Source organism: Kitasatospora sp. UYEF31 (assembly GCF_057291755.1).
Genome location: NZ_JBXAWK010000018.1, coordinates 56,976 through 103,493, shown reverse-complemented (window position 1 = coordinate 103,493; position 46,518 = coordinate 56,976). Strand labels below are relative to the sequence as shown.

At 67.4% G+C, this 46,518-nt stretch carries 43 protein-coding genes (1 of these 43 cut by a window edge); 24 read left to right on the top strand and 19 right to left on the bottom strand.

The genetic code is table 11. The features are described from left to right. Positions 1-278: 278 nt before the first annotated feature. Positions 279-899, bottom strand: coding sequence for an arabinofuranosyltransferase (locus AC0Z36_RS11940; RefSeq protein WP_485462776.1), 621 nt, complete (start codon positions 897-899; stop codon positions 279-281). Positions 900-1,009: 110 nt separating this feature from the next. Continuing rightward, entirely contained in the window at positions 1,010-2,476 is a 1,467-nt protein-coding gene (locus AC0Z36_RS11935; protein ID WP_485462775.1) for an aminopeptidase P family protein, read from the bottom strand. A 297-nt stretch (positions 2,477-2,773) separates the two neighbouring features. Between AC0Z36_RS11935 and AC0Z36_RS11930 the strand changes: the two genes are divergently transcribed. The 7 genes from AC0Z36_RS11930 to AC0Z36_RS11900 all read left to right on the top strand — a co-directional run bounded on the left by AC0Z36_RS11930 (position 2,774) and on the right by AC0Z36_RS11900 (position 10,462). Continuing rightward, positions 2,774-3,841, top strand: a complete 1,068-nt coding sequence (locus AC0Z36_RS11930) for a Zn-dependent alcohol dehydrogenase (RefSeq protein WP_485462774.1) — start codon at positions 2,774-2,776, stop codon at positions 3,839-3,841. A gap of 302 nt (positions 3,842-4,143) precedes the next feature. Next, on the top strand, positions 4,144-4,806 hold the full coding sequence (locus AC0Z36_RS11925) for a class I SAM-dependent methyltransferase (RefSeq protein ID WP_485462773.1): 663 nt from the start codon (positions 4,144-4,146) through the stop codon (positions 4,804-4,806). A gap of 52 nt (positions 4,807-4,858) precedes the next feature. Then, the gene (gene rfbC / locus AC0Z36_RS11920) at positions 4,859-5,461 is read left to right on the top strand and encodes a dTDP-4-dehydrorhamnose 3,5-epimerase (RefSeq protein WP_485462772.1); all 603 of its coding nucleotides are present in this window, start codon (positions 4,859-4,861) and stop codon (positions 5,459-5,461) included. Between the two features lie 42 nt (positions 5,462-5,503). Continuing rightward, positions 5,504-6,568 carry a glucose-1-phosphate thymidylyltransferase gene (locus AC0Z36_RS11915; protein WP_485462771.1) on the top strand — a complete coding sequence of 355 codons (1,065 nt, stop codon included), beginning with the start codon at positions 5,504-5,506 and terminating at the stop codon, positions 6,566-6,568. Positions 6,569-6,714: 146 nt separating this feature from the next. Continuing rightward, positions 6,715-7,698, top strand: coding sequence for a dTDP-glucose 4,6-dehydratase (rfbB, locus tag AC0Z36_RS11910; RefSeq protein WP_485462770.1), 984 nt, complete (start codon positions 6,715-6,717; stop codon positions 7,696-7,698). Continuing rightward, entirely contained in the window at positions 7,695-8,585 is an 891-nt protein-coding gene (rfbD, locus tag AC0Z36_RS11905; RefSeq protein ID WP_485462769.1) for a dTDP-4-dehydrorhamnose reductase, read from the top strand. The genes rfbB and rfbD overlap by 4 nt, the downstream gene beginning before the upstream one ends. Before the next feature lie 113 nt (positions 8,586-8,698). Continuing rightward, positions 8,699-10,462, top strand: a complete 1,764-nt coding sequence (locus tag AC0Z36_RS11900) for a hypothetical protein (RefSeq protein WP_485462768.1) — start codon at positions 8,699-8,701, stop codon at positions 10,460-10,462. Between the two features lie 63 nt (positions 10,463-10,525). On the opposite strand, the gene AC0Z36_RS11895 is transcribed toward AC0Z36_RS11900, so the two are convergent. The 6 genes from AC0Z36_RS11895 to AC0Z36_RS11870 form a co-directional block, all read right to left on the bottom strand. Further along, complete coding sequence (locus AC0Z36_RS11895; RefSeq protein ID WP_485462767.1) at positions 10,526-10,651, bottom strand: hypothetical protein; 126 nt, start codon at positions 10,649-10,651, stop codon at positions 10,526-10,528. Between the two features lie 40 nt (positions 10,652-10,691). Then, positions 10,692-11,750 carry a lysylphosphatidylglycerol synthase domain-containing protein gene (locus AC0Z36_RS11890; protein ID WP_485462766.1) on the bottom strand — a complete coding sequence of 353 codons (1,059 nt, stop codon included), beginning with the start codon at positions 11,748-11,750 and terminating at the stop codon, positions 10,692-10,694. 37 nt (positions 11,751-11,787) lie between these two features. Next, a complete protein-coding gene (locus tag AC0Z36_RS11885) occupies positions 11,788-12,750 on the bottom strand; it encodes a glycosyltransferase family 2 protein (protein WP_485462765.1) in 963 nt (320 codons plus the stop codon). Positions 12,751-12,757: 7 nt separating this feature from the next. Continuing rightward, positions 12,758-13,147 (bottom strand): DUF2304 family protein, encoded by a 390-nt coding sequence (locus AC0Z36_RS11880; protein WP_485462764.1) that lies wholly within the window; start codon positions 13,145-13,147, stop codon positions 12,758-12,760. Between the two features lie 6 nt (positions 13,148-13,153). After that, positions 13,154-13,840: a glycosyltransferase family 2 protein gene (locus tag AC0Z36_RS11875; RefSeq protein WP_485462763.1), complete on the bottom strand. Its 687-nt coding sequence runs from the start codon at positions 13,838-13,840 to the stop codon at positions 13,154-13,156. Positions 13,841-13,996: 156 nt separating this feature from the next. Next, positions 13,997-14,971, bottom strand: coding sequence for a class I SAM-dependent methyltransferase (locus tag AC0Z36_RS11870; RefSeq protein ID WP_485462762.1), 975 nt, complete (start codon positions 14,969-14,971; stop codon positions 13,997-13,999). Between the two features lie 695 nt (positions 14,972-15,666). Here AC0Z36_RS11870 and AC0Z36_RS11865 point away from each other — a divergent pair. The 3 genes from AC0Z36_RS11865 (at position 15,667) to AC0Z36_RS11855 (ending at position 18,094) form a co-directional block, all read left to right on the top strand. Beyond that, complete coding sequence (locus AC0Z36_RS11865) at positions 15,667-16,041, top strand: VOC family protein (RefSeq protein ID WP_485462761.1); 375 nt, start codon at positions 15,667-15,669, stop codon at positions 16,039-16,041. Between the two features lie 377 nt (positions 16,042-16,418). After that, on the top strand, positions 16,419-17,708 hold the full coding sequence (locus AC0Z36_RS11860) for a hypothetical protein (RefSeq protein ID WP_485462760.1): 1,290 nt from the start codon (positions 16,419-16,421) through the stop codon (positions 17,706-17,708). Further along, positions 17,705-18,094: a hypothetical protein gene (locus AC0Z36_RS11855; protein WP_485462759.1), complete on the top strand. Its 390-nt coding sequence runs from the start codon at positions 17,705-17,707 to the stop codon at positions 18,092-18,094. Before AC0Z36_RS11860 ends, AC0Z36_RS11855 begins: the two co-directional genes overlap by 4 nt. Positions 18,095-18,160: 66 nt before the next feature. On the opposite strand, the gene AC0Z36_RS11850 is transcribed toward AC0Z36_RS11855, so the two are convergent. From AC0Z36_RS11850 to AC0Z36_RS11840, 3 genes are all read right to left on the bottom strand, one after another. Further along, on the bottom strand, positions 18,161-19,036 hold the full coding sequence (locus AC0Z36_RS11850) for an enoyl-CoA hydratase/isomerase family protein (protein WP_485462758.1): 876 nt from the start codon (positions 19,034-19,036) through the stop codon (positions 18,161-18,163). 104 nt (positions 19,037-19,140) lie between these two features. Next, positions 19,141-21,339 (bottom strand): acetate--CoA ligase family protein, encoded by a 2,199-nt coding sequence (locus AC0Z36_RS11845; RefSeq protein ID WP_485462757.1) that lies wholly within the window; start codon positions 21,337-21,339, stop codon positions 19,141-19,143. A gap of 200 nt (positions 21,340-21,539) precedes the next feature. Beyond that, positions 21,540-23,105 carry a class I adenylate-forming enzyme family protein gene (locus AC0Z36_RS11840; protein WP_485462756.1) on the bottom strand — a complete coding sequence of 522 codons (1,566 nt, stop codon included), beginning with the start codon at positions 23,103-23,105 and terminating at the stop codon, positions 21,540-21,542. Positions 23,106-23,408: 303 nt separating this feature from the next. On the opposite strand from AC0Z36_RS11840, the gene AC0Z36_RS11835 reads away from it, so the two are divergent. After that, complete coding sequence (locus AC0Z36_RS11835) at positions 23,409-24,509, top strand: acyl-CoA dehydrogenase family protein (protein WP_485462755.1); 1,101 nt, start codon at positions 23,409-23,411, stop codon at positions 24,507-24,509. A 194-nt stretch (positions 24,510-24,703) separates the two neighbouring features. On the opposite strand, the gene AC0Z36_RS11830 is transcribed toward AC0Z36_RS11835, so the two are convergent. Together AC0Z36_RS11830 and AC0Z36_RS11825 are read right to left on the bottom strand one after the other, a co-directional pair. Then, entirely contained in the window at positions 24,704-25,351 is a 648-nt protein-coding gene (locus tag AC0Z36_RS11830; protein ID WP_485462754.1) for a TetR/AcrR family transcriptional regulator, read from the bottom strand. Between the two features lie 4 nt (positions 25,352-25,355). Then, positions 25,356-26,150, bottom strand: coding sequence for an SDR family oxidoreductase (locus AC0Z36_RS11825; RefSeq protein WP_485462753.1), 795 nt, complete (start codon positions 26,148-26,150; stop codon positions 25,356-25,358). A 218-nt stretch (positions 26,151-26,368) separates the two neighbouring features. On the opposite strand from AC0Z36_RS11825, the gene AC0Z36_RS11820 reads away from it, so the two are divergent. Genes AC0Z36_RS11820 through AC0Z36_RS11805 form a run of 4 tightly spaced genes read left to right on the top strand, consistent with a single transcriptional unit; the run spans position 26,369 to position 29,892 of the window. Then, the gene (locus tag AC0Z36_RS11820; RefSeq protein WP_485462752.1) at positions 26,369-27,127 is read left to right on the top strand and encodes an enoyl-CoA hydratase family protein; all 759 of its coding nucleotides are present in this window, start codon (positions 26,369-26,371) and stop codon (positions 27,125-27,127) included. Positions 27,128-27,173: 46 nt separating this feature from the next. Beyond that, positions 27,174-28,046, top strand: coding sequence for a CoA transferase subunit A (locus AC0Z36_RS11815; protein WP_485462751.1), 873 nt, complete (start codon positions 27,174-27,176; stop codon positions 28,044-28,046). Continuing rightward, a complete protein-coding gene (locus AC0Z36_RS11810; RefSeq protein WP_485462750.1) occupies positions 28,043-28,819 on the top strand; it encodes a CoA-transferase subunit beta in 777 nt (258 codons plus the stop codon). Before AC0Z36_RS11815 ends, AC0Z36_RS11810 begins: the two co-directional genes overlap by 4 nt. Next, positions 28,816-29,892 carry an NAD(P)H-dependent flavin oxidoreductase gene (locus tag AC0Z36_RS11805; protein WP_485462749.1) on the top strand — a complete coding sequence of 359 codons (1,077 nt, stop codon included), beginning with the start codon at positions 28,816-28,818 and terminating at the stop codon, positions 29,890-29,892. The genes AC0Z36_RS11810 and AC0Z36_RS11805 overlap by 4 nt, the downstream gene beginning before the upstream one ends. A gap of 85 nt (positions 29,893-29,977) precedes the next feature. On the opposite strand, the gene AC0Z36_RS11800 is transcribed toward AC0Z36_RS11805, so the two are convergent. Further along, on the bottom strand, positions 29,978-31,144 hold the full coding sequence (locus AC0Z36_RS11800) for an acetyl-CoA C-acetyltransferase (protein ID WP_485462748.1): 1,167 nt from the start codon (positions 31,142-31,144) through the stop codon (positions 29,978-29,980). A 176-nt stretch (positions 31,145-31,320) separates the two neighbouring features. Between AC0Z36_RS11800 and AC0Z36_RS11795 the strand changes: the two genes are divergently transcribed. Both AC0Z36_RS11795 and AC0Z36_RS11790 read left to right on the top strand, forming a co-directional pair. After that, positions 31,321-32,478, top strand: coding sequence for an acyl-CoA dehydrogenase family protein (locus AC0Z36_RS11795; RefSeq protein WP_485462747.1), 1,158 nt, complete (start codon positions 31,321-31,323; stop codon positions 32,476-32,478). Positions 32,479-32,629: 151 nt separating this feature from the next. Then, on the top strand, positions 32,630-33,655 hold the full coding sequence (locus AC0Z36_RS11790; RefSeq protein ID WP_485462746.1) for an acyl-CoA dehydrogenase family protein: 1,026 nt from the start codon (positions 32,630-32,632) through the stop codon (positions 33,653-33,655). A 68-nt stretch (positions 33,656-33,723) separates the two neighbouring features. Here AC0Z36_RS11790 and AC0Z36_RS11785 read toward each other — a convergent pair whose 3' ends face one another. After that, on the bottom strand, positions 33,724-35,019 hold the full coding sequence (locus tag AC0Z36_RS11785; RefSeq protein ID WP_485462745.1) for an ATP-binding protein: 1,296 nt from the start codon (positions 35,017-35,019) through the stop codon (positions 33,724-33,726). A gap of 227 nt (positions 35,020-35,246) precedes the next feature. Beyond that, positions 35,247-36,149, bottom strand: a complete 903-nt coding sequence (locus tag AC0Z36_RS11780) for an RIO1 family regulatory kinase/ATPase domain-containing protein (protein ID WP_485462744.1) — start codon at positions 36,147-36,149, stop codon at positions 35,247-35,249. A 304-nt stretch (positions 36,150-36,453) separates the two neighbouring features. Here AC0Z36_RS11780 and AC0Z36_RS11775 point away from each other — a divergent pair, with 304 nt between their 5' ends. Together AC0Z36_RS11775 and AC0Z36_RS11770 are read left to right on the top strand one after the other, a co-directional pair. Then, positions 36,454-36,780 carry a hypothetical protein gene (locus tag AC0Z36_RS11775; protein WP_485462743.1) on the top strand — a complete coding sequence of 109 codons (327 nt, stop codon included), beginning with the start codon at positions 36,454-36,456 and terminating at the stop codon, positions 36,778-36,780. 71 nt (positions 36,781-36,851) lie between these two features. Further along, positions 36,852-37,391 (top strand): nucleotidyl transferase AbiEii/AbiGii toxin family protein, encoded by a 540-nt coding sequence (locus AC0Z36_RS11770; RefSeq protein WP_485462778.1) that lies wholly within the window; start codon positions 36,852-36,854, stop codon positions 37,389-37,391. Here AC0Z36_RS11770 and AC0Z36_RS11765 read toward each other — a convergent pair. Beyond that, entirely contained in the window at positions 37,286-38,062 is a 777-nt protein-coding gene (locus AC0Z36_RS11765) for an enoyl-CoA hydratase/isomerase family protein (RefSeq protein ID WP_485462742.1), read from the bottom strand. The two genes, AC0Z36_RS11770 and AC0Z36_RS11765, sit on opposite strands and share 106 nt — an antisense overlap. Positions 38,063-38,319: 257 nt before the next feature. Here AC0Z36_RS11765 and AC0Z36_RS11760 point away from each other — a divergent pair, with 257 nt between their 5' ends. Then, positions 38,320-39,939, top strand: a complete 1,620-nt coding sequence (locus tag AC0Z36_RS11760) for a FadD3 family acyl-CoA ligase (RefSeq protein ID WP_485462741.1) — start codon at positions 38,320-38,322, stop codon at positions 39,937-39,939. A gap of 83 nt (positions 39,940-40,022) precedes the next feature. On the opposite strand, the gene AC0Z36_RS11755 is transcribed toward AC0Z36_RS11760, so the two are convergent. Beyond that, the gene (locus AC0Z36_RS11755) at positions 40,023-40,859 is read right to left on the bottom strand and encodes an enoyl-CoA hydratase/isomerase family protein (RefSeq protein ID WP_485462740.1); all 837 of its coding nucleotides are present in this window, start codon (positions 40,857-40,859) and stop codon (positions 40,023-40,025) included. Between the two features lie 86 nt (positions 40,860-40,945). Here AC0Z36_RS11755 and AC0Z36_RS11750 point away from each other — a divergent pair, with 86 nt between their 5' ends. The 4 genes from AC0Z36_RS11750 (at position 40,946) to AC0Z36_RS11735 (ending at position 45,495) form a co-directional block, all read left to right on the top strand. Beyond that, on the top strand, positions 40,946-41,896 hold the full coding sequence (locus AC0Z36_RS11750) for a TIGR03619 family F420-dependent LLM class oxidoreductase (RefSeq protein ID WP_485462739.1): 951 nt from the start codon (positions 40,946-40,948) through the stop codon (positions 41,894-41,896). A 41-nt stretch (positions 41,897-41,937) separates the two neighbouring features. Next, positions 41,938-42,591: an AAA family ATPase gene (locus AC0Z36_RS11745; RefSeq protein ID WP_485462738.1), complete on the top strand. Its 654-nt coding sequence runs from the start codon at positions 41,938-41,940 to the stop codon at positions 42,589-42,591. Between the two features lie 122 nt (positions 42,592-42,713). After that, positions 42,714-44,438 carry an N-acyl-D-amino-acid deacylase family protein gene (locus AC0Z36_RS11740; RefSeq protein ID WP_485462737.1) on the top strand — a complete coding sequence of 575 codons (1,725 nt, stop codon included), beginning with the start codon at positions 42,714-42,716 and terminating at the stop codon, positions 44,436-44,438. Positions 44,439-44,988: 550 nt separating this feature from the next. Further along, on the top strand, positions 44,989-45,495 hold the full coding sequence (locus AC0Z36_RS11735; RefSeq protein ID WP_485462736.1) for a GtrA family protein: 507 nt from the start codon (positions 44,989-44,991) through the stop codon (positions 45,493-45,495). Positions 45,496-45,650: 155 nt separating this feature from the next. Here the strand turns inward: AC0Z36_RS11735 and AC0Z36_RS11730 are convergent, their stop codons facing one another. Continuing rightward, on the bottom strand, positions 45,651-46,518 hold the 3' end of the coding sequence (locus AC0Z36_RS11730; protein WP_485462735.1) for a hypothetical protein. The gene runs 1,436 nt beyond the window's last position; 868 of the gene's 2,304 nt are visible here — the last part of the coding sequence; the start codon falls outside the window, past its right edge; it ends in the stop codon at positions 45,651-45,653.

The window sequence follows — 46,518 nt, the reverse complement described above, 5'->3', positions numbered from 1 at the left end:
AAGCACGGCATCGATCCGCTGACCGCCCTACGTGACCTCTTCGCCGGGCGGCCGTGGATGCTGCCCACGGCCAGCTGAGACCCCTAAATAGTTACCCAGGGATGCGGACAATTCCCCAGGGCGTGGAAGGTCAGCGCGGACACCGGTGGCAGCAGACTCACCAGAAGCCAGGCGTAGGGTTCGTTGACCCCGGGCGAAGACCCAGCCAGGCCGGCCAGGGTGGTGGCCAGAGTCAGAAGCGCGGCGGTGCGCCGGTTGACGACGGAGGTCCAAAGGGTCTAGGTGAGCGCGGCGGCTACGCCAACCGTGGTGATCGCGAACGGCTTGTACGCCGCCCAGCCCGGCAGGCCGATGATGTTGGCGAGCCGCCCGCCTAGCCAGAACCAGCCTGGTGGGTACAAGGTCGGGAGGTCCGCGTAGTTCATGTCGGACAGCGAAGTCGTCGACGTCATCCGGGTGAAGAACTGCATCCGGAATCCGCCGTCGCCGTCCAGCCCTTGGTGGAACCAGCGGGTGCCGTGCAGCGGGAGCGCCAGAACCAGGGTGGGCAGGGCGGAAGAGGTCGCCCAGACGACTACTTCGGACCCGAACCGCCACGGCCGGCCGTGCACCATGAGCGCGGCCACGATCAGCAGGAGGACCAGCGACCCCAGCGTGACCAATTCCGCGGTCACGTTCGACGGTTCGGGGATCTCAGTCCTCTGGATTCCGAGCTGAGCCGCCACGCTGGTAGCGGAGGCGACTGCTGTCGCCGCTCCCATCCGGGCCAGGAGGAGGCCGGGACGTGCGGAGAGCAGGCATTCGCGGGTTTCTTCCCCCGGTAGGGGTGGAGGGTCTCCGGTGGCGCTCCGGGCCGGGGCTTCCCAGCCGAGGTTCGCGAGGAAGATTGTGAGAGTCACTGCGGGCCAACGAATCAGCGGGGTCCCTGGTTACTCCCGTAGCGTTCTTTCAAAGGGGCTCCCTGACATGTCAGGGAGCCCCTTTGTGCGCTGGAAAACAGCCCTCGACCTCAGCCCTTGAGCCGGGCCATCCACGCCTCGACCTCGGTGGACGTGGTGGGCAGGCCGTCCGACATCACGCGGTTGCCGTCTGCCGTGACCAGGACGTCGTCCTCGATGCGAACGCCGGTGCCGCGGAGCTCGGCGGGCACCGTCAGGTCGTCGGGCTGGAAGTACAGACCGGGCTCGACGGTGAGGACCATGCCGGCCTCCAGGTCGCCCGCGGCGTAGGTTTCGGTGCGGGCCTGCGCGCAGTCGTGCACGTCCAGGCCGAGCATGTGGCCGGTGCCGTGCAGCGTGTAGCGGCGCTGGAGCCCGAGCTCCAGGACCTTCTCCACGGGACCTTCGAGGATGCCCCACTCGACCAGGCCCTCAGCCAGCGTGTGCTGGGCGGCGTCGTGGAACGCCGTGAACGGGTTCCCCGGCCGCACTGCCGCGATGCCCGCCTGCTGGGCCTTCCAGACCAGGTCGTAGACCTTGCGCTGGACATCGGTGAACTGCCCGGAGACCGGGAGTGTGCGGGTGACGTCGGCGGTGTAGAGGGAGTGCGTCTCGACACCGGCGTCCATCAGCAACAGGTCGCCGTCCTTGACCTTGCCGTCGTTGCGCATCCAGTGCAGCGTGCAGGCATGCGGTCCGGACGCGGCGATGGTGCCGTAGCCGACGTCGTTGCCCTCGACGCGGGCGCGCAGGAAGAACACGCCTTCGACGTAGCGCTCGGACGTGGCCTTCGCCTTGTCCAGGGTCTCCACGACGTCCTCGAAGCCGCGGACGGTCGAGTCGACCGCCTTCTGGAGCTCGCCGATCTCCCACTCGTCCTTCACCAGACGGAGTTCGTCAAGTACGGAACGCAGCTCCTCGTCATGGTGTTCGTCGGTGGCGAGTGCCGCGTCCAGGTCCGGGGCGTGGCTGCGGAGCAGTCGGGTGTGCGCGGGTTTGGCCGCGGTCAGCTCCTCGACCAGCTTGTGGACGTCGCGGCAGGGGACGCCGTACAGCTGCTCGGCCTCGGTGAGGCTGTTGCGGCGGCCGGTCCACAGCTCCCCGTAGCCGCTGAGCCAGAACTCGCCGTTCTCCCGGCTGGAGCGCGGGACGAGGTACAGCGCGGCGTCGTGGCCGCCCCCGGCGCGTGGTTCGAGGACCAGGACGCCCATCTCCGACTGGTCACCGGTGAGGTACACGTATCCGGTGGACGGTCGGAAGGGGTACTCGGTGTCGTTGGACCGGGTCTTGAGCGCGCCCGCCGGGACGACCAGCCGCTCGCCCGGGAAGCGCGCGGACAGTGCGGCGCGGCGCTTGGCCGCGTACGGGGACTGCTCCGCGGGTTCGAGGTCGCGCCGCTCGGTGTCGGCCCAGCCCGTCTTCATGAAGGTGTCGAGGTCCGCGGAGACGCCCTTCGGGTAGAGCCCGTTGCGCCGGCCGGAGTGGGCGACCTTCTCCTCGGTCGGTTCCTGCTGCTGTTCCGGTGTCTGCTCGGCCACGGGTTCTCCGCCTCCTTGGATACTCAAGTCTTGGGCCGGTTTGCGACCCCATTCATCGTATGTCCCTCGACTGCGGCTGTGGACTGGTGTGCGAGGACAGGAGCGGAGTGGTGGGTGCGGGCAGGACTGGGCCAGCGTGGGGGGATGTCGTTCCGAGCGCTTGTTACCGTCAAGTAATGAGACAGGTCCCACAAGTGACTGACTCTTCGTCAGATGCCGATTAGAGTCACGCGCGGTACGCAACAAAGCGTGCTGGGGGCGGTGTTCCCCGCGGGGTGGTGTGACTGAGGAGGATCTGTGAAGGGCGTTGTCTTCGACGGTAAAGAAGCTCAGGTCGTCAGTGACCTGGAGGTTCGTGACCCGGGTCCCGATGAGGTCCTGGTGAAGATCGGCGCCGCAGGTCTGTGCCACAGCGACATCAGTGTCCTCAACGGCACCATCCCTTTCCCGCCGCCGGTGGCCCTGGGCCACGAGGGCGCGGGAGTGGTCGAAGCGGTCGGCGACCTGATCAAGCACGTCAAGCCCGGTGACCACGTCGCGCTCTCGACGCTGGCCTCCTGTGGGTCCTGCCGCGAGTGCGACCGCGGCCGTCCCACCATGTGCCGCAACAGCTTCGGCCAGCTCAACCAGCCGTTCACCCGCAACGGTGAGCCGGTCTACAACTTCGCCGGCCTCTCGGTCTTCGCCGAGAAGATCGTGGTCAAAGGCGTCCAGGCGGTGAAGATCTCCAAGGAGATCCCGCTGGCCTCCGCCGCATTGATCGGCTGTGGCGTGCTCACCGGCGTCGGTGCGGTCCTGAACCGCGCCAAGGTGCAGCCGGGCGACACCGTCGCGGTGATCGGCACCGGCGGCATCGGCCTCAACGTGATCCAGGGCGCACGCCTCGCCGGTGCCACGCGGATCATCGCGATCGACACCAACCCGGACAAGGAGGCGGTGGCCCGCGAGTTCGGCGCCACCGACTTCATCAACGCCCGTGAGGTCGAGAACACAGTCGGGACCGTCCAGAAGATGACCCGCGGCGGCGTCGACCACGCCTTCGAGTGCGTGGGCCACCCCAAGGTCACCGAGGACGCCATCGCGATGCTCGGCTGGTCCGGCCAGTGCGTCATCCTCGGCATGCCCAAGGGGACCGACACGGTGTCCTTCGCCCCCGCGTCGTTCTTCCTCGACAAGTCGATCCTGGGCTGCCGCTACGGCTCGTCGCGCCCGCAGTACGACATCGCCCGCTACGCGGACCTCTATCAGCGGGGCGCGCTGAAGCTCGACGAGCTGGTGACCAAGACGTACGCGCTGGAGGACTTCCACCAGGCGGTTGAGGACGCCGAGGCGGGCAAGGTCGCGCGCGGGGTGTTCGTGTTCTGAGTCTGCTGAAGTCTGATGAACCGCCGCGGTGGTGGTTGAGAGTGCGCACAGGTGTGGGCCGTTCCGGAGTTCTCGGGGCGGCTCACACCTTTTCTGTCGGTGGGCTGGTGCGCGGGCGGGCCGAGGTGGTCTGGGGCGGGGCCCGTCACGTCGCGATGTGCTGTACGTGACAATCCAGGACTTCGCTCCCGCGCCACTCCGGTCGTCACTCGAATGACTGTTGTTTCCTGCATCCGATTCAGTGACACCGTGGATCTGCCGATGCTCCGACGGTTGGCATCGCCGGAAGATGGGAAGCTGTCATGGGTCTCGGAAGCACAGTCCGCAAGCGCCTCGGTCGCTGGGAGGTGCCAGCCGCCGAGCTGTACCGGGCGGCATTCGTGGACTTGGACCAGTTGGTCGCGTCGTTCTCAGATATCGGTCCCGTGCGGCGGATCCTGGAGATCGGCTGTGGCGAAGGGGCCGTCGCCGACCGACTGGTCACAGCCTTCCCCGAGGCCGACTACCTCGGCATCGACCTCTGCCCGGAGCCGGGGCGGTTGTACCAAGGGGATCGCGGCAGGGCGGAGTTCCGGCCGATCCTTTCCGGCCAGTTGGTTTCGGAAGAGCCCGAACCGTTTGACCTCGTCCTTGTGGCCGACGTCCTCCACCACGTGCCGCTCGCCGCCAGGCCCGCTCTGTTGCGGGACGCGGCGAAACTGACCGCCCCGGCGGGGACGTTCATCCTCAAGGACTGGGATCGCGCCATGGGCATCCCACACATGATGTGTTATCTGTCGGACCGTTACCTGTCCGGCGACCGCACGGTCGCGTTTGCCAACGCGGCGGAACTCGAACTCCTCCTCTCGACGGAGATGCACGGATTCGAGCAAGTCGACTTCCAGCACGTCGGGCCGTGGCGGAACAACTTGCTCTTCGTCCTGCGCCGACCGGCAGTGGAGGCGCGACTCCCCGTGGGGCTGTGAAGGGAATTGCCCATTCTCGAATTACCGCAGGATACCCCGAAGGGGTTTTGGCATGGATGTACGTGAACTCTCAATTCAGGGTGCCTGGGCGTTTACCCCGCGCCCGTTCCGCGATGACCGTGGAGTTTTCCTGGAGTGGTACAAAGCGGAAAGCGTCGAAGCGGCAGTCGGCCACCCGTTGTTGCTCGCGCAGGCCAACCACAGTGTCTCGAAGCGGGGTGTGCTGCGCGGGATCCATTTCGCCGACGTCCCGCCGGGGCAGGCCAAGTACGTCTACTGCCCGTCCGGGGCGGTCCTCGATGTAGTCGTCGACCTCCGGACGGGGTCGCCGACCTTCGGCCGCTGGGAGTCCGTGCTACTGGACGACGTGGACCGGCGGGGCGTCTATCTGGCAGAGGGGCTGGGGCACGCCTTCCTGGCACTCACCGAGGGGGCGGTTGTGACCTACCTGTGCTCGTCGTCGTACGCGCCGGCGCGGGAGCACGGGATCCATCCGTTGGATGCGGATCTCGCCATCTCCTGGCCGAGGGATTCCGACTGGAATCTTTCCGAGAAGGACGTGCAGGCGCCGACATTGGCCGAGGCTCTGCGGACTGGGATTCTTCCCGAATTCGCCGAGTGCAGCAAATATTATAAAAATGCCGTCCCGGTCTGACGGATTTCTTCCCGGCCCCGAGTATCGCTACCGTGACGGCCCATGAAAGCCCTTGTACTGGCCGGTGGATCAGGAACGCGGCTGCGGCCGATCACCCACACCTCAGCGAAGCAGCTCATCCCCGTCGCGAACAAACCCGTCCTGTTCTACGGGCTGGAGGCGATCCGGGACGCCGGAATCAAGGAGGTCGGGATCGTCGTCGGCGACACCGCGGCCGAGGTGCGGGCGGCGGTGGGCGACGGTTCGGAGTTCGGCCTCGACGTCACCTACATCCCGCAGACCGCGCCGCTGGGGCTGGCCCACGCGGTGCTGATCGCGGAGGACTACCTCGGTGACGCGCCGTTTGTGATGTACCTCGGCGACAATTTCCTGCTCGGCGGCATCAACAGTTTCGTGGACGAGTTCCGCTCCGGCGGCGCGGACGCCTCGATCCTGTTGACCAGGGTCGCCGACCCCCGGCAGTTCGGTGTCGCCGAACTGGACGCGCGGGGCCGGGTGGTGGCCCTCGTGGAGAAGCCGGCGGTGCCCCGCAGCGACCTGGCACTGGTGGGCGTCTACCTCTTCAGCCCGCTGATCCACGACGCAGTACGGGCGATCACCCCCAGCGCGCGGGGTGAGCTGGAGATCACCGAGGCGATCCAGTACCTGATCGACCACAAGCGGACAGTCGTCCCGCACCTGGTGTCGGGCTACTGGAAGGACACCGGGCGGGCCGAGGACCTCCTGGAGTGCAACCGGAAGGTGCTGGAGACCTTCGAAGCGGATGTGCGCGGATCAGTCGACGCGGAGAGCCGGATCGTCGGCCGGGTCGTGGTCGAAGCGGGGGCCTCGATCATCCGGTCCGTGGTGCGCGGACCAGTGATCATCGGCGCGGGGACGACCGTGGTGGACTCTTACATCGGTCCGTACACCTCGGTGCACCACGACTGCCGGATCGAGAACACCGAGATCGAGCACTCGATCATCCTCGCGTCCGCGGAGATCAGCGGAGTCCTGCGCATCGAGGACTCACTGATCGGCCGCAGCGCTTCGGTGAGCGCCGCCGAGGAGCGGCCCAAGGCCCACCGGCTGATGATCGGCGACCACAGCCGCGTTTCCGTCGCCTGACGGAACCGCTGACGGAACCGCTGACGGAACCGCTGACGGAACCCCTGGCGGAACCCCTGACAGGACCACTGACAGGACCACTGGCGGGGCGGCTGATGGAACGGCCGACGAAACATCTGACGGAAAATCAGAAGAGCGGAAGCATCATGCGTTTGCTGGTAACCGGTGGCGCCGGATTCATCGGCAGCCACTTCGTCCGCAGTTGCCTCGGATCGGCGTACCCGGACCTGGGCGGCGTCGAGGTGACCTGCTTCGACAAGCTGACCTACGCGGGGAACCCCGCCAACCTCACAATGGTCGAGGGCGATCCGCGGTACTCCTTCGTCCATGGGGACATCGCCGACGGCGACCTTCTTGAGCAGGTCCTCCCGGGGCATGACGCCGTGGTGAACTTCGCGGCCGAAAGCCACGTGGACCGGTCGATCGACAGTGCAGCCCCGTTCATCGCCACCAATGTCGCGGGCACCCAGACCCTGCTCGAAGCAGCGTTGAAGTGCGGGGTGCCGCGGTTCGTGCAGGTCTCGACGGACGAGGTGTACGGATCGATCGCTTCGGGCTCCTGGACCGAGACCCAGCCCCTGGCACCCAACTCCCCTTACGCGGCGTCGAAGGCGGGCGGCGACCTCATCGCGCTGTCCTACGCCCGGACGTACGGCATGAACGTCAGCGTCACCCGCTGCACGAACAACTACGGGCCCCACCAGTTCCCGGAGAAGGTCGTGCCGCTCTTTGTGACCAACCTCCTCGACGGGTTGTCGGTCCCGCTGTACGGGGACGGCTTGAACGTCCGCGACTGGCTGCACGTCGACGACCACTGCCGGGGGATCGCGCTCGTCCTGGCCAAGGGCGCGGCCGACGAGGTGTACCACATCTCCGGCGGGCGGGAGCTGAGCAACCGGGATCTGACGGCCCTTCTCATCGAGGCCTGTGGGGCCGACTGGGGCTCCGTGGTCGCAGTCGGGGACCGCAAGGGGCACGACCGCCGATACAGCCTGGCGGACACGAAACTGCGCGCGATGGGCTACGCCCCCCGTACGGACTTCGAGACCGGCATCGCCGAAACAGTGCGCTGGTACCGCGAGAACCGCACGTGGTGGGAGCCGCTGAAGAACCGGCTGGTGACGGCGTGACCGGCAGCTACGCGGCGCTGGTGACGGGGGCCCGGGGGCAGCTCGGGCAGGAACTGGCCGGGCTGCTCGCCCGGGACCCCGGCTGCGCCTCAGTCACCGCGTACGGACGTGACCGCCTGGACATCACCGACGCCGGACAGACGGCAAAAGTGGTCGGGGAGTGTGCGGACCGGGCCGACGGCCGACGCCTGGTCGTCTTCAATACGGCCGCGTACACCGCCGTGGACGCGGCGGAGACCGAGGGCGCGGCGGCCCACGCCGGCAACGCACTCGGGCCCCTGCACCTCGCCGACGCGTGTGCCGAACACGGCGGAACGCTGGTCCACATTTCCACGGACTACGTCTTCGCGGGGGATGCGACGGTGCCCTACCCGACGGACGCGCCGACGGAGCCGCGGACCGTGTACGGGAAGACCAAAGCCGAAGGCGAAGCCAGTGTGCGGCAAATCCTCCCGGAGGATTCCTATGTCGTACGTACGGCCTGGGTGTACGGGGCGCACGGCGGCAACTTCGTCAAAACCATGATCCGGCTCGCCGCCGGGCGCGACACCGTCGACGTGGTGGACGACCAGTGGGGCCAGCCGACCTGGACCGGAGACCTGGCCCGCGGCCTGGCGGACATTGCTTCGACAGCTCCCGCCCCCGGCGTCTACCACTGCGTCAACCAAGGGTCGGCGAGCTGGTACGACCTGGCCCGCGCGGTCTTCGACGGCATCGGAGCGGACCCGGGCCGGGTCAGGGCGGTCGGCAGTACGGCGTTTCCCCGGCCCGCGCCGCGTCCCCGGTTCAGCGTGCTCGACACCGCGCAGTGGACCACTGCGGGGCTGCGGCCGATGCCGCCGTGGCGGCACGGTCTGCAACGGGCCCTGCTGGAGATCCGCGGGTGAGTCAGGCCAGCCCCGGAGCGAAGTGGAACCGTACCTGGCAGGCAGTCGAGAACGTTGTGCGTGACGGCTCCGGTGCCCTCCGGAAGCTTGCCCCACTGAGGTAAGGAATCTCTGTGCTGTCGACTACCGAGCCGCTGGCGGAGCTTGTCGATCATCATGCCCCGGCTCCGGTCGCTCTGACCCCGGTCATTCCGGAACCGGGCGAGCCGATGACAAGCCGGCTGCCCCGTTGGGGGATCGCCGCGGAAGTGGTCGTCGCAACGAGTGTCGCACTGCTGTCGACAGCCTGGAGCAGCACGATCGAGGTCGATCCACTGGACCGGATCGGACAGGTCAGCGCGCTCGCCCAACTCCAACTCCGCTACTCCGTACCGGCTCTGGCCCTCATCGGCGTACTGATCCTCGCGTATTACCGCTTCGGCCGGACCCCTGCGGGGGAGGGCCGGTTCGACCTGGCTGTCCAGCTTTGCTGCGCAGCCTTGGCGGGTTTGTTCGGAGCCTTCGTCGCGGGCGGGGTCGTGACAGCCCTACTCGGCACTCCGTGGCCGCTCAACGGTACTGGCGGCGATGTCGGCACACTCTCCTGGTGGGCGCACGACCTGATGGAGGGAAAGCCCAGCCCCGCGCCGCTGTATCCGCCGATGATTCCGCATCTGCTGGGTTTCTGGGCGCAGTACGTGCGCGACGGGAACACCGTGTACGCGTACAAGGACTTGCAGATCGGGCTGACCGCCCTGGCCGGTCCCGCCGTCTATCTCGCCTGGCGGGTGCATTTCCGTCCCCTGTGGGCACTGCTTGTCGGCGTTGTCGCCGCAGTCCCGCTGATTGAGCCCTACAAGCCCTACCCGGGGTTGCTGCTCGCAGTCTTCATCCCCGCTGTGATCCGGGGTGTCGCAGTGCTGCGCCAGGCGGGGGAGCTCCGACTGCGTGCTGTTGTACTGCGAGGTGCAGCCCTCGGAGCGCTGCTCGGGCTCCTCTTCCTGACGTATTCGGGCTGGTTCCTGTGGTCGGCTCCCGGAGTGCTGGCAGCCTGCCTGGTCTTCCTGCCATGGCGGACGGCGATGCGCAGAGGGCTGCTTCTGCTGGGGTGCGCTGTGACGGCCTTCCTCCTTGTGGCCGGCTCATATCTGGCGGACATGCTGGCGTCAGCCGGTACGGTCGACGCCTACTTCTACTTCGACGTCTGTGCCGATCCCGCGTATTTCACGATGTGGCGCTCAGGGTTGCCGGGAGTGACCGGCCCCTGGCCGCCGTCGGGTGAACTCGGCGGAGTCGATCTGTTCACCTTCCTGCTCCTTTTGGGGGTCGGCGCGGCGGTCGCCTTCGGTTTCGGCCGTACCGAGGTTGCGGTGGTGGCATTGTGCATCGGCGGCGCCTGGCTACTGCGCTTCTACTACGCATCCGTCATGTACGACGACAAAGCGGTGCAGTTGTACCCGAGGACTTCGTACGAACTGCTCTACGGCTGCCTGCTGCTGTGTGGGTTCGCGGTCTTCCTGTGGTGGCGTCGAAGCGGGCCGGATGCGGCGGGCGGCCGCCGGGCCGTCGCGATCGGTGGCTTTGTCGTTGCGGCCTTCTTCTTCGCTCTTGTGGGCTCGTCCAGCGCCGGGAAAGGGATGCCGGATAACCGGAAGCCGGCCTCGACGGGCAGTCTGGCGTATAACGCGCATTCGCTGCGGAGCGCCGAAGGCAGATGTCCGCGGTACGCCCCGGGCGGGAATTGCGGCGGCGATGTCGTGTTGCCCTGGTCGGCGGAGGCGGAGAACGTCCGAAATATTGAGATGGCACTCACCCCCGCCGAAAAGGAGGACCCCATGGCGTACTGCAACTCGGGGGTCAGCCGCGGTGCGGAATATGGTGATCCGCCGGAGAAGTGAAACCAGCGCAGCGGTTTCAAACGGTGGGTACAGCAAGCTGCCGCTAGGAATTAATCCAACTTCTCATCCGTAGACGTGGACCACGGCGGGGCTGGGGCCGATGCCGCCGCGGCGGACGTACGGCGGGTAGGTTTCGAGCAGCCCAACGGCCTCCGGCTCGGTGATGTGCTCCAGAGCATGTGCGCACACGAGGGAATCTAAAGTGGTTTTGCGGCCCTGCCGTGGTCGGTCATCCGTTCTCAAGCATTTCCGCATGCGGATGGGAGTTGCTGCTCAGAGGTCGCGGAGGGGCGGCCGCAGGCATCTTGACCCGCCCCGGACGGATCAGCAGCGCGGCGATTCCGGCCAGTGCGACATCCGACAGCGTGAACAGAACCCGTGAGGCGACGGAGTAGCTGATGGCCTGCTCCGTCGTGATCGCGGTGCCCAGGATGCCGACGATGCCGAACTCCCGGGCGCCGAGGCCCGAAGGGAGCAGGAAGATGACAAGACCCGCGGTCATACCGAGAGTCACAGCGCACGTGCACAACAGGATCGAAGGCGCCGCCGTGCTGAGTGAAGCGTTGGCGAGGAACCACAGGTGCAGACCGTAGAACAGACATGAGAGAACGATCAGGGCCGGTGCGGTGAGTAGGGGACGCCAGCCCAGGCGGCCGACGACCACCGGTCTCCTCGCCAGCCGCAGCAGTCCGGAGACCACACAAGGCAGGATCCGCGGGGAGACGCCGACCGCGAGGAGGGCGCAGGCGCCGAGCGGGCCCGCCCACGAAAGTGTCTCGCTGTGGGGGAAGAGCAATGGCGACGCAGCCAGCGCGAAGGCACCTGTGACGAGCAGGCCGAGGCACAGGTGAAGGACGAGTGCGACAGTCAGACGCTCCCTGGAAATGCCTTGGCGGCGGCCGAGTTCTACCTGGAACAGATAGGCCCAGACCGAACCCGGGATGTACTTCCCGATCTGGCCCGCCAGCTGAATGGATGTCACGAGCTTGCGGTCCACGGGATCGCCGAGCCCGTCGACGAGGACGGCCCAAGCCGCCGCGGTGCCGGTGGTCGCCAGCGCGGCGCAGGCGAGACTGGCGGTGAGTCTCGCCGGGGACAGCGCAGCCCAGGTTTTCGTAGCCGCACCCCACTGACCGGCCAGTGTGTAGCCGACCGCGACGACGGCGATGACGAGCAGAACCCTTCGAGCCCAGCGGACGGCAGGGCGTCCCGGCGGCGGGGACGCAGCCTCCGGGGGGTCCGGCGTATCCGCCGGCGCCGTGGGATCCAGGGGAATCGGCAGTGTCACATCTCTCCGTACGGCCGGGGGTCTTCCCCGTGAAGGATCAAGGGCACGGCAGGCCGGACCGCTCGCGTGGAGCCGACTTGCCGGGAGCCGGTGGTGCAATGGCGAAGGTGTGGTTGAGGAGGGTACGGACCACTCCCTTCCCCGGGGCCCTGACCGCTTGCGGGACCAGCGACAGCGCGTGGAGCCGGGATGTGAAGTGCGTCCGGGACGCCCGGACGGCGCGCGGCCATCCGTCGGCGGCGAGTTGTTCGGCAGTCTCGTGGAAGAAGCGCTGTTCTTCCGCGAACCTGCCGCCGGCCAGGGACTTCGACGAGGATTCGCTGAGAGCGTGCCGACGGTACTGGAAGCAGACGGTGGGCTCGACGACCAGGGACTCCCCCCGCCGGATCAGTTCGATGATCAGTGCCAGATCGAGGCAGATCTGGAGATCCTCCCGGAAGCCCACCTCGCGCAGGAGGTCGGAGCGCCAGCAAATGGAGGGGAAGTAGAGCCAGTTGCCGTTGAGGAGACTGGTGGCCAGGGCCTCGCCCCGCTGCGTCGGCCCGTCCGCTTTCACCCTGCGCTCGGCGAGGCTCCGTTTCATCCGGTCGACGACACCGACCGCCGGGGTTCCGGAAGCGTCGATGACCTGGACGCCAGGCTGGACCATCGCGGCCTCGGGATGCGCGGCGCAGGCTTTGAGGACCGTTTCCACAAAGTTCGGAAGCAGTACGTCGTCGCAGCCCATGATGACGGCCCGTTCGTGGACGACGAGATCCGCGCAGCGCTGGAAGTTGGCGATCAGGCCGAGGTTCCTGCTGTTGCGCAGGTAGCTGACCCGGTCATCCCCCAACTGGGAGAACCAGTGGGGGACTTCCTCCAGCGGGCTGTCGTCCACGACGGTCAGCTGCCATTGGTCCGATGTCTGGTTCAGCACGCTGCGCACGGCGGTGTACAGGAACTCCGGATCCCCGTAGAAGGGGATCATGATGTCCAGTCGCGGTTCGGGCACTTCGGACACGGAATCCTCAATCCTCGTTCTGTGACGGTCGCGGTCCCGTTCCTACGCGCATTTCCGGCGAGGACAGGGCGTCCCGGAGGGAGATGCTCCGGGCGAGGTCGGTGAGCTTCCGCTCAAGGGCCCGGAAGTGGAGATAGGTGTTGAAGGCCGCGAAGACGAAGCCGATGATCAGCAGGTAGAGCAGCAGGTCGGTGCCGCGGCCCACGCCCAGCCTGTTCGCCATCCAGGAGATCTCCTGGGGTTGCAGGACGGCGTAGCAGCTGATGAGGAGGAAGGTGACGAATCCGACGCGTTTCCAGGCCCGGTTGCCTACCTGATGCCAACTGCGCACGAAGATCACAAGCAGGACGAGGGCGGCGCCGATCAGAGCGGACTGGATCGGGAACTGGGTCGACATGGCGCATCAACTCCGCTGTCGGATGGAGAGGTCGAAGATGATGTTGATCCCGTTGATCAGAGACTGCCCCTTGTTGCGGGAGTAGTCCGTGTAGAGGACCGTCACGGGGACCTCCTTGACCCGGAGCCTGGACGAGGCGAGGAAGGAGACGATCTCGGAGGCGTGGGCCATGCCGTTCATCGTGATGCGGATCCGGGCGGCGGTGTCCTTGCTGAACAGCCGCAACCCGTTGTGCGCGTCAGTGAGGCCGAGCCGCCGGGATGTAGGGCTCGTCAGTGCGATCGCACGGAGCACGAACCTTTTAAGCAGCGGCACTTCGCCACTGCCGGGATTGAGGAAGCGCGAGCCCAGCACGACGTCCACGCCCTGCGTGCGGGCTGTGTCGACCATGTGGCGGGCGTCCTCAACCCGGTGCTGGCCGTCCGCGTCGAAAGTGAGGATCCAGCGCACGGCGGGCTGGGACAGGGCGTAGGTCAGACCTGTCTGGAGCGCGGCGCCCTGCCCCAGGTTGACCGGGTGCCGAATCAGGTGCGCCGCGGTATTGAAGATGCAGGTGGCGGAATCGTCAGTGCTTCCGTCGTCGACGCACACGACGTTGGGGAAGACCGTACGAAGGTCGTCGATGACGCCACCGATGACTTGGTCTTCGTTGTAAACGGGGATGACGACCCACACGTCACTGTAGTCAGACAAAAGGCCCTCCGGCGGATTCACGGGTTGTATCCGACCGTCCATATGCGGAATACACAGGTGGTAACGACCTGTGCAGAAATGGGGTGCGGTCTCGTGTACACCTGTGAAAATATTCATTTAGGCTGAGGCCTTGATCCGCCGGAAGATCCCAGTCTGTTAGCGCTTGACGGCCTTGAGGGCCTGGCGGACACCCTTGGTGATGATCGGCGGCAGCACGGCCAGGACCGCCCGGCGCGGCGCGCTGCGCGGGGCGGGGCGGGGCGGCGCGGGCTTGGCTGCCGCTGCGGCGGCCTGTTTGCGGGCCGCGAGTTCCGCCGCCTGTTCAGCTTCCTGCTCTGCCGCCAGTTCAGCCGCCTTGTCGGCCTCGTCGGCCTCGTCGGCGAAACGCGAACGGGGGAAGAGTGCCTGGGGGAGGTCGGTAGTCCAGAACCGCCACAGGTCCGCGCCGACCACGGTCTCCACAGCCGACTGGATCTCCGGACTGCCCAGGCCGACGGCCAGTTCCTGCTGGAGCGGGGCGGGGTTGTCCCAGGTCGCGTACATCTTCATCGATGTGACGCAGATCGGCCGGAGGCCGTGGTTGACCACGGCCTCCCAGGTGGCCGCGGCGACGCCGGGAGTGTGCTCGGACCGGTAGTCGTCGAGGACGACGATCCCACCCGGGGCCATCAGCCCGCGGGCCGCGGCGATATCGCCGGAAACATGTTCGTAGAGGTGTGAAGCGTCGATGTGGATGAACCGGCAACTGCCTTTGTCTACTTCGTCGGCGATCGTCGACGTCGGAGCCTGGACGATCTTCGGCAGCTCGTCGTGGAAGGCCAGGTAGTTCTGTTCGAACCCGACCCGGGTGAGATTCGCGTATGACTCGCGCATCTCCTTGGCATTCGCTTCATCCGGGATCGGGCCGTCGAAGAGATCACACACGGTGAACTTCTGCTCAGCTCTGAGGTGGGTCCCGAGGAGAACGGCGCTCTTCCCCATGAACACGCCCATCTCCAGCAGATCGCCTGCGGTGTCCAGGCGCTCCTGGCGGGTCAGGAACCAGTTGAAGAGCAGTTGGTCGAGCGGGTCGAACCAGCCCTGGATGTCGTTGAGGGTGCGGGGACGCAATCCGGTGTCGAGCATGGTCATTTTGTGGGACTCCCAGTTCTCGTTCTCTCGCGGTCTTCGGTGGTGGATCTGTGGAGCTCTAGCGGTTCCGGCTCTTCGGACGGTCAACCTCGCACCGCAACTGGGGCGCGCAGAGTCCACCCAGAAGGAGAACTGGTGTGGGCCGCCTTGGTTACTCCATTTGGCGAACCGGGTGAACCACGCCGCCGCTGTGACACCCCTTCAACAACGATGCGGCAGGTGCCAGGCGGCGGGGAAGAGAAGTCGGGCCCCGGTTGGCCGGATGCTCCCACGTGGACCGTGCCACGGGTGACTGAATCATCAGATCGACGGCGAATCGATTTGGCGACCGGGTATTTCGCAACGCAGTGCTCCATCGGTAATCCATTGGCATCCCCGTTCACGCATCGGTCCCCCCGCGCGCTCGTGCTGGTCTCGATACCTCGCACGCTAGGCCGAGGGGACCGGTGCGCGTCTGGCGATCACACCAGCAAGATCGCTACAGAGTTCTGACTAGCCCTCCTGGGCGGCTTCGACGACTTGCCGGTGAACCTCCGAGTGAAGATCCACCTTCTCCGACCGGCGGGCTGGTAAGCCGGCGGCGCCGTTCTGCGAGGAGAGCCCGACGGATCCGGTACGTACCTGACAACGGGTGTCAGGAACTCCGGGGACAGTGCGCAGCGGTGTGGAAGAACACCCCGATGAAGGAGATGGAAATGGCTACGGAGATCCGACTCGCAGGTGTGATGCTCGACGGCCCCCGTCCCGGCGAACTGGTCGACTTCTACCACCAGTTGACAGGCTGGGAGATCTGCGCTCGGGAGGAGGAGTACGCCGGGCTCACCATGCCCAACGGACTGATGCTGGGCTTCCAGCGGGCCGAAGAGCACGTCGCGCCGCGCTGGCCCGACCCCGCCGCGCCGCAGCAGTTCCACCTCGACTTCTACGCCGCCGACATCGCGGCGACGGAGAAGAAGATGCTCGCGCTGGGCGCGACCAAGCCGGAGCACCAGCCCGGTGGCGAGCGCTGGACGGTCCTGGCGGACCCGGCCGGGCACCCGTTCTGCCTGTGTGTGGAGTCGACGGATTGATCTTGCCTCTCAGGGGATGACCTGGCTGGGCCATCCGGGTGGGATGCGTCGGTTCCTGGAACCGGGCGCACCGGGAGTGACAAAAGCGTCGTTAGGACGTACGCATGCCGGAGAGGTCCGGGCTGTGTACGTCCTCATGGCATTTTTGCTGCGGGTCCGGGGTAGCCGGTGGTCCCCTACGGCTGACGTCCGTGTCATCCGACAGGCTGGAATTTCACATGCTGGACAAGCTGATCGTGCGCTCGCGGAGCACCGGCGATCCGGACACGGAATCTCCACCGCGCGCGGACAGCCCGGAAACAGCGCCCGGATCGGATGCGTCTGAATTGCGCACACCGGGCTCAAACGCGTCTGAATCGAGCGGGTCTGGGCCGAAGGTGGATTCGTCGACTGCGACACGGCTTTCCGGCCTGGCGGCAGTCATCTCCGGAACCGTCCTCATCGGCTGGCACGCCTGGCTCTACGGCCGGTGGATCATCGACGACGCGGCGATCACCTTCACCTACGCCCGCAACATCGCCGACGGCTACGGACCCGTCTTCCAGCCGGGTGCCGACCCGGTGGAGGGCTACTTCAACCCGCTGTGGACCGGGCTGTTCGTGTTTGGGAAGTGGTGTGGTCTGTTCGACCGCGGCGCGGTGTTCGGCATCCCGGACTACGTTCTGTTCCCCAAGGTGCTCGCGCTGCTTTGCTGTGCGGGCATCCTGATGTGCTGTCAGGCGGCCGCGGCAGTGCTGATCCCCCGTCACAGCTGGCTGGTGACTGCGGCTGCCGGACTCCTGCTCGCTTTGATCCCGTCCTTTGTCATCTGGAGTTTCTCCGGACTGGAGAACCCCCTCTACGCCCTGTTCGCGGTGGCGCTGGCGACGGTGCTCGTCCGGGCGCTGGCCGCTGGCAGGGAAAGCGCGCCGACCACTGCGGTCCTGTGCGGATCACTGGCCCTCGGAGCGGCTCTGACCCGCCCCGACGGCGCGCTCTTCGCGGCGGCCCACCCCGTGATCGTCCTCCTGCTGCTGCGCCGGGATGAGTTCCGCCGCTCGGTATCGGCCATCGCCGTGTCCTGCGCCGCGTTTCTGCTCCCGTACACCGGCTTCCTCGCGTGGCGCGTCATCGAATTCGGCCGTTGGGTTCCGAACACCGCGATCGCAAAGGCGCAGGGCAGCCCCGACCTGATCACCTTCGCCAAGGTCGGCGACCTCGTCACCTACACGGGCTGGCCGATCGTCGCCGTGTTGCTCCTGGCCGTCAGCGTCTGTCTGGCGACACCCGGCCGGTTCCGGCGGCCGCTCCTCGGGATCGTCGTCCCGCTGGCCCTCGCGGTCTGTGCCTTCGGGATTCTGGACCAGGACTGGATGATGCAGTACAGGTTCGCCACCCCGGTCTGGGCGCTCGGTGCCTTCGCGTGCGCGGTCTGTCTGGTAGAACTCGTCCGCCGCGCTCAGGCCCGGTCCCGGGTGTTCATCATTCTGTCCGTCTGCTCGGCGCTGTTGGTGACCGTGGCCGCGGCCGACGTCAGCATCAAGCAGTTCAGCGCGGCACCGACCGTTCCGTTGTGCCGGGTGGTGGACGAGCAGGGGGAGCTGTTCAACGAACTCGCAAGCCACCTGGAGCCTGGCGGCAGCGGCCGGGTCTCCTTCCTGGGCCCTGAATGGGCGGTGTGGGGATGACGAGTGGGCTACAGGTGTACGACCTGGCCGGGCTGGTGGACGCGCCGATCGCCGACATCCGCAGCGGTTTGACGAAGGACGATCCGGTGGCCAACGCCAGGGTGTTCACGCAGCTCCGGGATCACGTCTTCAACGAGGTCAAGCCGACTTTCATGCGGGCGTCCGGACCGTGGGAGACAGGCTTCACCCACGACCCGAGGACCGCTCAGACCTACTACTTGTTCCAGTCGGAATCGAGCGGCGGCGGTAACTACGTCCGCAAGGACGCGGTAACTGATGCTCAGTTGGCGGAGTTCACCAGCATTGCGGAGAAGAGCGCGAGGAAGGTCGGCAAGGCTTCTCCGCTGGCTTCCTGTGGACGGACTCTGAGGCCAGGTCAGTTCTGACCTGACGTCAAGAAACGCGGGCGGCCACTGACCGGTTCCGGTCAGCGGCCGCCCGCAGGTTTTCCATCACCAGCCGTAGTACTCCGGCTTCCGTCGTTCGATCAGCGAGGCGACACCCTCCTGGGCGTCCCGCGTGGTCATGTTGACCTCAACGGCGACGGCCTCGTCTTCAAAGGCGGCCGTACGGGTCGACTCGAACGAACGGTTGACGAGTTGCTTCGTCAGCGAGATGGCGCGCGTCGGTCCTGAAGCCAGCCGCTCGGCCCACTCCCGGGTGACCGCGATCAGCTCGTCGGCAGTCACAACGCGGTTCACGACGCCGATCCGCAGCGCCTCCGCGGCTGGCACGTCATCGCCGAAGAACATCAGTTCCTTGGCCTTCTGCGGTCCCACGAGCTGGGGCAGCAGGTGGATGCTGCCGCCGTCCGGCACCAGGCCGCGGCGGGTGAAGATCTGGATGAACTTGGCGTTGTCCGCGGCGATGACCAGGTCGCAGGCCAGCGCGAGGGACATTCCGTACCCGGCCGTCGTTCCGTTGACCGCGGCGATCACTGGCTTCTCGCAGTCCAGCACCGCGGCTGTCAGCCGCTGTACGCCGCCGCGCATCATCCGGGAGACGAACCCGGCGGGCCGCGCGGGCGGCTTGGGCGCGGAGTCGTCGGCGACCTCTTCGGCGGCGAGCAGCGACGTCGTCCCCGGCGAGGACCGCAGGTCCATGCCAGTGCAGAAGTGCTTGCCCCCGGCGGCGGTCAGTACGACGGCGCGCACGGACTCGTTGGCCGAGGCTTCGCCGAGCAACTGGATCATCGTCTCGCGCTGGGCCCAGGTGATGGCGTTGGACGCCTTGGGCCGGTTGAGGGTGATCCACAGGACGTTGTTCTCGATGCGGTGCAGGAGTTCCGGCTCCGCGGGTTCGACGGATGCCGTCTCGGTGGTGCTCATGGGGTCCTTTCAGCGGGAAGACCCGCGCCGGGCATGTACAAAATGCCGCTCCATGTTCGGCAGTGGGAATTTTGTACATGACCGGAGCGGTAGATTTTTTCGCCCTACTTCGGAATGGCCAGTGCGTCCAGCGCCACCGAGCCCCCGCCCTTCGGCATCACCAACAGCGGGTTGATATCCAGCTCAAGGAGGTCGTCGCCGAGTTCCAGGGCCATCCGCTGGACCTTCATCACCACATCGACCAGTGAGTCGATGTCCGCCGGCGGCTGGCCGCGCAGGCCCTCCAGGCACTTCAGCCCGCGGAGTTCGCCGAGCATCCGCCGGACCTCCCGGGGGCCGAACGGCGGTACGCCGATGGAGATGTCGTCGAAGACCTCGACGAACAGCCCGCCCAGGCCCACCGTCACCGTCGGGCCGAACAACGGGTCGTGGGCGATCCCGACGACCATCTCGACACCCTTCTCCACCTGCTGGCAGACGAGTACGCCCTCCAGCCGGCCGAGTCCGGCGTCCTTCGCGGCTTCGGTTATCTCCCGGTACGCGTCCCGCACCTGGCTGGCCGAGCGCAGACTGAGCTTCACGAGCCCCAGATCGCTCTTGTGCGGCAGCTGGGTGCCGCAGGCCTTCATCACCACGGGGTAGCCGATCAGCCCGGCGGCCCGGACCGCGGCGGCAGCCGAGGTCACCAACTGCTCGCGCGGCACCCGGATCCCGTACGTCTTCAGCAGTTGCTTCGCCGAGTGCTCGGACAGCGGCTTGCCGGCCGTCAGCAGCCGACGCGCCTTGGCGGCCGAGGCCGAGGCGACCAACGGCACCTCGTCGAACGGGTCTTCGTAGCAGTCCCGGAAACGGTGGTAGTCGAAGTACGCGCGCATCGCCTTGACGCAGTTGCCGAACGTACGGAAGACGATCACCCGCGAGGACTTCAACAGGATGTCCCGGTAAGCGGATTCGTCACCCACCGGCGACCCCCACACCACACACACGACCTTGCCGGTCGCCTCGGCGGCGTCCACCAGGTCCTGGGCGAGGCGGTCGCTCATGGGCGGGAACGCGCCGGTGATCGGGCACACGAGCACACCCACCGAGGGGTCGGCGAGGATCGCGTCGATGATCTTCCGGCCGCGTTCGTCACCGGCCGGGTGACCGCCGTTGTCGACCGGGTTGGAGATCGTCAGGTAGCCCGGGATCCACTCCCGCAACTGCTTCTGCGTCTCCTCCGCGAGCGCAGGCAGGGACAGGCCCTCGGCGGCGGCCAGGTCGGCCATGTGCGCGCCGGTTCCGCCGGAGATCGAGTAGACGCAGACGCCGTCGGCCAGCGGGCGCTTCGTCCGGGCGAACATCTGTGATGTGTCGATCAGTTCGTCGAGCCCGTCGACGCGGGTCACGCCGTACTGCCGGAACACCGCCGAGGCCACCCGGTCGCCGCCGGTGAGCTTCCCGGTGTGCGACTGGGCCATCCGCGAACCGGTCTCCGTACGGCCGACTTTCACGACGACCAACGGAACGCCGCGCTGTGCGGCGTAGTCGGCGGCGAGCGCGAACCTGCGGCCGTCCTTGAACCCCTCGACGTAGGCGGCGATCACGCCGACCCCGTCCTGGTCGGCGAAATGCCGGACGAAGTCGGCGACTTCGAGGTCGACCTCGTTGCCGGTCGGCGCCCAGTGCGAGACCTTCACGCCGATCTCCTGCGCGGCGAACACCGGGCGGCCCTGGTGACCGCTCTGGGTGATCAGCGCGATCGACTTGCCGTCCAAGTCGTCGCGGAACTCCTCGAAGGCGTTGAGGTTGGTGTTCGGGCCCAGGAGGCGCAGGTCCGAACCTGAGATGAGCTCGGTCAGGTGCTTCTGGGCCTCGGCCCCGGCCTCGCCCGACTCGGCGAACCCGGCGGCGAAGACGACGGCGTAGCCGACGTGGGCGGCGGCCAACTCGGCCAGCACCTCGGACGGATCGCCGACCAGGACCACGGCCAGGTCGACGGGCTCGGGGAGCGCGGCGACCTCAGGGAAGCAGTCCACCCCGGCGACCTCGGTGCGCTTGGGGTTGACCGGGTAGAAGGTCGCACCGACGCGCCCGGCCCAGGCTGCGAGCTGCGCGGTGATCCGGGTGCCGGGCCGGCCCTCCGTGTCGGTGGCTCCGATGACCGCTAGGTGCCGCGGCCGGAAGAACCGGTCGAGATCGGCAGGGCGTAGGGCCAAGGGCCTGCCGGTCACGTCGAGGGGGATGGGGCCGTCCGCCGGAACCGTCGGTGCTTCGGTACGGGAAGGCCCTGGACACTGGTGTCCCCTGCTGGTGTGAAGCATGTTGTTATCTGCCCGTCCCTCGCTCTTTCTCCCATGGCGCTGCGGCCATGCCTGAGGATCCCTGGGGGTCGGCCGCGCAGGGGTGGGTGCGCTATCGGCCCGATATGGGGCGCTCCGTCGGCCGACTGTGTCGCTGTGGCGTATCGAGGTCGACCGGACCTGTGACTGTGTTCGATCCTGCGTGCCGGTCAGTGATGCGGTCAAGCAGTTGTCGACGGTCCGTCGATAACCTTTGCCGCCGTGTTTGTCGGTGGAGTCGCCGGCGGGGTCGCCGCCTCGTGTGCGGTGAGTGCCCGCCGGTCGACCTTGTCCATCCCCGTCAGGGGAAGTGCGTGGACCGTGCGGAGCGCCTCCGGAAGCTTGTAGGCGGCCAGCCGCGCTGCGGCGAACTCCCGGAGCGCGTCGAGGGTGGGCGGCGGCGAATCCGGTCTGGGCACGACGACGGCGACGCCGATCTCACCCATCACCGGGCTGCTCCTGGCCACCACCGCGACCGCGGCGACCGCCGGATGGTCGAGCAGTACGGCCTCGATCTCCTGCGGGAAGACGTTGTAGCCGCCGCGGATGTACATCTCGGTCAGCCGGCCGGTGATCCGCAGCCGGCCTTCGGGGTCGGTGGAGCCCAGGTCGCCGGTCAGCAGCCAACCGTCGGGGTCCAGCGTTTCGGCGGTGAGCTCAGGATCCCGCCAGTAGCCGGCCATCACAGCCGGGGACCGCAGACAGATCTGTCCGGGCTCTCCCGTACCCAGACGTCTTCCTGACTCAGGGTCACGGATTTCGAGCTCGGTCCCGGGTCGGGGCCGGCCCACCGTGTGCAGCACTTCTTCGTCCGGCGCGTCGAACGCGGTCAGCGTCCCGAGCCCGCCGGACTCAGTGGAGGAGTAGCGGATCGAATAGCCGGCCCCGAACCGCTTCCGGGCCTCCCGGACGACCGGGGCGGGCGACGGCCCGCCGCCGATGATCAGTCCCTGGACGCAGGAGAAGTCGTAGTCGTCGAACTCGGGCCGCCCGAGCAGCAGGGACACCTGGGCGGCGACGCCACCGATGTACGGAATGCCCTCCCGGGCCACCACACGCAGCGCGTCGGCGGCCCGCCAGTGGCCGAGCAGGTGCAGGGTGGCGCCCGACTTCAGGTAGCCGGCCAGTTTGGTCATGAAGCCGACGTGCGGCAGACCGGTGGCGATCAACTGCGGGCCGCCCTGGCCCCAGCGCCCGCCCGTGTCCATGTCGGTGATGGCGGCGATCTGCCGGGAGGTGAACAGCGCGCCCTTCGGGGTGCCGGTCGTGCCGGAGGTGAAGACCACCGTTTCGAGGGCGTCAGGGTCGTACGCGGGGGAGGGGGCGAGGACCTCGTCGCACCGCAGCTCGGCCCACACAGTGCTGGATTCGCGGGACGGGACGCACTGGAGCACGTCGACGTCGCCGGGTATCCCGTCGCTCAGTTCCCCGGTGGCCACCACCAGCTCGGGCGCGGCCTGCTCCAGGATCTTCGTGCGCTCGGCTGGGGTGTAGCGCGGACCGACACCGGTGACGACGGCGCCGAGCCGGGACAGTGCGAGGTAGGCGATGACGTATTCGGGGCCGGACGGCAGGACCAGCGCCACCAGGTCGCCCCGGCGGACTCCCCGCCCGGCGAATCCGGCCGCGACCTGGTCGGCCAGCGAGTCCAAGCCGCCGTAGGTGAATCCGACCGGCCCGTGGACCAGAGCGCGGCGGCCGGAGAACCTGCGGGCGGCCTCGTGGAGTACATCGGCGAGAACAGTCACCCGGGATCCCTCCTTGCGGCCGGACGCCTGTCGGGCGCCACTGTCGTCCTTGACTCCCGCAGCCTAGGCGCGGTTACGCGGATCGGAACATGTGATGAAGGCGATGTTTCCATCGTATGACGATCCGTCAGATAATGGTTCGGAGTGTCTGTCGCCGCGCCCCACCGTGCGAACTGCGTTGCTTAGCAGTCGCGTAGCGCTGTGTGGCCCCACGGTCGCGCACCGTGCTGTTCAGTAGTCAGACGGCGCTGCGTGCCCTGGTGGTGACGGCAGGCTCGCAGCGAAGACGAAGGAGTGCTCCACATGGACACCGGGTTCAGCGAAGAGCAGCAGGAGATCCGCCGGTCGCTGCGCGACGTCCTGGGCAAACGCGCCGACTCACCGGCCGTGCGCGCCGCGATGGAGTCGGACACCGGCTACGACGAAGCCCTGTGGCAGCGGCTGTGCGGACAGACCGGCCTGCCGGGCCTGGCGGTCCCCGAAGAGTACGGCGGCGTCGGCTTCGGCCTCGCCGAACTGGCCGTCGCCTGCGAGGAGATGGGCCGGGCACTCTACCCGTCACCGTTCCTGGCCACGTCCGTCCAGACGGCCACCGCGCTGCTGCACGGAGCCGACGAACAGCTGAAGCAGGAGTTCCTGCCCGGCCTCGCCGCAGGCGCACTCCTGGGCGCGCTCGCGCTCAACGGCCCGGTCACGGCGTCCGGAGCCGGCCGCGTCACGACGCCAGGAGCCGACCCGTACCGCCTCGACGGCACGAAGACCCACGTCGTGGACGGCGTCATCGCCGGCCTGGTCCTCGTGGTGGCGGACCTCGACGGCGCCCCGGCGCTGTTCGCCGCGGCCGGCGACGCCGAAGGTCTCGTCCGGACAAAACTGCCCGTCCTCGACCAGACCCGCAACCAGGCCCGCCTGGAGTTCGCCGCGACACCGGCCCGGCTGGTCCGCGCGGACGCCGGTGACGTGCTCGACAAAGTCCGGGCGGTCACCGAGCTGGCACTGGCCGCCGAATCGGTCGGCGGCGCGGCCAGGTGTCTGGACCTGACCGTCGAGTACGCGAAGGTCCGCGAGCAGTTCGGCCGCCCGATCGGCTCCTTCCAGGCCTACAAACACCGCTGCGCCGACCTCTATGTGGAACTCGAGTCCGCAAAGTCGACGGTGTATTACACGGCCTGGGCGATGGCTGTGAATGACCCTGAAGCCGCCGTACTGGCCCCGGTGGCGATGTCCGTGGCGGTGGCCGCGTACCGGCATATCGCCGAGGAGACGGTCCAACTGCACGGCGGCGTCGGATTCACCTGGGAGCACGATGCGCATCTGTATCTGAAGCGCGCGACAAGTTCCGCTCTCCTGTTCGAAAACCGTACGGCTCAGCGGGAACGGATCGCCGCCTTGGCAGGGATCTGACCGGGACGCGAAAAACGGCGGGGATCTGACCGGGACGCAAAAAAAACAGAGCACTTTGCGTACGCATTCACGTACGCAAAGTGCTCTTGGGTTGGTTTTTACTGCGGGAACTGCGGGAACTGCGGGAACTGCGGGAACTGCTGGGGACTGCGGGGCGCTGCGGGGGTACTGCCGTGCACTGCGGGGAGTGCGATTTACTTCGGGGGCTTCTTGCCGGTGACGCCCCAGTAGACCAGCGCCGTAAGCGCCGGACGTACTTCCTTGATCTTGATCTTGGCGGCCTCGAAGCCCTTCTGGTGGCCGGAGACGGCCGCCAGCATGGCGACGAGCGTGCCCGCCATGGCGTTCGGCGCGACACCGTCCGTGATCTTGGCCTTGGTCTGGAGGTCCTTGATGGCCTCAGCCAGTGAGCCGGTCACGACGGTCAGAATCGACTGGCGGATCTTATGGAACCGCTTGTCGCCTTCCGCGGAGGCCAGATCGACCACCCGGAGAAGGGACTCGTTCTGCCTCCAGAAGGTCAGGAAGCCGTCTACGAGCTCTTCTGCCGCTGCGTAACCTGTCTTGCCGGCCCAGTTCTGACCGTCGACCAGGCCCTTGAGTTTCTGGCCGTCCCTGGCCATATCGCCAGCCATCTCCAGGATCGCCGTCTCGACATCCTGGAAGTACTGGTAGAAGGTCGCCGGAGAGGTCCCCGCCATGCGGGCTACGTCGATGACCTTCACGTCGCGATACGGCGATGTGTCGAGCATTTCCCGCAGGCAGTCCAGCAGTTTCTGGCGCGTTGCCTGCCCTCGTCGTCCGGCAACGCGGCCGTCAACGGTACGGACTTGTCCTGTCATGGCGTCAGTTTACGGGTACGTGATCAGACGCGCCTTTCGAGGCACGCAGAAAAGCGGGCATTTCCCCTCCGCCGTGCATCAGGAGTTCTGCTCCACTTACGTAACGTGACAGGTGGGAGGTCAGATAGAGGCAGCAGTCGGCCACATCCGAGGGGTCCGCCATCCGGCCCAGCGGGATGGTTTCCGCGACCGCCGCCACTCCGTTTTCGTCCCCGTAGTGGAGGCCGGCCTGCTCGGTGAGGACCAGTCCGACGACGACCGAGTTGAGGCGCACCTTCGGTGCCCACTCCACCGCCAGCGAGCGCGTCAGGGAGTTCAACCCCGCTTTGGCCGCTCCGTACGCGGCGGTGCCCGGGGAGGGGCGGACGGAGCTGACGCTGGAGATGTTGATGATGGATCCGCCGTCGGCCTGGTCCTGCATCACCCGGTTGGCGGCCTGGGAGAAATTCAGCGGACCGAGCAGGTTCAGCTCGATGATCGCCTTGGAGAAGCGCGGCGAGACGGTCGCGGCGTCGGCTTCGGGGGCCCCGCCGGCGTTGTTGACCAGGATGTCGAGCCGCCCGAAGCGCGCCATCGTGAATTCGACGGCCGCAGTCGCCGCGTCCGGGTCGCGGACGTCCGCGGGGGTGAAGACAGCGGTGCGTCCGCCCGCCGAGGGGAGTGACTCCGGCTCGGTGCGGGAGCACACGACCACGTCGGCCCCAGCGGCCAGGAAGGCTTCGGAGATCCCCCGGCCGATGCCTTTGCCGCCGCCGGTGACCAGGGCGACCTTGCCGGTCATGTCGAGTGGGTCGGTCATCTCTCAAGCCTCCGCGGGGTGTCGTCAGCGCCACGTGGGCGTTGTCTGGCGTGCCCCGCGTGCGTGCAACTATGGTGGCAGAAATCTGACGCTTAGTCAGATTGAGTGGATGGGATCACACGGGGCGACTCGTGCCCCACCAGCCACTCGGCTGCTGTTGATTCGCACACGCTGAAATCGCACCGCAAACCTGTACCCACTGCTGGACGGGATCTGGAATGGCTATCCGCTACGAGGTAACCGACGGCATCGCCGAAGTGGTGATGGACGCCCCACCGGTGAACGCGCTCACCGTCGCCGGCTGGTTCGAGCTCGCCGACCGCCTGCGCGAGGCGAGTCGCGACCCGCAGGTGCGCGTTGTGATCCTGCGCGCCGAAGGCCGTGGGTTCAACGCCGGCGTCGACATCAAGGAGGTGCAGGCCTTTGAAGGCTTCGACCACCTCGTCGGCGCCAACAAGGGCTGCTTCGACGCGTTCGCGGCGGTCTACGACTGTGAGGTCCCGGTCATCGCGGCCGTCGCGGGCTTCTGCGTCGGTGGCGGAGTCGGCCTGGTCGGCAACGCCGACATCGTCGTCGCCTCGCACGACGCCTTCTTCGGCCTGCCCGAGGTCGACCGCGGCGCGCTCGGCGCGGCCACCCACCTGGCCCGGCTGGTCCCGCAGCACCGGATGCGTCAGATGGTCTACACCTGCGAGAACGCGACCGCCGCGGAACTGCACGCGTACGGCTCGATCTACAAGGTGGTCGACCGCGACAAGCTGGTCGAGACCGCCTTCGAGGTCGCCCGGACCATCGCCGCGAAGTCGCCGACTGTGATGCGCGCCGCCAAGGCCTCGCTCAACGGCATCGACCCGGTGGACGTGAAGCGCTCGTACCGCTACGAGCAGGGCTTCACCTTTGAACTCAACCTGACCGGTGTCTCCGACGAACTGCGTGACGCGTTCGTCGAGGGCCGCGACGCCGACACCAGCAAGTAGGCGACGACCGGGTTCCGCCCACGCTTGGAGCCCGAAAGGAAACAGCATGGCTGACAAACGCATGACGCCCGACGAGGTCGTCGCCCAGCTCACCGACGGTATGACCGTCGGCATCGGCGGATGGGGCTCGCGGCGCAAGCCGATGGCCCTGGTCCGCGCGGTCCTGCGGTCCGGTCTGAAGGACCTGACGGTCGTCTCGTACGGCGGACCCGACCTGGGGCTCCTCGCCCGGGCCGGAAAAGCGAAGAAGATCGTCTACGCCTTCGCGTCCCTCGACTCCATACCGCTGGAGCCCAACTTCCGGTACGTCCGGGAGAACGCCCTGGTCGAGGCGGTCGAGTACGACGAGGGCATGTTCCTCACCGGCCTGCGGGCCGCCGCCCACCGGCTGCCGTTCGCGGTGGTCCGGGCCGGACTCGGATCGGACATCATGACCGTCAACCCGGGCCTGAAGACGATCGAGGACCCGTACGGCTCCGGCGAGACCCTCGTCGCGATGCCCGCCCTCGGACTGGACGTGGCGCTGATCCACGCCAACGTGGGCGACGAGAAGGGGAACGCGGCCCTGACCGGGCCTGACCCGTACATGGACGACCTCTTCTGCCTCGCGGCGAAGAAGGCGTACGTCTCCGTCGAGCGGATCGTGCCCTCCGAGGACCTCGCCAAGGAGGCCGGCTGCGTACGGACCCTGGTGATCCACCGGTACATGACACACGGTGTGGTCGAGGCCCCCAACGGCGCCCACTTCACCGAGTGCCCGCCGGAGTACAACCGCGACGAGGCCTTCCAGAAGGCGTACGTCGCCGCCGCCGGTGACCCGGAGGCCTGGAAGGCCTTCGAGGACCGGTTCCTGAAGACCGCCGACGAGGCCGCCTACCAGGCTGAGGTCGCCAAGTTCCGTGAGGAGAACGCCAAGTGACCGTGACCCTTGAAGCCACCCGCGCGGACGTCTGCGTCGCCGCCGTCGCCGAGGCGTTCCGCGGCGACGGGGAGATCATCGGCTCGCCGATGGGCGCCGTCCCCACCATCGGCGCCCGTCTGGCCCGCGCCACCTTCGAGCCCGACCTGATGCTGAGCGACGGTGTCTCGGAATTCTTCGAGGGGACCGCCCGGGTGGGCGCGCGCCCCGACGAGTTCGCCACCGTCGGCTGGATCCCCTACCGCCAGGTGCTCGACATCCTCGCCAGTGGCCGCCGGCACGTGATGATGGGTCCGGTCCAGATCGATGCGTACGGAAACGCGAATATCTCGTGCATCGGTGACTGGGCCAAGCCCAAGCGTCAGGTGCTCGGCTCGCGCGGCGGTCCGGGCAACACGATCAACCACGCGACCAGCTACTGGATTCCGAAACACTCGACCCGGGTGCTCATGCCGAAGGTCGACATGGTGTCGTGCGTCGGCTACGACCGCGCCGCCGCGCTCGGTCCTGCGGGCCGGTTCCATGAGGTCCGGCACGTGATCACCAACCTGTGTGTGCTGGAGTTCACCGACCCGGGCGACGGCGTGCAGAAGATGACGCTGAAGTCGCTGCACCCGGGCGTCACGCTGGACGAGGTCGTCGCCGCCACCGGCTTCGAACTGATCATCCCGGCCGACGTGCCGGAAACCCGTACGCCGTCGTCTGCCGAACTTCAGCTCATCGCCGAGGTCATCGACCCGCGGGGCATGCGCCTGCGTGAGGTCCCGGCATGACCCTTGACGTGCATCCGGCGCTGCGGAACTCCTTCACTGGGAAGTTCGGCGTGCAGTACCCCGTCGTGCAGACCGGCATGGGCTACGTCTCCTACCCGAAGCTGGTGGGGGCCACGGCGGAGGCCGGCGGGCTCGGCATCCTGGCCTCGGCCACGATGTCGTACGACGAACTCGTGCTGGCCATCGCGGACGTGAAGAAACGTACGGCCAAGCCTTTTGCCGTGAACCTGCGCGCCGACGCCCCCGATGCGGCCGACCGCATCGATCTCATGGGCCGTGAGGGCATCAAGGTCGCCTCGTTCGCCCAGGCTCCCAAAAAGGACCTGATCACCCGGGCGCACGACCTCGGCATGCTGGTCGTCCCGTCGATCGGCGCCAAGCGGCACGCGGAGAAGGTCGCCGCGTGGGGCGTGGACGGTGTGATCGTGCAGGGCGGTGAGGGCGGCGGCCACACCGGATCGGTCCCCACGACGCTGCTGCTCCCGCAGGTCACCGAAGTGCTCAAGGGCACCGGCGTGACCGTCATCGCGGCCGGCGGCTTCTTCGACGGGCGGGGCCTGGCGGCCGCGCTCGCGTACGGCGCCGATGCCGTCGCGATGGGCACCCGGTTCCTGCTGACCAGCGACAGCCCGGTCGGCAGCGCGGTCAAGGAGGTCTACCTCAAGACCGACGTGACCGGCACGATGGTCTCCCGTGAGGTCGACGGAGTGCCGCACCGGGTGCTTGCCACCGACTTCGTGAAGCGGCTGGAGCAGGGTGCGCTGGCCAAGCGCTACCCGCGCGCGATCGTCAACGCGCTGAAGTTCCAGAAACTCAGCGGAACCCCCATCAAGGACATGGTCCGCGAGGGCCTGGCGATGAAGAAGTCGCAGGGCCTGAGCTGGCCGCAGGTACTGATGGCGGCGAACACCCCGATGCTGTTGAAGGCCGCGATGGTCGACGGCCGCCCGGACCTCGGTGTCATGGCGTCCGGCCAGGTCGTCGGCGTGATCGAGGACCTGCCGTCGTGCGAGGAGCTCATCAACCGCATCGTGGCCCAGGCTTCGCAGGTGCTGCGGGATCTTGAAGGCTGACCTGTTCGCGCTTTCCTTGATCAGATGCCCTGTGCTCGCGTCACGCGCAAGCACAGGGCATCTGATCTTGAAGGGACTGTTCTGGTCAGCCCAGGCGCTCGATGATTGTGACGTTCGCCTGGCCGCCGCCCTCGCACATCGTCTGGAGGCCGAACCGGCCGCCCGTGCGCTCCAGGTGGTGCAGCAGCGTTGTCATCAGGCGTGCGCCCGTCGCGCCCAGCGGGTGGCCGAGGGCGATCGCGCCGCCGTTCGGGTTGACCTTGGAGTGGTCGGCCTTGATGTCCTTCATCCAGGACAGCACGACCGGCGCGAACGCCTCGTTGATCTCGATCGCGTCGATGTCGTCGATGGTCATCCCGGCCTTGGCCAGGGCGTACTGCGTCGCCGGGATCGGCGCGGACAACATCTCGATCGGCGACGCGCCGCGCACGCTCAGGTGGTGGATCCGGGCACGCGGCGTCAGACCGTACTGTTCAAGGGCCTTCTCGGACACGATCAGCAGGGCCGCCGCACCGTCGGAGATCTGCGAGGCGACGGCCGCCGTCATCCGGCCGCCCGCCATGAGCTCCTTGAGACCGGCCATCTTCTCCAGCGTGGTGCCGCGCCGCGGGCACTCGTCCACGCTGATCAGCTGACCGTCCACCTCGATCGGCGCGATCTCCCGCTCGAAGTAGCCGTTGTCGATCGCGTGGATCGCCCGGTCGTGCGAGGCCAGCGCGAAACGCTCCATCTCCGCGCGGGAGATGTCCCACTTCTTGGCGATCAGCTCGGCGCCGTAGAACTGGTCGACGGGCTCGTTGCCGTACCGCGCGACCCAGCCCTTCGAACCGGAGAACGGGTCGGTGAAGCCGAGCTCCTTGGCGCAGGTCATCGCGGAGGAGATCGGGATCTGGTTCATGTTCTGCAGACCGCCGGCGACGACCACGTCCTGGGTGCCGGACATGACGCCCTGTGCGGCGAAGTGGATGGCCTGCTGCGAAGAGCCGCACTGCCGGTCGATGGTGGTGCCGGGCACAGCCTCGGAGTAGCCGGCCGCGAGCCAGGCCGTACGGGCGATGTCGCCGGCCTGCGGGCCGATCGCGTCTACGCAGCCGAAGACGACGTCGTCCACGACGTCCGGGTCGATGCCGGAGCGCTCGATCAGCGCCTTGATGGCGTGCGCGCCCAGGTCAGCCGGGTGGACGGGGGCGAGCGACCCCTTTTTACGGCCGACCGGCGTACGGACGGCTTCGACGATGTATGCCTCGGGCATGGCGACCTCCTGCTGATCGGCTGTGCGTCCCAGCCGTGCTGTGGTGGACGTGTCGGGGATGACACGGCGGGCGACTGTCGGCGGTCGGTCCGGTGCCGATAACCTGACGGTCCGTCAGTAAGCCTACCCGGAGCATCGGCCATGCCGTTGATGCGCACAGTGTGAGGAGGAGCCCAGTGGATCTGGAGTTCACCACAGCGGAACAGGAATTCCGCACGGAGGTCCGGACCTGGCTCGAAGCCAACGTCCCGGCCGAACCGCTGCCCTCCATGGACACCGAAGCCGGTTTCGCGCTGCACCGGGCGTGGGAGACGAAGCTCTTCGCAGCCCGGCTCGCGGTCGTCTCCTGGCCGGAGGCGTACGGCGGCCGGGCCGCATCGCTCGTCGAATGGCTGATCTTTGAGGAGGAGTACTACCGTGCGGGTGCTCCGGGACGCGTCTCGCAGAACGGCATCTTCCTGTTCGCGCCGACACTCTTCGAGTTCGGCACAAAAGAGCAGCAGGACCGCTATCTCCCGAAGATGGCCGCAGCCGAAGAGATCTGGGTCCAGGGCTGGTCCGAGCCCGAGGCCGGCTCCGACCTGGCCAACGTCAGGTCCAAGGCCGTACGGGACGACTCGCGCGGCGGGTGGCTGCTCAGCGGTCAGAAGATCTGGTCCTCACGCGGCACGTTCGGCCACCGGTTGTTCGGTCTGTTCCGCACCGACCCGGAAAGCGTCCGGCACCGGGGTCTCACGTACTTCATGGTCGACCTGTCCTCCACCGGTGTGACGGTCCGTCCGATCCCGCAGCTGGACGGCGAACCAGGCTTCGCCGAGGTGTTCCTCGACGAGGTCTTCGTCCCCGACGCGGACGTGCTCGGCGACCCCGGGGAGGGCTGGAAGATCATGATCGCCACGACCGGCAGTGAGCGCGGTCTCAACCTGCGCAGTCCTGGCCGCTTCATCGCCCCAGCTGATCGGCTGGTCGAGCTGTACAAGCGGGTGGGTTCGCCCGCCGACCTTCGTGATGCGGTGTTGCAGGCCTGGATGGACGCCGAGGCGTACCGCCTGTTCACCTTCGGCACGGTCACCAAGCTCCAGACCGGCGGCCAGATCGGCGCTGACTCGTCGATCAACAAGGTCTTCTGGTCGCAGATGGACGTCGAACTGCACGCCACAGCACTGAAGTTGCTGAGCGCTGACGGTGAACTCGACGCGGGGGAGTCGCCGTGGTTGAAGGGCTTCCTCTTTGCCTTGGGCGGACCCATCTACGCGGGTACGAACGAGATCCAGCGCAACACGATCGCCGAGCGCATCCTCGGGCTGCCCCGGGCGGGCGCCAAGCGCGGCTGAATCCGGTCACCGTCTTCGCTTCGCCCAGTCGTCGAACGCAACGAACGGATTCGCTTGCGTTCTGGAACCCGTCAAACCGCGGTCTGCGACCGCCCTCCGCACTTCGTTCGTCGGTTCGTTGGCGCGGGCCATGTGGAAAAGGTGAAACACGATGCGTCTGGCATATACCGAAGACCAGCAGCTGTTCCGCGAGACCGTCCGGGACTTCCTGGCGGACCAGTGCAGCACCGAGAAGATCCGCGAAGCGTGGGCGGCCGACTCCGCGCTGGCGCTGTGGAGCGAACTCGCCAAGGTCGGCGTCACCGGGATCGTGGTGCCCGAGGAGCACGACGGCCTGGGCATGGGCGTGGCCGAACTGGCCGCGGTGCTTGAGGAGGCCGGCTACGCCGGGCTGCCCGAGCCGCTGCTCGAAAACGCGGCGGCCTGCGTGCTGTTGGCGTCGTGCGCGTCCGCCTCCGGGTGGCTGGAGAAGATCGCCGCAGGTGAGGCGACGGCCGCTGTACGGCTCCCGGGCCAGAAGTACGTGGTGGAGGCTGCCTCGGCCGACTTGATCGTTATCGGTACCGCCGACGGCGACATCCATGTCGTCAACCCGGCTGACTGTGTGTTCGGGTTGAAGCCCTCAGTGGACCGCAGCCGCAAGCTCTACACGGTAGAGGTCGCGTTGACCCCCGAAACCCTGGTGGCCTCCGACGCCTCGGCCGCGCTCGCCCGTGCCGCCGACATCGCGGCACTCGGTGCTTCTGCGCTGCTGCTCGGGCTGACCCGCCGGATGCTCGACATGGCCGTCGAGTACGCCAAACAGCGGGTCCAGCGTGGAGTGCTGATCGGCACACACCAGTCCGTACAGCACCATCTGGCCAACGTGTTGATCAAGCTGGAGTTCGCCCGCCCGGTGGTGATGCGCGCGGCGTACTCGCTCGCGAACGGTTTGGAATCAGCGCCCCGTGACGTCTCCATGGCCAAGATCTACGCCGCTGAGGCAGCGGATCTGGCGGCGCGGAACTCTCTCCAGGTCCACGGTGCGATCGGCTACACCGAGGAGCATGACCTCCAGCTCTTCATGAAGCGGGCCTGGGCGCTGGGAGCGGCGTACGGGGACGCCAGGTTCCACCGGAGCCGGGTTGCGGCGGATGTGCTGGGGGAGAACCGGGCACCGCTGACACCGACGCTGTAGGCGTGGGGCTTCGTCCCGGCCGCGAGCCTGGCGGTCGGGACGCAGCGGCAGGCCCCCGCGGTATCGGTTCAATGCTGGTCCCACAAGGCGCTGATCGGGACCGCACTCAACCGGTCGCCGAAGTTCAGCACGTGCTGCCCGGTGTAGAAGAGGCAGCCATGGGTGAAGGCTTCGCCCAAAGAATCCCGAAGGGCGACCAGTCCGCGGAAGTCCGCCAGGTCGACGGTTTCGGCGGCCTTCGACTCGATACCTGCCACTCGGCCGTCGGGGGTTTCCAGAACGACATCTACTTCTGTTCCTCGATGATCGCGCCAGTGGTGCAGCCGTACCTCCGTCTCCGCCCAAGTGGCCTGTTTTGCGAGTTCGTTGACGATGAACGTCTCAACCAGAGGACCGCGGCCGGGTGCTACGGGCAAAGCCAGCGCGCCCGGTCCGACGCCGAGGAGATGTGCTGCAAGCCCGGTGTCGGTGATGTGGACCTTCGGGCGTTTGACCGTCCGGGCGGTGAGGTTTCTCGACCACACAGGCAGACGGTGAATCAGGAAGACGGTTTCCAGGAGATCTAGGTAGCGTTCGACCGTAGCCCGGCTGTGGCCCGTCTTGCTCGCCACTGTTGAGACGTTGACCTCCTGGGCAGTCACCGATGCGAGGTAGCGCAGTATGACGCTGGCAGCGCTCGGTAGGTTGATTCGCGTGACCTCGCGCAGATCACGCTCAAGCACTGTGGACAGGTAGGCACGAAACCAAGCCGAACGGGCGCGTGAGGAGGTTCTTCCCACGAGTTCGGGGAACCCGCCCGCGTGGATCCGACGGAAATAGTCGGCCCTCGTCTGCGTCGACGCGCTTCTCTTCCGCAAGGAGTCAGGGTCGGCGAACAGTACGTCGATGAACCGCTCCCGAGCACCTGCCATCTCCCCCTGGGAGAAGGGCCATACATCGAGGATGCCGGCGCGGCCGGCCAATGATTCGGAGATCGAGGGAACCGTCAGGAAACGCATCGAACCGGCGAGGACGAACTGGCCCCGGTCTCGGCTGCTGTCGACGCGATGCTTGATTGCCCGGATCAGGGGATCGCCCGCTCGTTGGACTTCGTCGATGAATACCGGTGCGGATCTGTCGGCGATGAACCCGATGGGGTCATTGAGAGCCGCTTGCAGAAGCGGCTCTGAGTCGAGGGTCAGCCAGGTCCCGCCCCGTTCGGCCCGCAGGTGTTTGAGGATGGTCGTTTTGCCGGCCTGGCGGGGGCCGTTGAGTACGACGACCCGGAACGTGTCCAGGTACTCCTGTGCTGGGGTACAGATTGACCTTGGGATGTCCGACTTCAAGGAGTCGTGAATCTGCTGGTCAGGGCGCTCTCTGGGCAATTTCCCACTCCTTAACATAGCAAAAATGCGCCTATTAAGTATGCAGAACTTCAGCCCTGGGGTAGGTGTTCTTGCGCCATTTTCACTCGATCGGGTGGCCTGTTTGCTTGGATTCTTGGTTTCCAGTCCCGGAGGAACGTCCGGGCTCTGACGTGGTGGCCAGGCCCTGAAACGGAGTCCGGGCCCTGAAGCGGCGCTTCAGGGCTCGGACTGACGAGTGGCGCGACTCAGCTCAACCCGGCTTCGTAGCAGAGCAGTTCCAGCAGCGCCGCCGGATCGGACGTCTGCTCGTCCATCCCCTTCAGCCGGAACCAGTTCGCCATGTTCCGTGCGTCCCGGTGCAGGAAGTCCACTCCCTGCGGGTTCTGCGCCAGGTCCACGACCTGCGGCAGGTCGATGATCATCAGTCGTCCGTGGTGCACAAGCAGGTTGTACGCCGACAGGTCGCCGTGGGCGAGGCCCGCGCGGGCCAACAGGCGCATGGAATCGACGAGTTGTTCCCACAGCTCGTACAACTCGGCGCGATCCGGGCGGAGTTCGGCAAGTCTGGGTGCGCCGAAGCCGGTGTCCGAGCCGAGGTACTCCATGAGCACCTCGGACCCGTTCTGTTGCACGGGGTACGGCACCGGAGCGCCAGCGGTCCACAGCTTGCACAGAGTGTCGAACTCGACGCCCGCCCAGCCCGCGTACGACAGTTCCTCGTCCGCCGACCAGCTGGCCTTGTCCTGTGCGCGCCCCTCGCGGGTGGCCCGCATGTCGCGGCCCTCGCGGTAGGACGCGTCGCGGCGGAACAGTCGGTGCCGCCCGTCGCGGTAGCGCTTGGCCGCGAGAAGAACCGTACGGCCAGGGCTTTCAGCAGTGCCGTCGACGTGACTGCGCTCGATCAGGTGGACGTCGGCTTCCTTGCCGGTTTTGAGAATGCGGATGTCCCGCTCGGCGACCCCGGGGCCGGTCAGCAGCCAGGCGGGGCGCGGTTCGGGCCCGCGGTGGGTGTCGGCCCAGCGCTCCCAGCCGTCGGGGACGGCGAAGAAGTCGGCGAAGCCGGTGTTGTGGTGGTTGTTGAAGAACTCATCGAGAGTCCGCTTGTTCGGCTTGCGGCGGGACAGGCGGAGGTCACGGTTGTTCGACACAGGTGGGGCTTCCTCATCGGTCGCCCGCCGGTGTGTGGATTCAGCGAGTGCAGGAACCGGCGGGTACGGTCGGACGGGCGACTGCCACGTCCAGAGCGGTGAGCTGGATCGTGAGCTGGATCACGGGGCACCTCCTGTGTCGGTCCGCCGGCCGGTGCCGGCGGTCTCGCGCCGCCGGGCGTGCCGGGGCGGGGCTGATTCTGGTCGGGGGTGATCGCTGGGGCAAGTGGATTTCCGGCACTGTGGGACGAAGGCGCCGGATGAGAGCACTGCCCGTGTGCGCCGGGCGGCGCATACTGGATCCGTGGAGCAGCGGCGGAGCTATGCGGACCACCGCCCGTACACGGTTCCGGAGACTCTTGAGGAGCTGACCGGGCCGACGGGCGGGGTGGCCAGGCTGCCCATCCACCTCGACTGGTCGGGTTCACCGGTGCGTGATCTGGACGACCCGGCGACCTTGCGCAGTGTCTACATGACGGTGATCCGTGAGGCGGCCACAGGCAATGATCTGCGGCGTTTCCTCAACAAGGGGACTCTCGTCCGGTTGTGGGACGACCTGTTCCTTCCGCCACAGGTCCGGCGGCTCTGGGAGGCCCGGTTCCCAGAATTGACCGTGTCGCAGACCGTGTAGCTCATTCGGGTGAATGGCTGCGTTTTCGGTGGTGTACATACAAATCCAGGGCCAATGTGCTGCGTGTCAATATGTGGCGAACCAAGAGCTCTGAGGTTATGCACCCGTTTCACGCAAGGCTCATCCGCGTCGGTCTGCAGGCGGCAGCGGAATACGGCTTCGTTCTCGCCGGGGGCTACGCCGTGCAGGCGCACGGATTTGTGTCCCGGCCGTCAGAGGACGTGGACCTCTTCACGAACCAGGGCGATGTTGAGCGGTTCGCGACGGCGGTCGCCGTAGTGACCGCCGCGTATGAGGCCGACGGCCTCACTGTCGAGATCTCGAAGCGCTATGAGACCTTTGCCCGTCTGGAGGTTGAAGACCCTACGGGCGAGCGCTCCAAGGTCGAACTCGGCTATGACTGGCGGGCGCATCCGGCTTCGGTGCTGGGAGTCGATCCGGTCCTCCACCCCGATGACGCTGTGGGCAACAAGATGTGCGCGGCCTGGAACGGAGCAGCAGTCGCTCAACGCACCCGGTACTCCTTGCTCCGCCCCGTGAACAGCCCCGCCTGCTCCGACCAGTCCAGGTTGCCCAGGGTGATCAACGCCGGGGCCATCGTGATCGCCTGAGCCCGTGTCATGTCCCGGGCCGCCCACATCGCGCGCACCGTGCCCTCGACGCCGTGCGGCGGGTAGGACGCGATGGTCTCTGCGGCCCACCGTGCTGTTTCGAGAAGCTTGTCGGCCGGGACGACCTCCGACACCAGCCCGTTCTCATACGCCCGCCGCGCGCTCATCCGCTCCGCGTTGCCGAGCAGCGACAGGCGCATCGCCTCGCCGAACGGCATCCGCTGCGCGAGGTACATCGACTCGAAGCCCGAGACCATGCCGTACGTCGTATGCGGGTCGAAGAAGGTCGCGGTCTCGCTGGCGATCACGAACTCGCACTCGCCGAGCATGTAGAACGCGCCGCCGCAGGCCATGCCGTTGACCGCGACGATGACCGGCTTCCACAGGTCGGAGTGCTTCGGGCCGAGTTTGACCGCCGGGTCATCCATCATGAACGGCGACGACGGCTGCGGGATGTCCACGCTGCGGTCGATCCCCGTACAGAACGCCTGGTCACCCGCGCCTGTCAGGATCACGCAGCGGACGTCGTCGTCGTGCCGCAGGTCGCGCCACAGGCCGTGCAACTCGTTGATCATCGTCAGGTCGAAGGCGTTGTGCCGGTCCGGCCGGTTGAGTGTCACCGTGGCGACGCCGTCGGCCTGCTCGTACCCCAGGGTCTTGAACTCGCGCATGCCGACAACCTTCCTCGAAAAACGACCCGGTGTCAGCGTGGTGTCCATCTCCCACCCCGACGCTTCCTTTGCCGCCATAAACTGACGTACCGTCAGGTTAGAGCAGTGCGCCGCAGCGCGGTGCAGCAGTACAGCGGTGCAGCAGTACAGCGGTGCAGCAGCGCGGCAGCGCGGCAGCGCGGCAGCACAACGCAAGGCAGCAGAGCAGAGCGGCGCGTCAGCGCAGCGCAGAGACTTCGAACACTCCAGGAGCGATCATGCAGGCGGATCCGGTATCGGGCACTATCCCCGCCCTCGTGGACAGCGCGGCGCGCCGGTTCGGCGACCGGGAGGCCGTGATCGACGGCACGGTCAGGATCACCTTCACCGAACTGCGCGACCAGGTCCGCCTGGCCGCCGCAGCGGTCGTCGCCGCCGGGGTGGCGAAGGGCGACCGGGTCGGCGTCTGGGCCCCGAACTCCCGCGAGTGGATCGTGGCGGCGCTCGGCGCACTGTCGGCCGGCGGCGTGATCGTGCCGCTGAACACCCGGTACAAGGGCTCCGAGGCCGCCTACGTCCTCGGCAAGACCCGCGCGAAACTGCTGTTCGTCTCCGGGACGTTCCTCGGGACGTCGTATGTGGGAATGCTGCGCCAGGCCGCCGGCGGCGCGGGCGACGGACACCCCTTCGCCGGTCTGCCCGACCTCAAGTCCGCGGTGGTCCTCGCCGACGCCGCGCCGGACGACTGCGTCGCGTGGCCCGAGTTCACCGCGACCGGTGATCTCGCGTCGGAGCTCCCTGAAGTGTTCCCCAGCGACACCGGCGACATCATCTTCACCTCCGGCACCACGGGGAAGCCCAAGGGTGTGATGACCACCCACGAGCAGACCTGCCGGGTGTTCGAGACCTGGGCCGACACCGTGGGCCTGACCGAGGGCGACCGCTACCTGATCGTCAACCCGTTCTTCCACACCTTCGGCTACAAGGCAGGCATCATCGCCTGCCTGACCGCCGGGGCGACGATGATCCCGCAGGCCGTCTTCGACATCGACGCGGTGATGTCGGTGATCCAGAACGAGCGGGTCACCGTGCTCCCGGGTGCGCCGACCATCTACACGTCACTGCTGGACAACACTGTTCGAAACGGCATAGCCCGGAAGAAATATGATCTCTCCTCACTGCGCCTCGCGGTGACCGGCGCGGCTGCCGTGCCGCTGTCGCTGGTCACCCGGATGTCCACCGAGCTGGGCTTCGACAGTGTGCTGACCGCGTACGGCCTGACTGAGTCCTGCGGCACCGCCACCATGTGCCGCCAGGGCGACCCCGACGAGATCATCGCGTCCACGTCGGGCCGGGCGATCCCGGGCGTCGAGGTCAAAACCGTCGACAGCGCGGGCAATCAGACGGGCGCGGGCGAGTCGGGCGAAGTCGTCGTACGGGGTTACAACGTCATGAAGGGCTACTTCGAGGACGCCGAGGAAACCGCCAAGGCTGTCGACGCCGACGGCTGGCTGCACACCGGCGACATCGGTGTCCTCGACGAGCAGGGCAACCTGCGGATCACCGACCGCATCAAGGACATGTTCATCGTCGGCGGCTTCAACGCCTACCCGGCGGAGATCGAATCCGTACTCGCCGGACACCCCGCGGTGTCCGAGGCCGCTGTCGTCGGCGTGCCGGACGCCCGGATGGGGGAGGTCGGCAAGGCCTACCTGATCCTGCGCCCGGGCGCCTCGGTCACCCCGGAGGAGATCATCGCGTTCTGCCGCAAGGAGATGGCGAACTACAAGGTCCCCCGGTCTGTGGAGATCATCACGGCACTGCCGCGCAACGCGGCGGGCAAAGTGCTGAAGTTCGAGCTGCGGGCGCAGGCTGCGGAAGAGGCCGCCCGCAAGTAGCTACGTCGATCATGTACAAAAGTCCCCTTAACGATCTCTAGAGGGGACTTTTGTACATGATCGAAGCGGCAAATTTCGGGGAGTTATTTTCCCTGGAAGACGGCTGGCTTGCGGGCGGCCTTGGCGCTGTAGCCCTCCACGGAGTCCTCGGAAGTGAGAGTGAGGGCCGCAGACACGGCAGTGAGCTGGAGCGCGTGTGCCATGCCGTTGTCCGCGAACGCGTCGATCGACCGCTTGATGGACTGGACCGCCAGCGGGGCGTTCGCCGCGATTTCCGCGGCGACCGCGCGCGCGGCCTCGTCCAGGTCCGCCACGGGAACAACCTCTTGTACGAGATTGAGCCGCGCAGCGGTCGCCGCGTCGATCCGGCGGCCGGTCAGCGACAGCATCTTGGCCCAGCCCGCACCTGCCTCCCGGGCGATCCGCAGGTCGCCGCCGGCGTCCACGGCGACGCCGATGGTGGCCTCGGGCAGGGCGAACTTCGCGTCGTCGGCGGCGATCCGTACGTCAGCCATCAACGCCAGCTCAAAACCAAAACCGAGGCAGTAGCCCTGTACGGCGGCCACGATCGGCTGCGGCAGTCCGGCGAAGACCGTGAAACGCTCGTGCACCCAGCGCAGGCCCTCGGCGTAGTTGCGGGTCCGCTCGGAACTGCTGCGCCCGGTGATCGCGCCGCCGGGGGCGGTCACGTCGATGCCCGCGCAGAACGCCCGGCCCTCGGCGCGCAGCAGCACCACCCGGATCGAGTCGTCGAACCTGATCCGGTCCGCCATGATGCCCAGTTGCCGGGTGGACTCCCAGCTCCACGCGTTGAGTTTCTCCGGGCGGCACAGGGTGATGACCCCGATGCCGCCGTCGGTGACCTCCAGGTTCATCCGTACCTGATCTTCTTCAATGGTCGGATCGGTGGTGTTGATCACGTGAAGCTCCTTGCGCGCGGCCTTGTCTGACGATGCGTTAGATCGGAGTATGTGACCCTCGCACACCAGAGACAAGGGAGCCTTCTATGGCCGCGGTCCTGCCCCCGGGCACGCTGCACTACGGCATGCAGCTGCCGGTCCAGTCCCAGAGCAAGCTGTACGCCGAAGCGTGGGAAGCGGACTCGGGCCCGGTCGAGCTCGGCCAGGTCGCGCAGGCCGCCGACCGCAGCGGCTTCGCGTACATCGCGGTCTGTGACCACACCGCGATCCCCCGCGCTTACGCCGGAGCCATGGGCACCGAGTGGTGGGACACCATGACCACCCTCGGGTGGCTGGCCGGAATCACCTCGCAGGTGCGTCTGATCAGTCACGTGTCGGTCCTCGCCTACCGGCACCCGATGATGGTCGCCAAGGCGTTCGCCACGCTGGACGTGATCTCCGGCGGGCGCGCGGTCATCGGCGCGGGCGTGGGGCACGTCGAGGGCGAGTTCGAGATGCTCGGCCTGGACTTCAAGGACCGCGGCGCGGCGCTCAACGAGTCGCTGAAGGTGCTCGATCTGGCGCTGCGGGACGAGTACGTGACGTACGAGGGCAAGCGGTTCACGATCCAGGACATGGGCCAGCGGCCCCGTCCGGTGCAGGGGCCGCGTCCGCCGTTCTGGATCGGCGGCTCGGCTCCGGCCGCGTTGAAGCGGGTCGCGGTGCACGGCGACGGCTGGCTGCCGCAGGGCAACCCGCGCGAGACCTACCCGCAGCAGCTGGCCGAGCTCAAGCGGCTGCGCGAGGAGGCCGGGCGCGGCGACGAGCGCCTGGACATCGGCGCGATCACCGAGACGCTGTACGTCGGGGAGCCCGGGTGGGAGGTCGGGGGCCGCACCGTCGCCGGGAAGCCGGAGGTGCTCGCCGAAACCCTGCGCTGGTACGGCGACCAGGGCGCGAACCAGATCCAGGTACGGTTCCGCAGCCGGGACGTCGCCGAGCTCGTGGACCAGATCGAGCGCTTCGGGGCCGAGGTCGCGCCGCTGCTCAACGGCTGACCGTTGCGGAGTGGCGCTGGCGGGCGGGACTCGATCTCATCGTGCCCACGCTCGACTACCGCCTCGCCGCACAGTTCTGGGGGATCAAGGACCTGCGCACTGCGATGCTGACCAATGCGATCGTGGGCGGGACCCCCGCCTACCGACGTGAGTTCACGCAGGACGACACGCCGTCAGGGGCTGCTGACTTCGACGACTGGGTCGTCCGCGCAGTCCTCAACCCGGGGCGTCCGCTCTTCCGTGAGGCCCGGTACCTCTTGGCGGAAGAGCCGGAGATGCGCGACACCGCTCTGTACCACTCGGTTCTCGCGGCTATCGCCCACGGGAATGCCGCGCGCAGCGGTATCGCCGACTGTCTCGGCCGGAAGTCCACTGACCTCACGCACCCGTTGGGTGTGCTCGAAGACGTCGGCATGATCACACACGAGACTGACGCGTTCCGTAAGAACCGATCCGCCTACCGCGTCGCCGAGCCGCTGGTTACCTTCTACCACGCCGTCATGCGTCCGGTCTGGGGCGATCTGGAACGCCCCGGCCGGGCTTCGGCGGTCTGGCAGCGTTCCCAGTCGACGTTCCGCAGCAAGGTCGTCGGACCGCACTTCGAGGACATCTGTCGCACGTGGGCCCGCTGGCACGCGGATCCCGTGATGCCTGTCTCATCGGGTCGCCGACCCCTGGCGATGACATTTATCTGACATACCATCAGGGAATCGGCGCGGTGCGGCGCGGCAGACTCCTTTACGGACCAAGCACAGACCCCGCGCCGCGCCTGAAGACCGAAGGCAGCGCAGGAGTGCGAAGCAAAGGAGTCCGGGCCATGCTCGACCACCTCATCACCGGAGCAACCGTCGTCGACGGGACGGGCGCACCGTCGTACAAGGGTGACGTCGGCATCCGCGACGGCAAGATCGTCGCCGTCGGCCCGGCCGGCAGCGTCACCGAAGAGTCCACGAGCGTCGAGAACGCCGAAGGGCTTGTCCTGGCACCCGGCTTCGTCGACCCGCACACGCACTACGACGCGCAGTTGCACTGGGACCCGTACGCCACCCCGTCGGTGAACCACGGCGTGACCACGATCATCGGCGGCAACTGCGGCTTCACGCTCGCCCCGCTGAAGGCGGTCGACGCCGACTACACCCGCCGGATGATGGCAAAGGTCGAGGGCATGGCCCTCCCCGCGCTTGAGAACGGCGTCGACTGGACGTGGGAGAGCTTCGGCGAGTTCCTCGACAAGCTCGACGGCAACACCGCAGTCAACGCCGCGTTCATGGCCGGGCACTGTGCGATCCGCCGCTACGTCATGGGCCCGGACTCAGTCGGCGAACAGGCCACCCCGGCGCAGATCGCCGCAATGGTCGACGAGCTGAAGAAGGCCATGGAGGCCGGCGCGATCGGCTTCTCCACCGGCCAGTCGAACCACACCGACGGCGACGGTCAGCCCGTCCCGTCGCGGCACGCCACGCCCGAAGAGATCCTTGCCCTGTGCGCAGAAGTCGGCAAGCACGAAGGCACCCAGCTCGAAGTCATCGTCCAGGGCTGCCTCGACCAGTTCTCCGACGACGAGATCGACCTGCTGGTCAAGATGACCACCACGGCGGGCCGTCCGGTGAACTGGAACGTGCTGACTGTTGACTCGGCTGCGCCGGACCGCGCGCCGCGGCAGATCTTCGCCTCCGAGCAGGCGAAGAAGGCCGGCGGCAAGATCGTCATCCTGACCATGCCGGTCCTGGTGCCGATGAACATGTCGTTGCTGACCTACTGTGCGCTGAACCTCATGCCCACCTGGGGCGAGATCCTGTCGCTGCCGGTCCCGGAGCGCATCGCCAAGCTGCAGGACGCGGACGTCCGGGCAGCGATGGTCAAGCACGCGAACTCCCCGGAGGCCGGCGTCTTCCGCCGCCTGGCCGACTTCGGCCGCTACGTCATCGGCGACACCTACTCCGAGGCCAACAAGGGCCTGTCGGGCCGGGTCGTGGCGGACATCGCCGCTGAGTGGGGCACGGACGAGTTCGCCACGCTGGTGCAGATCTGCGTCAACGACGAACTCCGGACGATCCTGTGGCCCATGCCGACCGACAACGATGAGGCGTCCTGGCGACTCCGTCAGGAGATCTGGGAGAACGAGCACGTCATCCTCGGGGGCTCGGACGCCGGGGCGCACCTGGACCGCATGTGTGGCGCCACGTACACGACCCGCTTCATCGGCGACTCGCTGCGCGGCCGGAAGCTGGTCCCCCTTGAGCGTGCGGTGCAGATGCTGACCACCGAGCCGGCCCAACTGTTCGGCCTGCGCGACCGCGGCAGCATCGCCGAGGGCAACTGGGCCGACCTGGTCCTGTTCGACCCGGCGACGATCGACTCCGGCCCGGCGCGGCTGGTGCACGACCTGCCCGGCGACAGCCCCCGGCTGACGGGTGAGGCCATCGGCATCGTGTCGGTGCGGGTCAACGGTGTCGAGACGATCCGCGACAACCAGACCACGGGGGCCGTCAACGGCACCCTGCTGCGGTCAGGCCGGGACACGGCGACGGTTTCCTGCTGAGGTGCTGAGGTGCTGAGGTGCTGAGGTGCTGAGGTGCTGAGGTGCTGAGGTGCTGAGGTGCTGAGGTGCTGAGGTGCTGAGGTGCTGAGGTAATTCCCGGCCCGGTCAGGGGCGGGGCTGGTGAGACATCCGGGCGGCCGGTGACGCGTTTGTGCGTCACCGGCCGGGGACAGGGCCAGGGTCTCCGGGCGTCCCCGGTGCGTGGACCAGGGATGTCCTCCACCCCCCCCAACGCGTCCACCGGCAGCCGCATTTCCCAGCGCCGGAGGACGATGACGCGGGCCCGGAGACACGGGCGGACACCGCGCACCACCATACGGGCGACCTCGAAGAGGTGAACTTTCCCCTTCCGGCTGCGGTTCACGTGTCACGGCGAGCCGTCCCACAGTTCGCCTATCAGAGTGTTCATCAGAATCCGCTGCCCTGCGCCGGCCCGACTGCGGCCGGGATGCCGGCGTCTGAAAGCACGGCTTCAGGGCACCCGGTATGTCCCGTGTCCTCGCCGCAGCCCGGAGAGTCCGGAGCAGCTCCGCCTGAAACAGGAGTTCCCGTGTTCCATTCCGTACGGAAGAAATTCCGCGCCGTGCTCCCGGAAATTCTCCGCTTCGCCACGGTGGGGGGCGCCGGATATGCGTCCGACGTCCTCATCTTCAACACGCTCCGTGCCGCGGCGGACGTCGGGCCGCTCCCGGCGAAGACGGTTTCGCTTCTGGCGGCGACTGGCGTCGCATTCTTCGGAAACCGCTACTGGACCTACAGGGACCGGATTTCCCAGACCTCGGACGCCGGCCGGGTCGGCCGCCAGTTCCTGTCCTTCACCGTCATCAGCCTGGTAGGGATGGCGATCCAGCTGCTCTGCCTGGCCGTCTCGCACTACGGGTTCGGCTGCACCGGGCTGCTCGCGGACAACATCGCGGGCAACGTCGTGGGGATGGGGTTCGCCACCGCGTTCCGCTTCTGGGGGTACCGGACGCTCGTCTTCCGGCACGATCCTGTGCAGGCTCAGGCACCGGCGCGGACCGACCAGTCTTCACTGGCGGGCGTCCCCGCCCGGTGACACCCGGGCTTGCAGAGCCGCACTGAGGGACTCGGCATTTCCCCGCATAAGGAACCACACCCCCGCCCATGAAGAAGGCCCCGGACCAGTGATCCGGAGCCTTCTACTGCACCTCGCCGGGGCAGAGTCCCTCGATCAATCCCGCGCTTGCGGTGTCATTTCGGACTGGTCGGGGGCAATACGTTCGATGCGGAGGACGTGAGGAAAAATCCGTCTCCCTGAGAGAAGACGAACGCCCTGTCGGTGGGGATGTCGAGCGGCAGGCGGATGGTGAACTTCCCCTGCGCGTCCGTCCGTAGGGTCCCTAGATAGTCGGCTGTCTGCCACAGATCACCTTGGGCGGGACCGGCCCTGCCGACGACGGGCGCCTCCGGGACCGGCTTCCCGCACCCGTCCAGGAGTCGGCCCTTCAGGATGTCCGCCTGCTTCGGGCCGGGGTTGCCCTCTTCCGGAACGCGCTTGACGTCCAGTGAACTGCCCTTGCGCATACAGGCGTCCGGCCAGTGGCCCAGCTCGAAGAGGGTGGCGCCCTCGATCACCTGGTCTGCGGAGCCGACCCGCTTGAACTTGTCGGGTGCGAGCCCGGCCGCCTGGTAGGCGTCCTTCTCGGTGGCGAAGGCCGGTCCCGCCAAGAGGTAGTGGGCCCCGGCCGCGCGCAGACGGTGGGCCATCTGCTCCGGGTCGCCGGTTGCGGTGATCGCCACCGGACGGCGGCGCAGATCGTCGCCGAACAGGGGGTGGGTGAAGGGCTGGGAGCCCGTGGGCACAAACCCGATCACCGCCCCGGCGGGCAGGGTGTCCAGTACGGCGTACTGGTGCCACGGCGAGACCTGTTGCCGGTGCAGCCTGCCCTGGGCGGCGTCGACGACCCGCATCGCGCTGGTGTCGGGGGAACCTGGGGTCGCTACAGCGGTGGCGCCCAGACTCCACACCCCCGCGGCGGCGGCGGCGACCGCGACCGGGAGCGTGACGGCGGCCGAGGTCGCCCAGGTCCAGGTACGGCCCGCCACCAGACCGGTCAGC

Bases quoted from the DNA above. Each gene is read 5' to 3' on its own strand.
- AC0Z36_RS11925 (WP_485462773.1), top strand. From the start codon at position 4,144: ATGGGTCTCGGAAGCACAGTCCGCAAGCGCCTCGGTCGCTGGGAGGTG.
- rfbC (WP_485462772.1), top strand. From the start codon at position 4,859: ATGGATGTACGTGAACTCTCAATTCAGGGTGCCTGGGCGTTTACCCCG.
- AC0Z36_RS11915 (WP_485462771.1), top strand. From the start codon at position 5,504: ATGAAAGCCCTTGTACTGGCCGGTGGATCAGGAACGCGGCTGCGGCCG.
- rfbB (WP_485462770.1), top strand. From the start codon at position 6,715: ATGCGTTTGCTGGTAACCGGTGGCGCCGGATTCATCGGCAGCCACTTC.
- AC0Z36_RS11880 (WP_485462764.1), bottom strand. From the start codon at position 13,147: ATGTCGACCCAGTTCCCGATCCAGTCCGCTCTGATCGGCGCCGCCCTC.
- AC0Z36_RS11870 (WP_485462762.1), bottom strand. From the start codon at position 14,971: ATGACCATGCTCGACACCGGATTGCGTCCCCGCACCCTCAACGACATC.
- AC0Z36_RS11865 (WP_485462761.1), top strand. From the start codon at position 15,667: ATGGCTACGGAGATCCGACTCGCAGGTGTGATGCTCGACGGCCCCCGT.
- AC0Z36_RS11855 (WP_485462759.1), top strand. From the start codon at position 17,705: ATGACGAGTGGGCTACAGGTGTACGACCTGGCCGGGCTGGTGGACGCG.
- AC0Z36_RS11850 (WP_485462758.1), bottom strand. From the start codon at position 19,036: ATGAGCACCACCGAGACGGCATCCGTCGAACCCGCGGAGCCGGAACTC.
- AC0Z36_RS11845 (WP_485462757.1), bottom strand. From the start codon at position 21,339: ATGCTTCACACCAGCAGGGGACACCAGTGTCCAGGGCCTTCCCGTACC.
- AC0Z36_RS11835 (WP_485462755.1), top strand. From the start codon at position 23,409: ATGGACACCGGGTTCAGCGAAGAGCAGCAGGAGATCCGCCGGTCGCTG.
- AC0Z36_RS11830 (WP_485462754.1), bottom strand. From the start codon at position 25,351: ATGACAGGACAAGTCCGTACCGTTGACGGCCGCGTTGCCGGACGACGA.
- AC0Z36_RS11825 (WP_485462753.1), bottom strand. From the start codon at position 26,150: ATGACCGACCCACTCGACATGACCGGCAAGGTCGCCCTGGTCACCGGC.
- AC0Z36_RS11820 (WP_485462752.1), top strand. From the start codon at position 26,369: ATGGCTATCCGCTACGAGGTAACCGACGGCATCGCCGAAGTGGTGATG.
- AC0Z36_RS11815 (WP_485462751.1), top strand. From the start codon at position 27,174: ATGGCTGACAAACGCATGACGCCCGACGAGGTCGTCGCCCAGCTCACC.
- AC0Z36_RS11805 (WP_485462749.1), top strand. From the start codon at position 28,816: ATGACCCTTGACGTGCATCCGGCGCTGCGGAACTCCTTCACTGGGAAG.
- AC0Z36_RS11800 (WP_485462748.1), bottom strand. From the start codon at position 31,144: ATGCCCGAGGCATACATCGTCGAAGCCGTCCGTACGCCGGTCGGCCGT.
- AC0Z36_RS11790 (WP_485462746.1), top strand. From the start codon at position 32,630: ATGCGTCTGGCATATACCGAAGACCAGCAGCTGTTCCGCGAGACCGTC.
- AC0Z36_RS11770 (WP_485462778.1), top strand. From the start codon at position 36,852: ATGTGGCGAACCAAGAGCTCTGAGGTTATGCACCCGTTTCACGCAAGG.
- AC0Z36_RS11765 (WP_485462742.1), bottom strand. From the start codon at position 38,062: ATGCGCGAGTTCAAGACCCTGGGGTACGAGCAGGCCGACGGCGTCGCC.
- AC0Z36_RS11760 (WP_485462741.1), top strand. From the start codon at position 38,320: ATGCAGGCGGATCCGGTATCGGGCACTATCCCCGCCCTCGTGGACAGC.
- AC0Z36_RS11750 (WP_485462739.1), top strand. From the start codon at position 40,946: ATGGCCGCGGTCCTGCCCCCGGGCACGCTGCACTACGGCATGCAGCTG.
- AC0Z36_RS11740 (WP_485462737.1), top strand. From the start codon at position 42,714: ATGCTCGACCACCTCATCACCGGAGCAACCGTCGTCGACGGGACGGGC.